Below are 57,671 nucleotides of genomic sequence, written 5' to 3'. Positions count from 1 at the left end.
ACTTTGAGACCGAAACTCGCCGTAGTCGTGCTCGTCGTGATGCTGTCGCTCTCCGGTTGCCTGGAGCGGGGCACCGGCGGGAAGAACAACACGACGGCGAACAACACGACCGGCGGAACGTCGTCGGGAACGAGCACGGGCGGTACGACGACCTCCAACATCACACAGGCGCAGCGTGTATGCGTGTCGACGCTCGATGCGACGTTGGAGGCCGGGAACGTCACTTGGGTGCTTGAGACGACACTTGGTACCATCCGCGTCACCCTCTACTGTTCGAAGGCACCTTTGACTTCGCAGAACTTCGTGAACCTCACGGAGGCCGGCTACTTCGACGGTATCAAGTTCCACCGAGTCATAGAGGACTTCATGGACCAAGGTGGAGACCCTTTGACGAAGGACGACAGCCAGAAGGCGCGCTGGGGCACCGGTGGCCCCGGCTACACGATCAAGGACGAATTCTACTGCGCCGACGGGACGATCTCCTATTCGCACCCCGCGAACTGCAAGAGCGGGCTGGGCCTGAAGCACGATGTCCCTGGGATCTTGAGCATGGCGAACACCGGTCGACCGGCAACAGGCGGAAGTCAATTCTTCCTGACGGCCGTCGCGACACCGCATCTAGACGGAAAACACGCGGTCTTTGGGCGGACTGCCGATCAGGAGAGCACCGACGTCGTCTTGAAGATCAACAAGGTAGCGACCGATTCGAACGACAGACCGGTGACCCCGGTCGTCATCAACAGCGCGACGATCGATTGGACGTAGCGCCGAACACGCACAACTCCATGATCCGCGCTGTCATGAAGGAGAGATGAGAATGGACTGGAACACACCTACCGGCAAAGGCGAATGCGTCTCGAAACAGAACAGCTCCAAGAAAGGCAAGTCCGCGACGTGGATCCTCGACACGAGCGCCGGCACCATCCGTGCGACGCTCCTGTGCGACAAGGTTCCGATCACCTGCCAGAACATCATCGACCTTACAGAGAAGGGCTACTACGATGGGACGCGATTCCACCGCGTCATCAAGGACTTCATGAACCAGGGCGGCGACCCGTTGACGAAGGACGAGGCCGCGAAAGGACGCTGGGGAACGGGCGGTCCCGGCTACACCATCAAGGACGAGTTCTACTACGCGGATGGCAAAGTCTCGACCGAGCACCCGTCGAACCCTCGTGGCCTCCTCTTGAAGCACGACAAGCCGGGTGTTTTCTCGATGGCGAACACGGGCCGGCCTGCGTCCGGGGGAAGCCAGTTCTTCCTCACCGCCGTTGCGACCCCGCACCTCGACGGCAAGCACTCCGTGTTCGGGGTCGTGGCGGACAAGGCGAGCCTCGACGTCGCTCTCGCGATAAACAAGACGAAGGTCGATTCAAGCGACCGGCCCGTGACGCACGTCGTGATCAAGAAGGCGACCATCGAGTGGCCTTGAACGGGCGTCTACATTAGCGGTGGGTGCGTCCCTCGCCGGCCCCGACCTTTCCTTGGCCGGCGTTCCATCCTTTCCTTTTAGGTTTCCTTACTCGCTCGCCGGCTCCACGAGGATGCCGCGACCTTCCTTCCTGAACCGGACCGGCGTTCCCACATCGAGACCGACCTCTTCCGCGAGAGCGCGCGGAAGGCGAACGGCGAGGCTGCCACCGGTCTTGAAGACCGCCCGGACGACCGCTTCATACTCGCCTGAACCGACGCGTATCCTGACCTTGGTCATACACCTGGCACATACATACAAGTAGATACATGTTGCGCCTCGGGCGGCCGGTTCAGGCAGGTTTTTCTGCCGCGCAGCCGGTCAGGGAGGCGTGGCCTCGAAGCCGAAGCACAAGATGGAGGCGTCGGACGCCGGTCTTCCACCGCTAGAAGCGGGCCTCACGCCCGTCACGTGGTCCGACATACACCCCGGCGTCGACGAGCCAGAGGACTGGAAGAACGATTTCATCCTGCTTGACATCGCAAGAGTGATGGACTCAAACTACAAGACGTTCAAATGGAGCCTCATCATGGCCTTGGCGAGCGCGGTGACCACCGTGATCGTTTCCGTGTGGCTCGGCGGCCTCGACAAGCTTCCGTTCTTTCTCCAACTCACACTCGTCCCCGCATCCCTCATCTCCGTTTTCTATGCGATCTACGCATTTCTACGCCACATGGACCTGAGCCAGAAGGCCGTGCTTGCGACCGACCACCTCCTCTTCGGGCATGACGACGGTGAAAAGCCGCCGTAGGCCGGGGAACGCAGGACGCGACCATGGTCTCACGAGAAGACCTATTTCAAACAACGGTCACCTCGGGATGATGAACCCTCGGCCGGCGCGGGCGTGGTCGGCGATCGTCCTTGCTTCCATCATTATCGGCGCGTCGCTTTCGGCCGCCGCACCGACGCAGCCGGGACGCGGGGGAAGGCTTGTCCCGGTCGTCGTCCTCTTCCAGGAGGCACTCCCAAGCGACCTTCTCATATCCGGCCACGCGCCGGTCCTTGCCAGCTCCGAGATCCCTTTTGCGACCTACGCGGTGCAAATCGGTGAGGAACGCGCATTCATCCATGCGGCGGAGAGCCGTGGAGAAGTGCTGCGAGCATACCGAGACCATTGGGTCTATCCCGCGTTCGTTCCGGACGATCCCCTGTACGGGCAGTGGGCACCCCAAGCCGTCGCCCTTCCCGCTGCTTGGGACCACGGACTCGGGAGCCACGACGTGAAGGTGGCGGTCCTCGACGACGGCATCTACCCCCACCCCGATCTTCGCTCGAACCTTTGCGGCTCGTCGCCGATAGGCTTTGGTAGCGGCCTCGGAGAACACGGGACCCACGTGGCCGGGATCCTGGCCGCGGTCACCCACAACGCCGCAGGGATGGCCGGCGCGGCCCAGGCCTGCGTCCTGAATTATCCGGTCCTTGGATTCGCCGTATCGACGGGCACGGACGACGGGTCCGGAGTCGCTCTGGGCGCTGCAAGTGTCGTCGCCGCTGGCGTCATCCAGGCCACGTTGGACGGCGCGCACATTATCAGCATGAGTCTGGGCCTTTTCGCCGACGATCCATTGTTCCACGCCGCGATCCAGTACGCTTACCACCGGGGCGTCCTGCTCGTGGCGGCCGCCGGGAACTCGGGCTGCGTAATCCATTACCCCTCATCCTACCCGGAGGTGGTTTCGGTGGCGAACCTCGCGACACCCACGATGAGCGCGGGCGATTCTGGTTGCGGAGAGGTAGGCGCACCGGGCACGGCCATAGTGTCGACGCTCCGAGGCGGCGGTTACGGCGAAAAATCGGGGACCAGCATGGCCACACCCCTAGTCTCAGGTGTAGCGGCTCTCATGAAGGCGGCCAATCCAACGATCACATCGCACCAGATGCGATGCATACTTTCCTCGACGGCGGACCGCGTGGACGAGCGCTCTGGCGCGGGGCGCGTGAACGCTAGCCGGGCCGTGGAAGACGTCCTCGACGGGAGCCTACCGATCTGTCTAGGGCTTCCGCCCATCACGCTGCCCAAAAAGTAGGCCCGTCGCGCGAAGGCCGCACTCTTTCCGAAGCAACCGGGATGTCGCGTCCGAGGGACGATGCTTTTTAGACGGGTTTCCTTCTACGTGTCGTGCCCGGCACATACGAGATCCTCGACCACACTGCCGACACCGGCCTACGCGCGACCGGCCGAACGCTCGCGCAGGCGTTCGAGGCCGCAGGGCGAGGAATGTTCGCCGTGATGGGCGTCAAGGGCAAGATCGAGCCCAAGGGCGAGATGAGGTTCGACGTCGAAGCCGACAGCCTCGACAGGCTGTTCTTCAGGTTCCTCTCCGAGATACTCTTCATCCACCAGACGAGACACCTCGTCTTCAGCGACTTCAGGATAGAGTTGGACGAGGAGAAGAACAGGCTGGAAGTCGACGTGAAGGGGGAGGAATACTCGGAAGCTAAACACGGGCACTTGATGGAGATCAAAGCCATCACGTGGCACATGATGGAGGTCCGACGGAGTCCGCCGAGGGTGCAGGTGATTTTCGATATCTAGCTGGGCCCATCAGAGCGCCCTTATCTCTTTCAAAGGCAGCGGCACGTCCGCCGTGTGTATCTTCGTGCTCGCGCTCGTCGGATTACCGACATCGCGACCCCTCGGCTGGCCTCGTGCCATCGACCTAGAATCCGCGGGATGTCCGAGGGGGGCCAAAAGCGTCAAATACGATCACGACGGCCTCGCCGAGATCTCCCTGCGTAGGGCGTTGCGTAAAATCTCCACGACCTCGTCCTTCGTCCAGTTCCCGTTTTCGGCCCTTGACACCAACCCTAGTGCCGCTTCCAGGTAACTTATCATCTGGTACTTGGGCGAGCGAACGTTGATCCGGTAACGCACGGGCCGCGTCCTAGTCGTCCTGACGAAGAGCTTCTCCTTCTCCAACGCTCTCACGATCCGATACGCTGTCGGCTTGTGGAGGCCGGTCTCGTGCGCCATATCGACCGCGCTGAATTCGGTGTCTCCGAACCAGAGGGCGGCCTCCAAGACCTTCACGCGTGGCGAGCTACCGAAGAGGTCTTCAAGGGGACGCATGGCTCATTATGGTACCATTATGATACTTCAATGTTTCGGCCGTTCCGGGCTCGTGGTTCGACGGTTTTGGGGAAATGCTCAAGGATGATGTAGCGACCCTGTCGCTTCATTGACCTGTCGGGCGTGGCAGCTGGGAAAGGGATTGTCCAATGCCGAGCTGTTCGTCCTCATGGCTTGCGAGGGCATTGGCAAGAGTCCCTCGGAGCGGCTTTTCCGCTTCGGCGCGTTGGCCAAACCGTCTGTGATCCACCCTCTCGCGCGCCACGATGCAGAACTGTCAGATGTCGTCTTGCGATTGGTTCGCAAAGGATTCCTCGACCGCAGCGCGCGGACGATGCTTCGCTGTACGCCAAAGGGAGACGCCGTCAAACACCCCTACAACCGCCTCCGCAGAACCCTAGCGACGACTATGGCTGCGCGATTTGACCTTCGATCCCTGGAATTCCTTCCACCCTCAGGGCAGAAATGGAAAAACTCTGCGCGCAGGAACGGAAACGACACTTTACCCTTCGCGAGGGCGCCCGCTGATAGGTCCAAACGTCAACACAACGCCATTATCTCTTTCAGCAACAACGGGACATCCGCCGTGTGTATCTTCGCCCCGGCCGAACTCGGGTGCCCTCCTCCGACCAGTCCGTGCTGTTGCGTGAACTCTTCGACGAACTTTCCGAGGTTTATCGGCGGGTCGCCTATTCCCCTCAGCGCGACGCTGGACAGTTTCTTTCGCCTGTTGATTAGCAGCGCGACCGAACAGCCCGCCTCGCGCGCCACGCTGGTCAGGGCACGCGTCCCGAACCCCAACAAGGACGGCTTCCTCTTTCCGAAGTTGAGCACTGCGACTTCACCGTTCACGACCATGCGCGATTTCACGCGTTCGGTGGCGCGTGCCCAGCGGTTCTCGTTTATCATGCAGAGGTATCGACGCTTCACCTCGTCGATCTCCGAGGGCCAGAAGCCTTTGGCGAGTTTGCGTGACGCGAGGAGCCTGAAGCGATCGTCCTCGATGGAGAGCCGCCACGAGAAGTCGAGGTAATCTGCCTCCATCTCGATGCGTTCACGGCCCCACGCCTCCTCGGCCTCGTTGAGGTACGGTGAACGGCAGTATTCGACGAGGTCGGCGATGGCGGCGAGGTGGCCGTGGTTGCCGTTGAGGCCGAAGTACTTGTACGCCACGGTCGCGGCAGCGATGCCTTCCTCGACGACGAGTTGGACGTGCGGGCCGAACTGTTCCTCGTAATGTCCGGACTGCTGGTGGTGATCGAGGATGACGACCTCCTGCCGCGTCTTCTCCTTCATGTTGATGGTCTTCGCAAGACGCGGGGAGAGGCCGAGGTCGACAAGGTAGATGGTCTTCGACGAGAGATCCTTACGAAGCGCTTCGACGGCCGACGAAGAGGAGGAAACGTAGCTCACGCGCGCGTTCGGGTGCGCGGCGAGACCGAACGCTGATGAAACTATCCCATCCACATTCCCTCTGGTGACTAAGTGGATGGACCTATCGTCCCTCCAGGGAATAGTCATTAAGTGCCCGCTTTAAGATGGAGTCGGGCGGGTTATGAATCTACCGATTATTTCCGCTGCATCTTTTGGAAAAAGACGCATCAAGACCGGCGCCACTCGGGCTTCGCCCTCGGGCACCGTGCGCGGTCCCATGTCGTTGGTTCGTATGAATCCGGTGGTGCGCGGGGCTAGGCCGCAAGGATCGGCATATCGGTGGCCGCGTAGACCTCGACGAGTTTGTCTTTGACGGCGAGCAAGCTGTTGTAGACCGCGCCGACCCGACCGTCTGGAAGGACGTGTATCGTGAAGTAGTCGAGGAACTCGCGGCCGCCTTGGCACGTGGTCCCGTTGATGCAGATTGCACCCGTCTTCACGGCATCCTTTGAAAGCTTCTCGTGCTTGAAGACCGGTCTCTCGGCGAGGGCGTCGTCCGTCCACGCGAGTGTCACGTTCCACTGTTCCTTCACGTCGCTCGGGAGCGCTTCCTCCGTCGATTCGTAGTAGGCGATCGCAACTTTCCCCGGTGCGCCTGCCGTTATCGCGGGGAAGACCTTTGAACCCGTGACGTCGTCCACGCGAACCGGGTCGCCCCAAGTCCGTCCATCGTCTTTTGACGTCGCGAGGTACACCGCGGTGGACTTGTCCTTCGACTCCGCCCATGAAAGGTATGCGTTCCCTGCCTCATCCGCCGCGCCCACGACGAGTCCAAGCCCGAGGCTCTCGCCGCCCATGCTCTTCGGTCCGCCGACCGTGAACGTAGTCCCTTCGTCGCGCGTCACCCCGAACGCGGGATTCCAGCTTCCGTCCCCTGCGAGCCCCGAGTTCCATGTGAACGTGAAGAAGACGCTGCCGGTCCTTTCGTTCCAGAAACCGCCGCCGCCCCAACCTGACCCTTCCGACAAGAGGAGATGGTGATCCATGCCCTCGGCCGACCCTATGGGGATCCAGGTCTTTCCGTAGTCCGTAGTCTTCGCTGCCATCTGCCAGAACGTCGGGAGCTGGTGGGCGTAGGTGTAGGCCGTGCCGCCTCGCGTGGGGATCACGTATTGGCGATCGTTCACCGGTGCACCGCACGCGAGGGGGTTCGTCGTCCACGTCTTTCCTTGATCGCGGCTCACTCCGACGGTGGTGCAAAGAATCGACAGGTCATCGTACCAGACGGTCCCGTCCTTGTCCACTGCGATGTCGGGGTCGGAGTCGCGCATGGGAGCCAAGACCTGTCCAAGGTTCTCCCACGTGAGACCCCCGTCGATGGACTTGTAGGCGAAACTCGGGTTTCCACCTCCATGGACGAACAGCACGCCATCGGGCGTCACGCCGAAGCTCGGCTCGCCTTTGCCTAGTGCCGCGTCTATGACCGTCTCGACGCGCGTGAACGCTGCGTCAAGAAGCGGCGGCACGTCGATGGGGAGCGCCGATGTCTCGGCCTGGTCGGAAACGCAACCCGAGAGGCCGACGATGAGTGTGAGCGCGACGACCGAAGTTGCCTTCATTGTTGCTTGAGCCGGTTTGGGCGCTTATAAGTCTTTTTGTGGAACCGCCGCCCTTGAGGTAGGTCCCCCGTCAGGAGGATTACTGGTCAACGACGCGCCCATATGAGGCGGCCTTGTTCAATCAAGCGTGAGTCGTGTGGATTCGCCCGCGTAGACCGCGAATGCGCTCCGTTTCTCCCACTTCGTCGACGCGAGGACCATGTGGGCCCTTCCATCCGGACCGAACTCGAGCCAAGGGTAGTCGAGAAGGCGCCGATCCTCCCCTGACCCACAGGCAGGACCACGGGCGCAGATGTTGCCCTCATGCACCGGTTCCGTGGTCGCCCTCGCGGCATGCATCACCGGCGCCGCAGTGTCAGCCTCGGAAAGCAATCCGTAGTTGAAGTGCCACGACGCGTTCACTTTCGACGCGGGCCCGACGACGGGCGCTTCATACCATGCCACACCGAGTTCTCCGGGCATGCGGACGTTGATCCAAGGCATCGACTGGGTGACGTTCCCGCGCGCGATCACCATGGGTCCGCCCCACGTCTTTGCGCGGTCCTTCGAGACGGACATGTGAAGGAGCGACGTGCCGTCGATCTGTTGCGACCAGACGAAATACAGCGTGCCCTCCGCATCCATCGCGAGTGGCTCCACGGCCGATGCAAGCTCGGAAGTCAGGCGGAACATCTCGCGACGTTCCCAATTGCGACCCGCGTTCTCGGACACCATCATGTACCATTTTCCGCCAAGATACGTCGGCGAGAATCCCTTGACATCGTCCGAATAGCGGGGGACGGCAAGGAACTGGCCGTCGCGGCTCATCGCGAGGTTCCCTTGGCCTGCGAAGTTCACGGTCGGGTCGATCTGGACGGGTGTGGTCCACGTCTGCCCCGTGTCGTCGGAGCGCATGTACCAGAGGCCCTCGTTCGCGGTCGATGGTGCATTCTCCGGCGGGCTCTGTCCGGCAAGAAACGGCGCGAACGTGGGCGGCAACGCCTCCATCACCACGTGGATGGTGTTGGGGCCGGAGGGCACGATCCAGTTGCGGTGCATGAGTGCCGGGAGCTTGGGCGTGGCAAGGAGGATCCGCGTCGCGCCCTTGTCCTCGGAGCGGTACATCTCGAAAGTGAGCGAGGCGACGTTCACGAGGTAGACGCGGTCGCCATTACCCACCGCGATAAAACCGTCGTTCGACCGCTCCTGGCCGAGACCGGGCGGCGTGATGTCCGTCCAAGTCTTTCCCCCATCCGTCGAGCGCCAGCCCTTGTTCACGTTCGTGGTCTGGCCGTTCTGGAGCACCACGGTGCCTATCCCTTCGGCAAAAAGGGTCCCGTCAGACGCGACGGCGATTACGGGTTCGGCGCCTGGCCAGTCTTTTGAGATCGCGACGCTTGGGACGAATTGGGGAAGAGTCAATGTCACGCCGGACTCGCCGCGGCCCGCCCCGTCAGATCCCGGCGCAGGCACCGAGACGCACCCGGCCATAAGCAGGCCCATCAATAGGATCGGCGCGGCGCGTCGTATCACAGGAAGAAGTCTTCATCGAATCATAACTAGGTTGTGGTGGGCCCAAAAGCCGACCAAGCGCCTTTCACGCCAGAGCATGAGGATTCTTGAGAAATCCGCCAAGGCTTCCAGGCGACGTAGCGGCCCTATAAGGTGTGGCGCGCCTAATGTACGTCCCAGAGGGCATCCGTCGAACATGGACGAACTGGAAAATCACAAGCGGACAACTGCGCGCCGCGGCAAAGGCCCAGGTGACGAAGCGACACAACGGCTTCCTGCCCTCTTCGTCGGCCACGGCTCCCCGATGATGGCCCTCGAGGATGACGCTTACACGAAGGCGCTCCACGATTTTGGGAAAAGCGTCCAAGACATCGAGGCAATTGCAGTGATCTCGGCCCACTGGGAGCGCGAACTACCGGTGCGCGTCACGGCATCCCAGCGCCCGGAACTCATCTATGATTTCTTTGGTTTCCCGCAAGACCTTTACGACCTCGAATACCCGGCAAAGGGCGACCCGGCGCTTGCGAAAGAGATCGCGAAGACGCTTTTCGCAACCGGGGTCGCCGTCGACAAGGACGAGCGACGCGGCCTCGATCACGGTTGTTGGGTGCCGATGCGCCACCTCTATCCATCGGCCGACGTCCCGGTGATCCAGATCTCCATCCCTCGCCCTAGCAATCTCACGACGCTCTTTAGACTCGGCCAGCTTCTTGCGCCGTTCCGTTCTCGAGGCGTTCTTCTCGTCGGAAGCGGGAACGTGGTCCATAACCTGCGCGTTACGGGCCCCGACAAGGACGGCCCCGTCGACCGGTGGGCCGCCGAGTTCGACGCATGGTTCAGGGACCGGCTCGACGCGATGGACGTCTCCGGGGCGATTGATTATAGGAGGCGCGCCCCTCATTCTATGATGGCGGTGCCGACGACGGAGCATTACGACCCCGCGCTCGTGGTCTTGGGCGCGGCCCTTGGCCACGAGAAGGTGCGGCATGTCTTCGAAGGGATCTACAACTCGAACATATCGATGCGCTGCTTCGCCGTCGGGGATTGAAGCGAGCGGCGTTCGGTCGGCGCGCAATCGATCTTGGGCCCCCGGTCAAACCGAAACGCGTGTCATCGATCGAGAAGCGCCTCCCAAAACCCCGGCCCGACCTTCGTCACTAGCCCGAACTCCCCTGCCTGCAACCGCTCGGCGGCTTTCTCGTGACGAAGGCTCAACCAGACCGCGTCCGCGAACGTTGATTGCGCCTCTTCCACTTCCTCGGCGACGCCCGCCAACTGCATCTCTATGTGGACCCGCTCGTGGCTGTCCACCATCGCCAAGGCCTCGGCAGGGTCAAGCCCCATCCGTTCGCCGAGCCTCATCGCCGCGCCGACGTCGATCGTCGTCACGTAGACGTGCCCGCCCCGGGGCCGTTCTTGGAGGCGGAACGTGAGACCGACAATGCCTGGGATGTCGTACTCGGGGGGCACAAGCGGCGTGAGGCCGACGTGATAGAGGTGCGAGAAGTCACCGAAGTCGGAAAACGACGCATCGGCGCGAAGGCGTTCCTGCCATTCCACGGGCCGGAAAGCAGATGCCCACGGAAAAGAGGCACGCTCGCCGTGTCATGGGACGGGAGACGCCTAATGTGCCGGCCCGCCGAGAAGGCTGGGGCGTCGGCGTCGCTCACGTCATTCTCAAGCGCCCGCCGCGCCGGGGCCAGAAGTCACAAACCGTACCTGGCCACGGCAAGGCGGGCGCGCGAGCTCTCCGACATTCCCAATAGCGAAGCGCGCCCGCCGCGATTCGAACGCGGGTCCAAAGATCCGCAATCTTCGAGGATATCCGGGCTACCCCACGGGCGCATCCTTTTTGATTGTTGCCCAATCGGGTCTCCGTTTTCCGTGCACGCTTTTTGGCCGCCAGGCCAAAAAGGGTGCCCGTCGGCTACCCCACGGGCGCATCCTTTCTTTGCTCTACGCGCGCGGGGCAACCGATTTTCCATGCACGCTTTTTCGGCGTAGCCGAAAAAGGGTGCCCTCGCGGGCGCATCCTTTTTGATTTGCGCCCTGAACGAGTCTTCGTTTTCCAGGCGCAGTTTCTTCGTGGCGCGCGACCTTGCGGAATAGGGCGCCGCCGGTTCGCCGGAATCGGTCGCAGTTGATAAGGTTTATGCCCGACGTTCCCTGCAATCGGGAAAAAGCCTAATGCCGCGGCCTCCTACCTTCACGCGGAACCCCTCTTGGGCCTCGAAAGCGACCTTCGCGTCCAGATTGCCGGACTTGTAGTACTCCTCGCGGCCTCCGCCTTCTTCTCGATGAGCGAGACGGCACTCATATCAGCGAGCCGGTTGCGCATCCGCGCTCTTAAGGAAAAGGGGAGCAAGCGCGCGGCGCTTCTCGATCGGCTGGTCCATGATCCCGAGCGGCTCATCACCACGATACTCGTCGGCAACAACATAGTCAACATCGCCGCGTCGGTGCTTTCGGCGGTGATCGCGCAAGGCCTATTCGGCTCGTCGGGGGCGGCGATCGCGACGGGGGCCATGGTGTTCCTTGTCCTCGTCTTCGGCGAGGTGACGCCGAAGACGCTCGCCGTCCGGTATTCCATGGGGATCGCGCTCGCCGTCGCTTGGCCGATGAGTGTCATGGAGGTCGTGTTGTCGCCGCTTGTCTGGCTTTTCTCGGGGATAGCCAACCGTCTCCTTTTCATCCTTGGCGCACCCCGCAGGCGCCATGTGGGTTTCATCACGGAGGAGGAGATCAAGCTAATGCTCCGCGTCGGTGAGGAACAGGGGTCCATCGAGGGCTTCGAACGGAAGGTCATCGGCGAGGTGTTCAGGTTCACCGAGACGAAGGCGTCGCGCGTCATGACGCCGCGTGATCAGATCGCCTTCGTGGACAAGGAGGCGAGTCTCGCCGAGGCGCTCGAGACGGTGAACAAGAGCGGTTACTCGCGGATCCTGGTCGCGGACCGTAGCCTTGACCACGTCTTGGGTTTCATCCATGCCAAGGACCTTTTGCGTCTTTCGGATGCCGAGTTGAAGGTCAAGAAGGCGGCGGAACTCCGGCGAAAGGTCCTCATCGCGCGTGACGACGTCGATACGGACGATCTCCTCGTCTCGATGCAGAGGCTGCACACGCAGATCGCCGTCTTGCAGGATGCGCGCGGCGAGACGATGGGCCTTCTCACGGTGGAGGATCTTCTCGAGGAGCTCGTGGGCGAGATCCACGATGAGTTCGACCTCCCGCCTCCCGAGCACATGCCCGGGGCCCAGTCGCCGGAGCGGCATCAGCCCGTGAGCGACCAGAAGCCCCCGTAAGTGCGTTCCGTCGGACGCCCGGGCTCGGCTTCGTTCGTCGTGAGTTTATAAGCCGGTCCCGCCATGCCGCGGCGAAAACAGTGAGCGAGAAGAACGAGGGCCCGTCGCAGACGCAGTTGTCGACGATGGGCGAGGTGCGCCTGGCCCGCGAGATGACGCTTTTTGACGCCACGATGATCGGCGTCGGTGCCCTTCTTGGAGGGGGGATATTCGCATTGATCGGGATTGCCGCTGGCCTCTCGGGTCCGGGGCTCCTTTTGGCGTTCGTCCTCAACACGTTCCTGACGATTCCCACACTGCTCATCTATGCCGAGTTGGGTTCGGCATACCACGACGCTGGCGGCGGTTACCTTTGGATCCACGACGCGCTCCATCAGCCTTGGGGGTTCGTCGCGGGCTGGATCGGCTGGTTCTCCCATGCGGTCGCGTGCGGCGTGTACGCCCTGGCGTCAGCTCATTTCACGGTATGGCTCCTAGATTTCTACGCCCTGATGCCCCCGGGCCTTGACCATGGTTTGGCCACAAAGGCGCTGGCTTTCAGCTTGACGGCGACTTTCGTGGGCCTCAACATGGTGGGTGTCAAGAACAGCACGCGCACGGAGAACGTGATGACCGCGGTGACAATCGCGATCCTTTGCGCCTTCATCGGGTGGGGGCTCCTCGCGATCAACTCGAATCCGCTCCTTGCTGGACGCAACTTCGCGGATTTCATGCCCCACGGTTTCGGCGGCGTGTTCGTTGCCATGGGCATCACGTTCATCGCATTCGAAGGGTACGAGATCATCGCCCAATCGAGCGAGGAGGTGAAGAACCCCAAGGAGAACATCCCTCGTGCATTGGGAATGTCGCTTCTCATAGTCGCGCCGATCTACCTATTGGTGGTCTTCGTCGCCCTAGGCGCGGTTGATGGCGGATCACTCGGTGCCAGTTGGGTCTTCCTCGCCGATTCCGGCGTCGTCGCGATCGTGGAATCGGCAGGCCAATTCATGCCGTTCGGTGCGACTGTCGCGCTAGCGGCGGCGTTGCTTTCGAACATCACGGCGCTCAACGCCACCATCTACAGCTCCAGCAGGGTCGCTTATGCGATGTCCCGTCACCACGATCTCCCGGACGCGTTCTCGGAGATACATCCACGATGGAAGACGCCGCACCTTGGCATTCTCGCAAGCGGAGCGATCATCGCGGCGATGGCGTTGGTGCTTCCGATCGAGGCCGTCGCTGCGGCCGCCAATCTGATGTTCCTCATCCTGTTCGCACTCGTCAACATCAGTTACATAAAATTGCGAAACACGACGGAGAACCTTGATTATGGGTTCAGGGCCCCGTTCTTCCCCATAACGCCGCTGATCGGTCTTTTCGCTCAGGTGTTCCTCGCCATCTATCTCTTCTCCTTCAGTCCGTTGGCTTGGCTTGCGGGCGCAGGCTGGATCGCCTTGGGTTTCGCGGCGTACTATGTCGGACTACGTCCCCGGGAAGAGGCGGAGCACCGTTTAGCCGTCGAACGCTCAGTCGCGCACCGCGAGGTGCCGGCCATCCGCAAGAACTTCCGCGTCCTCGTGCCAGTGGCCAACCCCGAGACGGCCGCAGGCATCGCGAGGGTGGCGAGCTCGATCGCGAAGAGCCTCGACGGCGAAGTGGACCTTCTCTACGTCGTGGAGGTGCCGGACGTGACGCCGTTGACGGAAGGGCACCGCTTCGTCTCCAAGGCCCTGCCTGTCCTGGAAAACGCGAAGACCGCGATGGGAAAGACGAGCGTCCCCGTGCACACGCTCGTGCGCATCGGCCACAACACTTCGCAAGTCATCCGGGAGACCGCGATGGAGGAGGGCGCTAGCCTTATCCTGCTCGGCTGGAGCGGGCGCGGCAGGATCACCGATTTCCTGAAGGCCCGCACGATAGAGGGCCTCGTCGAGGTCCCGCCGTGCGACATCGCCGTCTTGAAGTTGAGGGAGGGAAAGGAGCTGTCGAAGGTCCTCATCCCCACCCACGGAGGAAGGCACGCCCCGCTCGGCATCCGGCTCGGCAGCGCGATAGCACGGGCCAACGTGGGCGCCGTGACGGTCTACCACGCGATGAACCAGGACGAGACCGATTTCATTGCGAGACGGGCGCGAGGAGAGGCGTTGATCGAGCAGAACGCGATCCGTGGTGTCCCCACTAGACTCAAGATTGAGCAGGCGGACAGGGTGCTCTCTCGCGTCATCGACGTCGCGAAGGAAGCAGACCTCGTAGTCGTCGGAGCCACCACGGAGCCCTCGTGGCGGAATTACCTCTTCGGGCACAAGACGGAGGAGATCGCGGAGCGGGCGAACGCGAACGTCCTCATGGTGAAATCCCACGGCGGCCCTACCGTGCACACGTTCCGGGAATTCTATAGGAACCTGCGACAGTTCGGACGCTACCTCACAGGCAGACGGACGCAGCTAGGATAGGCAAGGACGACACGAAGCTGCGCTTTGGTTCATTTCACGATGTCACGGAGCGCCACTTTCTCCAAGATGAGTTCCGGTTCCCGGCCCTCGTAACCTGCGGGTACGTCCACGTCCATGGTCTTGAGGATGAATGCCAGATCCTTCCCCTCCTTGGAGACGACGGATTCATCGACGTCCCATCCTGCCTCGCGAAGCAGTTCGTCCACGGCCCCGTTGGGGTCGCGCCCGGTCGCCGCGACCACGACTTTCGTGTCGCCCTTTGAAAGGCCGGCTTTCCTGATGGCCGCGTGCACCTGCCTTTCGGCAGCCACGTAGCATAGGATCTCGCCTGCGAGCGTGTCGGAAGCGTTCGTCTTCGCGTCCCATGCCCGCACCGCCTTGTGGACGGCGGATTCGACGTGCTCGCGTCCGTAGACGATGGCGGCTCTTAGGAGAGCGATGTCGCAACCCTTCCGTTTCTCGACCGACCGGGCCACCTGAAGGATGTGGGCCACGTCGGCGACCTTGCCTCGAGCTCCGACGATGCGGATCATCGGGGATCCACCCCGAGCCTCGTCTGTGTCGGCTGGGTCCTCGCCCCCACCTCTTTGAGTATGGATGCGGCGATCTCTTTTCCGATGCCGGGAAGCTTTGCAAGCGTCGCCTCGTTCGCCGTCACGAGGTCCTGTGGTCGCTTGAAGCCGGCGTTGTAGAGGACCCGCGCCCTGACCCTCGCGACGTGCTTCAACTTGATGAGCGGGAGCAATTCCTCCTTGACGCCGGCTTTCAGGCGGATCTCAAGGCCCGTGAGGGCGTTTCTGGCATCGGGATTGAAAAGGTGTGCCAGTTCCTTCATCGCGTAGACGAGCCACACGGCGGTCTCGACCTTGTTGTGGACGTCCCCAGGGTAGACGCGGTACTTCTCTTCCATGCGATCGTCGGCGATTTCCTGCGTCCAATCCTCAAGAAGCAGCGCGGTCTTCACCTCGGAAAGGAACCATTCTAGTTCCGAGTCGCGCCCTAACGGGAAAAGGAGTTCGTCCGCGCGGTCGATCGCCGCCGCGTGGAGCCACGCGTCCTCACCGCGGCCAAGGTAGAGGCGCATCATGTTCGGCGTTCGCGAGGCGGCGTGAAGGAAAGAGAGGGACGTGGTCTCCCGTCCGGCGGCGCGCCGTAGCGCGTCTCGCATGATGACCGCACTGACCGGGTCGATGTAGAGTTCGCTCGTGCGGCGTCCGAAATCGGTCGCCTTGTAATCGTCCTCGTCGCCCTCCACAAGGCCCTCTTCTTGAAGGAACGCTATCATCGATTCCACGCGTGATTCTATCGTCCAGCGTTCCGATTCGTGGGCAAAAAAAGTCGTGTCGATGAAGGCATAGAGGTCTTTGAGGCTCGGGGTCACGTTCCCGGCGATGAGGGAGAGGATGTGTGTGCGTAGCGGTGCGTCGGCCGCGAGCTTGCTCCTGATGCGCTCGGGCGAGGCGTGGACGTACGTCTCCATGATCTCACGCATCTGATCGTAGCCTTTGGCGAGCGAGATCGCCTCGCCGAACTTGTCGTACCGGGGCCGTCCGGCCCTCCCCACCATCTGCTTGTATTCCAGGACCGGTATCGGGCGGTTCCCTGTCTCGGAATCGTAACGCCATAGATCGCGGATGACCACGCGACGGGCGGGAAGGTTGACGCCGGCAGCCAATGTCGGCGTCGCGGTCAACGCCTTGAGGAGGCCCGCTTTGAATGACCGTTCGACGACCTTTCGTTGGTCGTTCGATAGCCCCGCATGATGGAAGGCGACGCCGCCCTTGACGAGGCGAGCGAGTTTTCCCACTACACCGGGTGCGTTCGAGGCGCCGATCTGCTCCGACGCAATGGCTAACGCATCTAGTTCGCTCTTCTTGAGCCGCTTCGTGACGGGGAGCCTGAGGTTCTCCGCTTGCGATTCGGCGGATTTTCTCGTATTCGTGAAGACGAGCGCCTGGCCTCCGCCCGAAAGCGTCTCGGTGACGAGCGACGTCACGGGATCGTCCTCGTCGGAGACGACCTCCTGGCTCGCAGAGTCCGCATAGGTTATCGTCCGCCCGAAGTGGACGCCTTCGCGTAGCGGCACCGGGCGCCAATCGCTTTTCACGTGCTCGGCATCGAGCCACTCGGCCAGGGCGTCGCTGTTGTCGATCGTCGCGGAGAGGGCGATGACCTGTGACTTCGGGGCGATCCTACGTAGGCGCGCCATCAATATCTCCAACGTCGGGCCGCGGTCGCCGTCGTTCAAGAGATGGACTTCGTCGACCACGATGGTCTTGAGGTTCGACAGCCACCCGGTGCGGTGCCGGATGAGCGCGTCCGCCTTCTCGGCGGTGAGGACCAATAGGTCGTAGTCGGCAAGGCGCGTGTCCGAGGCGTCTAGGTCGCCTATCGACATCCCGACGCGGATGCCTAGCTCCTCGAATTCCCGCAGGTCGTCGTACTTCTCGGATGCGAGCGCTCGTAGGGGCACGATGTAGACGCCTCGTCCTCCTTTCAACGCGGTGTGGGCGAGCGCCACGTAGGCGACGAGGCTTTTCCCGCTTGCCGTCGGGACGGCGAGGACGAGGTTCTTGCCTTCGAGCGCCAGCGGGATGGATCGCTCCTGAGTCGGCCAGAGTTCGTCGTACCCGAGGGCCTTGAGTCTCGCCGAGAGCTTTTGATCGGTGGCAAGTTCGTCGACTTTCAAACAGGTCGTTACAAGCGAGCACCGCTTATCGCTTTTTCCCGCGGGTCGCCGATATGTATGTATAAGTACGTACACGCGAGAAGCAGGGGTCGTTCGGGTGGAGCGGGGAAAAAGCGATGAACGGGGAGAGGCCGACCGAGGCGGACGGGAAAAAAGTCAAGAGAGGCAAGGGCGCCCTGGCGAAGGCGCCCGCCTTGCTTCCTACAAGAAAAGAGGGAGTCCCCCCGTGGAGGTGAAACCGGGGGGGAGGCTGTAGCTATTGGCGTTGCCGATGATCTTCAATGCGGTGGAGCGTCCTCGTAACGCGTCTCGCTCGTCGCTTGCGGCGAAGGCTCCATCGCCGCCGGCATCGCGGCCTGCATGGTCGCAACTCCCGCGGGAACGGCCTTCGTCGACTCGAGGCGACCGAGCGCTTGTATCCCGAGTTCGCTCACGTAATAATTGGAAGTGTGCTCCTTCTTGACCTCGAGGACGAGGCCCACCGCCTGGAGCTTGCGAAGGTGCCAACGGATCGTCCCGTGGTTCACGCCCATCGCGCGGGCGATCTCCCGCTGGTGGCTTGAGGGGCTACCGCTGATGAATTCGAGCACCGTCTTTGCGTTGGGGTTACGAAGCACCGCCATCGCGAGTCCCATGCGGCGCATCTCGATCCCGCCCTCGACGGGGTAGTAGACCTTGTACCCCTCGAGTTTCTTCGAGTTCAGGAGGTTCGCCTGTTCGAGCTTTCGTAGGTGCCAGAGCACGTTCGTGGTCGAAAGCGACAGCGCGCTTGCCGTCGCGCGTAGATGCACCCCTGGGTTCGTCTTGATGTAATTGAATATCTCGCGGCGAGCGTCGTTCTCCAGGACGTTCTCGGAGTTCACGAACTTCGTTCCGCCGAGGAAGAGGTACGCGATGCCGCCGAGGACCGCCACTCCCGCGGCGCCGAGGGCTATCTCGCCGATGCCGATGTTTCCGAAGAGGTCCCCGCCGATGCCGTTCACGGGGTTGTCGAGTGAACCGGTACCGTCGCTTTGCCCGGCGGTGTCGCCGAGCCCGCCGGCTGCGTCCGTCGCCGAGTCGGTGTCGAGGGCCTTGGCCGCGTGGACGTTCGCGAAAAGGATGGTCAAGAGCAGCCCGAAGACCATCATTATCGGGAACCAGCCGGTGCCCCGGCGCCCGGTTCGCCTGTAGGAAGCCATGTTTCGTGGCTCTGTATTAACCCTGTTAAAAGCGTTTGCCGATTGCCCCTAATACTCAAAGGAAAAGGAACAATGTCACCTAACGTGGCTCGAAGGGGGCAGAGAATCTGCCCGAGCCCGACCACACTCGTTCTTCTCGTGCGGCTATTTTAAGCGTTCGATATATCTCCACGAAATTCCCCCTCGGTGAATGGAACCACTTAAGGGTAAACCCCGCCGAGATGATACCATGGAGCCTGTGGTCGCAAAGGGGGCGAGGGCGCCTGACTTCACGCTCCGCTCGCAAGACGGCAGCCTGACGTCGCTACACGATCTCCTTGCCAAAGGCCCCGTGGTCCTCTATTTCTATCCGCGCGACCGTACGACCAACTGCACGACCGAGGCGAAGACCTTCCGCGCCCATCACGACGAGTTCGAGCGATTGGGCGCAAGGGTGGTCGGGATCAGCTCCGATCCGCCGGAGTCGCACCTCTCGTTCTGCCGCGAGCACCGACTCCCGTTCACGTTGCTAAGCGACGTGGACGGGAAGGTTCGGGACGCCTATGGCGTCCGGCCCACCTTGGGCCTCATCCCGGGCCGGGAGACGTTCGTCATCGACCAGGACGGCGTCGTCCAAGAGGTCGTCTCTTCCCAATGGCGGCCGCGGTGGCATGTGGAGGAGGCGCTGCGGGCTCTGCGTGAAATGGTCGAGAAGGTACGTTGACCGACGCGCGGATTCCCATCGACGGGGTCGTCCGCTCGGCAACTCAACCGTAGGACATGTCGGTCTGCCCGCTCTTGGGCTTCTTCAGTTTCTCGATTATGTGGTCGACGTCCTCCTTCCTGAACGGCTTCGGGAGGTACTCGGTGGCGCCGAGGCTCACGGCCATCACGACCGCGTCGGCCGTGGATGGCAACGCCGTGGAGATGACGATCTTCGCCTTCGAGCCTACGCCCATCGCCTGCTTGAGAAAATCGAGTCCGCTCTCCGTCTCCCCCAACATGAGGTCGACGAAGACGAGGTCGGGCTTGAAGTCCTTGAAGACCTTCACGCCGTCCTTCACGTTCTTCGCGGTCTTCACGTTCGTAACACCGCTTGTCGCGAGGATGTCCTTGAGGCTCGCGAGGATCACCGGGCTGTCGTCGAGTATCATGACGCGCGGGCTCTGATGGGGGCCGGCGCTTGCCGGGCCGGATGCGTTGTGCGCCTTCGATTGTCTCTCTGGCATGGATTCGGCCGTCGCTTTCGAGACCGTGTACGGGCTCGTACCTAAAAAACTACAGGGTCGACGCGAGGCCTTCCACGTGGTAGCGGGGAGCGCTGTTGCGGACAGCGATGTCGAAGGCTTCCTTGCCGATGTCCGTCGGGAAATAAGTGGAGACCTTGCCGTTCCTCATCTCGACGAGGAGGCCCGCCTGGCGTAGCTTCTTCAGGTGCCAGCGCACCGTTCCGTGGTTCACTCCGAGCACGCGCGCGATCTCGCGTTGGTGGCTCCCTGGGTTCGCTGCGACGAACTCGAAGACGGTCCTCGCGTTGTCGTTCGAAAGGGTCGAGGCGCTGCACGACAGGTCGCGGGCACGCACCCCCCCTTCTACGGGGTAATAGATCTTGTAACCGTTGAACTTGCGGCTTCGCACGAGGCCTGACTGTTCGAGTTTCCTGAGGTGCCACACGGCGTTGGTGGTCGAGAGGGCGAGTTCGTCCGTTATCTGCTTCAGGTTCGCTCCGACCGATTTCCGAAGAAAGCCGTATATCTCGCCGCGGACCTCGTTCTCGAGAACGTTCTGGCTGTTCACGTACTTGGCGCCCCCTATTATCGCGAAGGCGGCAAGGGTGCTTGCGGCGAGCCCGACGAGGGCGAAGCTTTCGAACGTGGCGCCGGTGAAAAGTGCGTCGAAGCCGGGTGTCGGGCCAGCGGGGCCGTTCGGCGTCGGTGAACTGCCTGGCGTCTTTGCGCCGCCGATCGTCTCGACGTCGGGAAGCTCTGGGAGTTTCGGGGCTTTCGGGACGTCCATCGGGCCGATCACCGGGGCGCCGGGGTCGACGGCCGCGGAGCCGACCGCGCTCGCGGTCACGAGGAATTGGCTGGCCAACACTAAGCCGACGAATATCCCCGGATAGCGCATACTGCCCACGGCCAGAAGGTAAGCAAGTGACTATATAAAGATTTCTGACGTGAAACTCGGTGAATAGCGGCCGATTGCCGGGTTTTGTCCATCCGGGTGGAAGGGTTCCGGATTCAGGCCACGGTGACCGGGCCGGCGGACAATGGGATGGCGGTATCGCCCGGCACTCTCAACGTCGGGAACACCAGGGCAGATTGGGCCCCGGCTAGCGTCACCACACCGGGTTCGCCTGGGTGGAAACTACCGGCCGGGTCGGTCACGCCATCTATCTCCAATTCCAACGTGTGTCCGGCCCCGACGACGTATTCTGTCGGAAGCATTGCGAGGACATAGTCGCGTGCGGCAGCGGGCGTCACCGGCGTGTATGTCTTGTGATCCTCGCTCAAGGCGGCGTTACGCGCCCCGAATGTGACCACCCTCGTCGAATCCGGGCCGACATCGCGTAGCTGCGCATAGATGAAAGTGTTCTCGGCGCCCGTGAGGGCCGCGTTGAGCCGAAGTTCAACCATGCCGGAGACGTACATTGGTGACGCGAGTGGAGCGGTCCTGAGGACGAGTTTCGTGGGGACCATGGCGGCCAACATGTCAACCGGCACCTCGCTCGGCGCCTCGGCCGCGATGCGGGCGACGTATTGGGCGCTTCCTTTGCCGGCGACACCTTCCGAGATCATGGATCCCGCGAAGTCGAGGCCGTACGAGATCTTGCTAGCGTCGCGCGGAGGCCATTCGCTGGCGTAACGGACCGTGTCTACGTTCGTCCGCACCTCGACGGCCGGCGTGTCCATGATGCCCGTGTCGAGCCCTTTGAGCCAATAGTCGAACCACGCGTGGAAGAGGAGTTCCTGGTCGCCGCGCGGCGGGTGCTGGTGGATCCAGTCCCCGAATATGCCTTTTTTCGGTACCTTGAGTTCGTTGAACCAGCCGGGGATCATCTGGCTCTTCACGTTTTGGTCGTAGAAGCCTTGCGTGTAGAGCACGGAGGCCTTCACGTTTCCCACCTTTGCCTTGAAGTCGCGCTCCGCGTAGAATGAATCGTAGACTGCGCGCGGGTCGCTCGCCCTCGCTGCGAGCGTCGGATCGCAAAGGCCGCGTCTTCCCTGGTCCGCAAGCGCCATCAAGGCCTCGGCACTCGTCTTTCCCATTAGAGAAGCGCCGTTTCCGTTCGCGGCGGCGAGGACGTCTGCTTGTGTTGGAGCCCGGCCTTGCGTATCCGCCAACTGGTAGCCAAGAAGCGGCGAGGCGGTCTGTTCGCCGTTCGGCACGCCCCCGTAGTGCCAGTCCTCGTAACTGTTGATGACGGGCGCGACGGTGATGATGGTGGTGAGGTGCGGCGCGGCGTTGGACGCGGCCTCGACCGGTGTCGTGCCGACGTACGATTGGCCGTAGAAGCCGACCTTCCCGCTCGACCAGGGTTGCTTTGCGACCCATTCGACGATGTCGACCTGGTCCTGTTGCTCGTTCTTCCCCCACACCTCGATGCATCCGCCGGAGAGGGCGAAGCCACGAACGTCCGCGGTCACGACGGCGAATCCGCGCGGCACCCAATCCGCGATGGTGCTGTTCTCGGCGCGAAGTTTCGCGAGCCGCTGCGCTTGATAGTAAGGCGACGAGACGACGATGGTGGGGACGGGCTCCGAGGTGTCTGGTCGGGTCACTTCCAGATGAATGGGCTCACCATCGATGGAAGCCGCCATCGTCACGACCTCCGTCGGGAGCTCCTTGTGACTCGGCATGGAAAGATTGGCAATCTTGATCGTCGCCGCGGTCCCGTCGAGCGGGTCGGACGAGAGGCGCAACTCTATCTTCTGGTCTGCAAGAAGGTTTCGCGTGGTCGTTCTCCACACCGCGGGAAGCGGGTCGAGGAGCGTGATGCCGGTGCATTGGCTTCGCGTCGTGAAGGGCGTGAAATAGGCTTCGTAGCGGTCGGGCTGGCAGCGGATCCTGCCCGTCGCGTCGTTCACCATCGCGATCCCCGCGGTGCCGGTGATGATGGCGTCGACGCGCGTGACGCCGGGCGGGATGGTGACGAGGAAGCCGCGTTCCGTCGTCAACGGCCCCTCCCAGACGACGTTGAGAGCGCCCTCGACGGCCGTGACGACCGCCTTGTCGGCCAGTATCGAACCGGCGTCCGGAAGGATGTTGTTGATGGCGGCCGGCCCCGTCGCAGCGTCGTTCTGGACGCAACCCGACAGCGACACCATGAGGAGTACGGCGAGTGCCGGACCGACCGCGGAAGCCTTCGGCGCCCTCCCTGTCATATACTAGTAAGAGAGCGCGGGGCGGGTTTTAACGCTTCTTGCACGTGGCTTGACCGCGCGCGAGGCGCACGGGCTCACTTCTCGTAGAACGCGAAGGCGTAGACGCACGAACCGACGCATCCCACGTCGACGTGCCATTCCCCCACGGCGTAGGGCTCTTTCTGCGTGAATTCCGTGTCCTCTATGCCGACCTTGAAATCGAACCCGAGGCTGCTCTGCTGCTTGCCTTTGGCGTCCGTGAGCTTGTAGTTGAAACCGTCCTTCGCGTCGACGCTCATGCGGAACCTAAGCTTGGAAACGTCCGGCGACACGGTGAGCGCGTGGGTTTGCGACCCGCCTTTGGAGGAGCCTTGGACACGGGAAGGCGCGTCCTTGAACTTCGTCGGGATGGGGACGAGCGGCGGCTGCACTGCATCGTTGAAGTAGAAGCCGAATGAGTACTCGCACGCGGCCTCGCATTCGATCGTGAGGTTCCAGATGCCTTTCTTCGGGTTCGTGTCGTGGAGCCAGTTCATGTGACGCGCGGAGTTGCGCTCGATCGCGTTGAAACGCGATTCGACGCCGCCCTCGGGATTGGTGAGAGTCCAACCGAAGTCGCCCGTCGTCTCCCACGAGACCTTGATCGTGAGCACCGCTGTGCCTTCCTTCACGATAATCTTGGGATGTTCGACGCTGCTACCTGACGTCGCCCTCGCGAAACGGAAATCCGCGTCCGCGTACCGCTCGGAGACCTTGGTCTCCTGCGAGCCGGAGGAGCCGCCGAGGTCGAAACCGAGGCAGCCAGAGACGAGCAAGATGCCGGCGAGCGCGACGGCTGCACCGACGTCTTTCGAACGCGCCACGGCGGCCCATTCATGGGGCTGCTCAAAAACCTTCTTGAAAACGCCTGATACGGGCGGGACCGGAGCGACGGCCCGCTGCGTCGCGCCGTCACGGGCGGGCCTTCAGCCCTTGGCCGCGCCCGTAGCGTGCTTTTCCGGGGGCGGCCCGAGGCCCGCCTGGTTGATCACGAACTCCACGCTCGAACCCTCCGCCGCGGAGCGGTGCTTCACGACCGTCGCCCTCCTAAGGCCCTTCCCCGCCTTCTCCACGTGGATTATGGCCTTGCTGATGTGGCGCATCAATTGGCCGCCGATGGGTTCGAGGATGTCGCTGTCGATGTTCGTGTAGACCTGGTTCGTGATCACCACGGGGATGAGCTTCTGGCGCGCGGTCGTGAGCAAGGTATGCAATTGGAGGGTGAGGCCGCGCCGATGCTGCATGTCGTCGCCGCTTGCGAGGCTCAACCGGTAAAAGATCGTCGCGGAATCCATCACGATGAGGCCGATGTCGCTTCCCGACTGCGCGAGGCGTGTGGCCTTCGCGACGATGCGGTCCTGCTCGTCGAGGCTATACGGTTCGAAGAAGAGGATGTTCTTCTGGACGCTCTCGAAATCGGGCCCGCACACTTGACGTAACCTTTCTAGCGATACCCCTTCGCTGTCGATGTAGACCACTTTCCGCCCGGAGCGGACGACGTTTCTTGCGAGCAGGAGGCAGATGTTGGTCTTCCCGGTCCCCGCCTCGCCATAGAACTCGGTGATGGCGCCCGCCTCGATGCCGCCGCCGAGAAGATCGTCAAGCCCCTTCGCCCCTATCGGGACTTTCATCGGCAGTACACCTCACCGTGGGGCCGGGTGGAGAACGCGGAGAAAGCATCGGTTTTGAGCTTGCCCATCTTAGAGTTCGAGTTCGCCTATGTCAGATGGGCGTAATAACTCTACTTTCGTCCCCATGGTCCAGCCGCGCGTCCCCGGGGCGATCTCCTCGGCGATGACGATGCAGGCGTCCGCCCGGAGGTCGTTTGCGAGCCGCTCAAGCCTTTGCACGGTCTCGACGTCCACGGTCTTCAACCGTTTCACGAGGATGCGCTTGCCTGCCGCCTTGTGGGCGGCGGCGTCTACGTCGAGGAGGCTCGCCGTGTCAAGGAGCTCGTAACCGGAGCCGTGGAGCTTCGTGAGCATCGTCGCCATCGGGTCTTTCGGAAGCTCCGCGACCGGCGCCGGCGCGATCTGTGCGACGGCGAGAAGGGGGGCCGCAACGATGACCTCTGGCGTGGGCGCTTCCGTGTCCGCGCGCGTCGCCGCGGGAGGGGCCGTCCAGTCCATCCTCGGCGTAGTACCCGGCGTAGCGACCTCGTTTCGTCCCGGCATTATCTCGACGTCCGCTTCGTGCGCTGGTGGAAGTGTGCGTGCCGGTTCGGTCGTGTGCGCGTCATGGATACTTTGCGCGGGACTCGAGACCACCGCGGAAATGAGGGAATCGATAGTGCCTGCGCCCACCGGTTTTGGCGCCTGTTCCACGTATGAGACGGAACCGTCCGCGTTGAACTGCGGCCTTCCTTTCTTTGGGGTCACGGCCATCCCGCTTTCTGCATCTATGATTTCGCCGCCCCGGCGTGGCGGAGGGGCTTGAGCGGCTGACGTCCTGCGCGCCTTCTCCGTACCATCGATGAATTCCCCGACGGGCGCCGCCTTCTTCTCGGCGATCGCTGCCTTGTGCAGGTCGAGCTTCTCGTTCGCTTGGGCGGTCTGCCCCATGAGCCCGCCGAACGGGCTGCTGGAGTCGATGCCGAAGGCGTTTCCCATCGTCCCCTGCGCGGGGCGCGACTTCTTCTCGTCTGCGACGAAATACTGGCCCGAAGGCGCCGGTGGCGGGGCGTTCATGGCAGCCGCCGACAAGGTGGCGGTGGCGAGTGCTTCGTTCTTTCGCCCTTCGAGCATCGCTTGGAATCCTTCGGTCCCGAGCTTCACGTAGTCGTCATCGGTGACGATGTAGAATATGCGTGATTCACGGACGTTCGGATCCGCCGTGATCTTCGCCATTAGGCCCTTGAGCTGCGTCCGGTCGGAATCGTCGAGTTCGCCCGCCTTGAACTTCGGGATCCGGATGACGAGCCGCGGGGAGCCCTTCCCCGTGACGGGCTTGAAGACCGAGTATTCGTAGTTGCGGCCGAGTTTTTTCTTCAACGTCACGACGGACTGTTGGTCTTCCCGTGTCCTTTCCCGGACCTCGTCTCGAAGCGATATCGGGTCGACGCGGAGCACCTTCTCATCGCCGATGAGCAGGACGTGTGTGAGTTCGCGCGTGTCGTCTGTCCCTAAGAAGTCGGCGGCGCGCGGGATGTCTTGGAACATGTCCGGCCGGGCGGTCGGGATGCGTATCGCGAGGATGCGGTTACCGGCGCTGTTCACCAACTTGTGGCCGTAGTCGGTCGGTAGCGTCTGCTTGAGTTCAGTGATCGTGCTTGGTGGAAGCGGCGGCTTCCCGTCCCTAATCATTGGGCACATTGTGCATCCCGATTTATATAAAATCAGACCCCTATTTATGGCCATTGAAATCGAATCAAGGCGAAAAGCCGGCTTGCGACGCGCGACTAGGCGCTGATTCTACGTCCCGCACGACCACATGGAGACCGCTTCGGGAAGCGTGCTTTGCCTGTTTCCCGGAAAATAAGTCTTTGTTGACGGAGCGCCACAATTCTATCGAAAGCGAGCGAATGCCCGATGGGAGCGAGATGCCGTGAATAGGGAGCCAGGACGGGAAAGAGCCCCGCCCACGCGGCGAGCGCGCCGTCCCACGCGCGAGATCGGCGTGATGACGAACGATTTCTCGTTCTACCATGACCTGGTCCGCGAACTCAAAGCCCGGAACATCCCCTTCAGAAGCCTCGTTGGAGGCGCCCGTATCCCGGCCGGGATCGGCGTCGTCATCACGAGCCTCGACGAACGCCCGGGCATCGCCTTCGCGAACGTCGTCGCAAGCGACGATGCAGAGGACGCCGTGGAGCGGGCGATGCTGGCGCTTCAATCGGGCGGGCGCGTGAGCAAGGTCGTCGTGGGGGTCGATCCCGGGGAGCGCCCTGGTGTCGCGATCCTCGCGGATGGAAGCCTCATCCGGACGTTACAGGTCCATTCGCCGGCGGATGTATCGGCTGAACTCGAACGCGTGATCGAGACCTACAAGGATGCCTCTGTGATCGTGAGGATCGGACACGGGGCAGCCACCGCCCGGGACCGGATTATCAACAGCCTCGTCCCATTAGATGTGAGGATCGAGATCGTGGACGAGACGGAGACGAGCGCCACGGCGCCGGTCGCGCACCGCGACAGGGCGGCAGCGCATGCGATCGCGCTGTCGAAGGGCGAGGAGGTGGGTCGCTACCGGAGGGTCTCGCCGACGGACGGGGAGATACGGGACATCCAAAGGAAGAGCCGGATCGCAAGCGGCGGCGAAGTGACGGTGGGGTTCCGGTTGGCAAGGGACGTGGCGCTTGGGCGGGTCACTTTGAGCGAGGCGATCGAGAAACAGAGGAAGGGTGCCCGGAGCAAGTAGGTACTTATACCTACTTGTGCGAGCCAGTATCCCGCCTCTATTTATGCGCGAAGATGAATCGGAAACCGGGGGACAGTGAGAGAGTCGCACTGGCGCGTGAACAGTCGCTCACTCCGGAGAACCGGGCCAAGGCGAAGGCGCTCGTGGAGGAGTGATTCAAGACGGACTCGGGCTCCGGCGGGCATTGAGCATCGGCTTACGCCCGGGGGCGATCCCAAGAGGGAGGACACTATTTCGAAGGGGAGGTCGTTGAATCTGGCCGATGCCGGGCGTCAATCCGCGCCGGCGTGCGCCTTCGCGATATCCCTGATCCTTTCCGCATCCTTCCGACACGCCGTCGCCTCGGCGGCGGAAACGGGCCGGTCATCGTATTCTGCGAGGCGCTTGGTGTCGAGAAGCCTCAAGATCCGTTTCCGGACGTCGGCTGCGTCTGCGGGGCTCTTGGCCAATGCCTTTGCCACGAGGGGTGCGAGGCCCTTGTGGTCGCCCGAATTCCGTACTCCGAGGGCCGACACGGTCAACGCATCACATGCCATGATGGCCGCATGCACGGATGCGCTCGCGCCGGCGTTCCAGTCGCCTGTCTTTTCGCAAGCACGTGCGACGCGAAGGAATTCCTCCGCCTTGTCGATGGACAAGGGCCACCTGGCACGGTCGACCGGGCGCGGCATCAGGTCCAGGACTCCAGGGGTCGACCAGCGACGAGGATCCCTTCTCTGCGCACGTTCTCGATCCACGGCAGCGTCCACTTGGCCCGGAGTTCGCGGGCCCCGAGGCTGATGAAGCTCGGCGCCACGGGCCCGACCCGGTTGATGGCGATGTCAAGATCGAGGGAAACGCCCAAGGCCTTGTCCTTGGTGGCCGCGACCACGAGGATGTCAAGGTCGCTATCGGGGCCTTGTTCTTTGCGGACCGCGCTCCCGAAGACCACGACGGAGGCGCCTCTTATCGTCGAGGCGCGGAGGACCTCAAACACTTTCTTCCTCAGTTCCGCCTCCGTCCCGAAAAGGCGTCGGACCAGATTGGAACTTGTCGCCGGGCGCAGCGAGTAGCCGTCGGATCGGCCGAGCCGGCGGACATCGACCAATCCCAAGTCGAGGAGCGCAAAGAGGGCGACTCGCGCGGTGCTTGGATTCACGCCGAGAGCGCGTGCGACCTCCCGCAGAGTGCGTTCACGCCCCTCCTGGGCCGCGAGATAACGCAGCACGCGGACCCGAGTGGGGCTGCCGAATGCGGTTTCCAGCCAGTTGTCGAGTTGCATGTTTAGTATAGTGAACGAGCGTTTATATAACTGTTTTCCATCACCGGCCCCAAGAACGGGACCGCGGCTTTGGTGTCGACCCCATTGACGCCTGGCGATCGATCGAGTTTGCCTCGAAACCATCACGGTATGACGCGGCTTGGACGGTCGATGGGGGACTTGCTGGCACCTTGCCGCCCTTTCTTCTATCCCTTGCCCAAACTCTTAGGCCGCGTTCGACGCAATAGAGAATCAGGCGGGGATGACGGCCGACCATGAGGGATAGACGCGACGGCCGCCACGCCATCCTATTTATCCAAGAAGGCGAATCGGAAGGGGAGGGCATGAGTCGAAGAACCGTCCACTGGCTAGCGGCCACGGCCCTCGTCCTCACGCTCACCTCGACCGGGCTCATAGAGGCGGCGTATCTGCAATCGGGCGCCGACGCCGCAAAGACCGGCCGTGTCGATGACGCCGCGCCCCGCTCCGACGACGTGGCCTTGCGCGTCAGACTTCCCGGGTCGAGGGCCTTCGTTTCACCGCCTCTCATCTTGGGCGACTCGGTCCTCGTGCTCTTGTTCAACGGCACCGACCCCGGATTCGCATGGGGGACGCCGATCCGTGGCGATCTGACGACCAATGGATTGGCCCGCGTCTCGCTGGCGACGGGCGTCGTCGACGTTTTCGTGCGTTTCGACGACGTGGCGCGGGGCTTCGCCGCAGATGGAAAACGCGTCTACGTGGCCCAGCAGCGTAGTGGCATCCACGCCTACGACATAGCGTCGGGGGCGGAGCAATGGTTCTGGGCCTTCCCGGGGACCGGTCAAAACATGTCGACTCTTTGCAGTCCGCCCGCGCTACGCGGCGAGACGCTCTATTTTCCCTGCCGGCAGCAAGACAACGTGCCGTTGAGCCCCGTTGGCGTGCCGGGAAGCGACGGCCGCGGCTACGTAACGAGGTTTGTCGGCTCGTTTCTCGTAAGCCTCAACGCGCGGGACGGCTCGATGAACTGGACGTGGAAGAACGATCCCGTGAAACAAGCGTTCGGCGGCCCGGGGCGGGTCTCTGTCGTCGGGCCGCGCGTCTATTTCTCGCTCAACGCGACCGTCAACGGGGAAAGCGCGTTGAGCCTGTTCCAATTATCCGCCTCCTCCGGGGCCTTGGAGCGGGAATGGGTGGACACCGCGTCCAACGGGTTACCGCCCCCGACGGGCACGCTCGAAACGGTCTATATCAAGGTCAATCAGAACGTGACCGCGATCGCACCCGCGAGCGGGAACGAGTTCTGGCGAAGACCGGTGGGCTTTGAAGATAAGTTCCGCGACGGAGGCGGCGGCTTCGCGTTGGACGGGCAAGACCTCTTCAGTCTCACATCCCAGACGGCCTACAGGCTAAACGCTTCGACCGGCGAGGTCGTCTGGAGGCGCCCCGTCCTCGTCGGCGGCGATTCGACATGGCAAGCGAACAGCGCGCCCGTCATCACAAAAGACCTGCTCTTCGCCCGAAGCGCCCAATCGAGCGGCGCCGGGACCAATGAGGCGATCTACGCCCTGTCCCGCACCGACGGTTCGATCGTCTGGCGCCATGACTTCGCCGACGACGTGCGCGCCGGAGGCCAGCACTTCGACTTCGGGGTCGGAGGAGGGGTGGTAGCCGTGGCCGGCTTTGACGGTACCCTGGACGTTCTCGGGGAGACCAAGGCGTCGATCAAGGTCGGCCCGGTCGTTTCGACGACCTATCCCGCGCCGGGCGAGCGCGTGAACGTCAGCCTCGAAGGCTCCGTTGCCGGCGCCCAAGGTGCGCCGAGCGAGTATCGCGCGGAATGGGGCGACGGCGCCGTGACGGATTGGCAGAAGGACGATCTGCTCTCTCACGCCTACGCGAAGGCCGGCCCATATCAAGCACGTTTCCAAGCACGCAACGACGCCGGCCAGACGTCGAGCAATCTCACGACCTTCAACGTCGGGGGAAAGGCCCCATCCGTTGATCTTGAAGGCCCTGCCGACACCACCCAACAGGCAGTACAGACCGTCGGGGACCCCGCCAACCAGAACATCCTCTTCTTCGCCGTAGGTCTCGCGATCACCGGCGGCGGCGCGATAGTCGGCGCCTGGGCCCTTCGGCGAAAACGCAACAGGCTACGCCAGGAACTACGCGCGATCGACCACGCCTACGAGCACGCCAAGCGCGATCCCGCGCGCACGGAGGCGGCCATGAAGGAACGTCGCCGCCACGCGCGAGCGATGTTCGAGGTCGGAAAGTTGGACGAGATACAATTGGAGACACTCGCGAGGCGCATCGACGAACACTCGCGGCAATCAAGACTCGACGTGCTCGACGACAGGTTCCGGTTCCTGCCCCATGGAATCGTAGTGATGCTCAGGGGAATGATCGAGGATAACAGATTGAGCCCGATGGAACGGGCGAACGCAATCGCCGCGATAGAACGGGAGGAAGGGCTCACGGCTGCGCAGAAGGAACAGGCGAAGCGGCTTGTAGACGAGTGGTTCCGGACCGATTCCAGTAAGCAATGACCGCGACTTCGATGTTCACTGCCTGGTTCTCGCAATTGGTGACGCGCTATCCCCTTCGTAACCACATCCGCACTTTGGCGCGCCTGCACCTTGTGCCTTCCCACTCCATCAAAACAAGCGTCCCTGTTCCAGAAACCTTAAAGGAGGCTGCCTCCTTGTTTAGAGTAGATAAGAGATGCACGCGGCCCAAGGCGGGGTGGATCGGGATTCCTCCGGAGCGGCCGTGGCGTCGTGCGGTGATTCAGACCAATGGTGAAAGAAGTCACGCTCAAAGTCGCCGAAGCGGTCCAGGAAGACGTAGCGAAGGGCAGGGTCCGGGTGGACGCCGCCACACGTCTTGACCTCAACCTCACGGTCGGCGACCTCGTGGAGATCCATTCCAAGAAGACGACGGCCGCGATCGTCTGGAGGGCTCACCCGGACGACGAGGGCAAGGGCATCATCCGCATGGACGGACTCATCCGCGACAACGCAGGCGTCTCGATCGGCGACAAGGTGAGGATTCGCAAGGTCGATGGCCAGGCCGCTGCGAGGATAACGCTCGCGCCCGTCATCGAAGACCGTCAGAAACTACAGTTTGGTAGCGGCATCGAAGGGGTCGTCAAGCGGGGTCTCTTCAAGCGCCCCGTCACGAAGGGTGACACCGTCATCGTCCCGGGGATCGCTCTCATCGGACGTGCGCTTCCATTCGTCGTCGTCGACACGAACCCGGGCGGCATTGTACAGATCACGGAGCAGACGGAGGTCCACATCCGCGAAGAGTCGGTGACGACCGCGGAACTCCACGCACCGAAGGTCAGCTACGAGGACGTCGGGGGACTTCGTGGGGAACTCACGAAGGTCCGCGAGACGATCGAACTCCCGTTGAAGCACCCCGAGTTATTCGACCGGCTCGGCATCGACCCGCCGAAGGGCGTTCTTCTTCACGGCCCGCCGGGCACTGGCAAGACCTTGATCGCGAAGGCGGTCGCCAACGAATCGGGAGCGAGTTTCTATTCCATCCAAGGCCCCGAGATAATGTCCAAGTTCTACGGTGAATCCGAGGCGCGGCTCCGGGAGATCTTCGAGGAGGCGGAACAGAACGCCCCTTCAATCGTCTTCATTGACGAGATCGACTCGATCGCCTCGAAGCGCGACGAGACCCAAGGCGAGGTGGAGAGGCGCGTCGTCGCCCAGCTCTTGACCCTCATGGACGGTCTTAAGTCGCGGGGCAAGGTCATCGTCATCGGCGCAACGAACCGCGTCGACGCGGTCGACCCGGCGCTAAGGCGGCCGGGCCGGTTCGACCGGGAGATCGAGATCGGTGTGCCCGACCGGGAAGGCCGGAAAGAGATCCTCCAGATCCACTCACGCTCGATGCCGCTCTCTGACGATTTCGACATCGAGGTCCTCTGCGACAATTCACAAGGGTTCGTCGGCGCAGACCTCGCGGCGCTTGGCAAAGAGGCCGCGATGCGGGCACTCCGGCGCTACCTGCCGGAGATAGACCTCGACAAGCCGATTCCGGCGGAGACGTTGGAGAAGATGATCGTCACGATGGACGATTTCACGCAAGCGATCCGTGAGATCGAACCTTCGGCGCTACGCGAAGTGATGATCGAGATTCCGCACGTGTCGTGGGACGAGGTGGGCGGGCTCCAAGACCTCAAACAGGAACTCAAGGAAGCGGTCGAGTGGCCGCTCACCAATCCCGAGGCGTTCAAGCGCCTCGGCATCAAACCGCCGCGTGGCATCCTCCTCTACGGCCCCCCGGGAACGGGAAAGACGCTCCTCGCCAAGGCTGTCGCCACGGAGAGCAAGGCCAACTTCATCTCAATCAAGGGTCCGGAGATCCTGTCCAAGTGGGTCGGCGAATCGGAGAAGGCGATCCGCGAGATATTCAAGAAGGCAAAGCAAGCCGCCCCTTCCATCGTCTTCCTCGACGAGTTGGACGCGATCGCGCCCCGGCGCGGCGGCGGCATGGGCGACAGCCACGTCACCGAACGCATCGTGAACCAACTCCTCACGTCCGTCGACGGGCTAGCGAGTCTCGATGGCGTCATCATCCTCGCCGCGACGAACCGCCCCGACATCATCGACAACGCACTCCTACGCGCCGGCCGCTTCGACAGGTTGCTCCAGGCCCCGGCCCCGGACAAGGCGTCGCGCCTGCAGATCCTGAAGATCCACACGGCCAAGATGCCCCTGAAGAACGTGGAACTCGAACCACTCGCCGACAAGTGCAAAGGCTACGTCGGAGCGGACATCGCTTCGCTGTGCAGGGAAGCAGGGGTACTCGCGCTACGCGAGGACATCAACGCGACCATCGTCGAGACGCGGCACTTCGAGAAGGCCTTGAGCCTCATCCGACCGAGCGTCGATGAAGCGACGATCCAGTACTACAACAGGATCGCAGAACAGCTCGAAGGCGGCCTCGTGAAGGTCAAGCGGAAGGATTACACGGCGGGGATAGAGGCGCAGTAGTCGCTTGGCAAGAGAGATCGCTTCGCGGGCCTCAATCAGGCCGCGCGCATTGTTCGCGCGCCCACTCCTCGTCCGTAAACTCGCTCTCGTCGCAGAATTGCACCAGAATGACGGCGTGCCCCGCGACCAATAGTTCGGCATTCAGATTATCCCCGCCGCAGAACACCACGGCCACTCGCCTCGTCCCCGTCGTGTCCATGGGCTGGCCTGAGTCGATATCAACCGTGGCGTTGGCGCCGACCGGGCAAACCGCACGTGTGAAGTCGGTGGCGTTCTCGTACCCTTCCTGCCCCCGTTCGGGTGTATCGACGAGCGCAAGACGGATTCGTCCGCACTCGGCCACGTCAAGGGTATCGCCGTCGACGATGTTCGTGACGATGTCGTCGAACGTGTCCACGCACAAGCCGGCTACACCCGGCGGCCCCGCGGTCGTGCAGCCGCCGACAAGCGACATGGCAAGAAGTACGAATGGGGCCCGAGACACCGCCCCCTACCTACCATAGGGAGATATGAACGATTCGGCGGCGCGGCAAAAGGGATATGGGCGGACGATGGTGATGACTTCGCCATGTGCCGCATGATGGGCGTCTACACGCGCTCGACGATCAAGCCAGAGATGCTCGAGAGGTTCAAACTCCTGGCCAGCGACGGGAAGGTGGCCGCAGGGGATCGCGAAGCGGACTCTAGGCGCCGGGGAACCGAAGGTTCCACGAGCGGAGACGACAAAGCACCCGGCCACCACGACGGGTGGGGCATCGGCTTCTACAACGGCCTCAACGAGCCCGAGTACGCGGGCCGCTTCGCGAATAGCGCTGCCATGGACACGGTCCACTACGATGCGGCGGTCAAGAAGGCCGCCGCCTCGACGTCGCGGATCGCCCTAGCCCACGTGCGAAAATGCAGTGTGGGGAACAAATCGGTGGAGAACACGCACCCCTTCTTCGAAGGCGATTGGATGTTCTGCCACAACGGGACCATCGACAACTTCCACGGACGGCCCCCCATTGAACCCAAGGGGACCACCGACAGCGAGCGGTTCTTCAAGTTCCTGGCCAACGACATAAGGAAAGGAGCCGAGCCGGCGGAGGCCGCAGGGTCCTTGTTGGCCGAGGTCACGCGTCGTTACAAGTACACTTCGATCACGTTCCTCCTGACCAACGGGAGAAAACTCTACGGGTTCAGGATGGCGAACCCGGACCTTGGCAAGGAGAATGAGGACTACTACACGATCCACGCGGCCCGCGATGGCGACGCAATCATCCTCGGACAGGAACCCCTCTGGGGCCTTCAATGGAGGGAGGTCCCGAACAAGCATTACATCGTCGTCGACCCGAAGCTCACGGTGGACCTCAGGCCGATACCGCACGTCGGGGAATGAGCACGCGACCACGCGGTCGACTCGCGGATTGAGGTGGGGCCTGAATTGGTTGGGAATCCAAGCCCGGATTCGGGACCGCCATTCGGTGCGCGGCGTCGCGGGTCGATGACGAGGTTGTTCGCCACGGATGCCGCCCCCGGGAAGGAATTTACGATCGCCGCGACGAGGTCAGTATCGGCTGCGTTTCGGATGCGCACCGTGAACTCCGCGTGCCCCGTGCTCCCATACCCGAGTTTCCGTTGAAGCACCATCGTCTTGGCGCCTGGAAACGCGGCCTCGATGTCGCGGCAGCGGCCGAGCACGTCCTACCGGTTCCGGCCCGCCTCGTTGAACCGTGCGTCGCCGCGCGCAACAGAATCGGGTAGTTTAAATAATACCGGGCGCCATTTTTTGCGCGAGGATGCACTAATGAAGATTCTCGCTTCGGATATCCGTGGTAAGACTGTCATGTCGGACGAGGGATTGATGCTCGGCCGGCTGAGGAACGTGGTCGTGAACACCGAGAGCGGCGACCTCTCGCAAGTGCTTGTGGAACCGTCTGAAGACGTCGACCCCCGGCTTTTCAAGAGGGATCCGAAGGGCTACATCCTGTTCCCGTTCGAAGCGGTCAAGTCCATCAAGGACGTCATTGTGATTGAGACCAAGTAGCGAAGCTACTTGGGATCAACGAGTGGATTGAGCGGAGCGAAATCCACAAAGTAGAGACGAAGTTACGGAGTCTCTACGAGGTGACGACCGAAGGGAGTCACCGAAGGGAGTCACCGAAGGGGAGACGGCGTTCGTTATTTCCCCGCGATGAGCCTGGACGCCAAGAATTCTGGAAGGCCTGCGTCGAGGTTCGCTTCGGCGGCGGCCTCTATGTCGTAGGCGACACGCTTGAACTGGAGGCGACGTTTCTTCGGGTCGAGGATCGCGTAGGACGAGCGCGGATCGCTGTCGCGTGGCTGGCCGACGCTTCCAGGGTTTCCAATGAACTTGTTTCCGGCGCCGTGTTGGGCCGGTAAATGCGTATGACCGAGGAGGATCACGTCTGCGCCGGTCTGGTCCCAGAAACCCGGCCCGACCTTCGGTAGATCATCCGGGTAGACGTATTCCATGAGGGGTTGCCTCGGTGAGCCATGGAAAAGGTCCAGTTTGGTGCCGTCGATGTCGAGCGAAAGGGTCTCGGGCAGACCATCAAGGAGGTCCTTGTGGGCTGCGCGTAGCTGTTTCGTGCTGAACCGAACGCCTTCGATCGCGACGGGGTTGAACCCGAACACGTCGCCGGTCACGGCCGCCCGGTCGTGGTTACCAAGGATCATCTTGACATCTGATTGGACAAGGATGTCGAGGACCTCGTTCGGGAAGGCGTTGTAACCGACCATGTCGCCGAGGCTCACGATCATGTCCACGTCCATTGCCGTGACATCCTCCATGACCGCCTTGAGGGCGTGGAGGTTGGAGTGTATGTCGGAGAGGACGGCTATCTTCACAAGAAGCCAAGGTCAAAAACCATGATAAAGGCCCCGGCATGGCAATCGTCAGAGGGGGAGACCCCCTTGCTTCTATTGGAGATGTTTTTGAAAATACATCTATTAGAATACTTGAAAGAAAAAGTACCAGATAGCTATAATCTTCATACTATAAGAATTCATCGAAATAAATTGAACGAAGGGGCTTTTCATTTTCGAGCTCGGACCCATAGCCCACGATCAGTTCCATTGGACTCCAATCGAAGGTACGGGGTCCCCCTACCAAGACGGATCCTCGGGCGACCCGTCGGCAAGCAGTCGCGTAGCCACATCCACCAAGCGGTCCAACCCTTCACCCGTCTTCGTGGAAGTGAAAACGACGCGATCATCGGGAACAAGCCCCGGATCGATCACGACGCGACGCGCTTCATCGCGCTCTTCGTCGGAAGGGAGAAGGTCGCTCTTGTTCAAAGCGACGACGAGCGTCGGGATCCGCTCGAACCCGAGAAGCACTTGATAACTCGCCTGGAACCGGTCGGCTATCTCTTCGGGCGCGTCCGAAGCGTCTACCACCAGTATGATGACGTCGGACAAGGCGATCTCCTCGAGCGTCGACCTGAACGCTTTGATGAGCCACGGCGGCAGATCCCGGATGAAACCAACGGTGTCGGTGACGAGTACAGGCCGCTGTCCTTGACCACGGTCTTCACCCACAGGCGGCTGCCCTTCTCTAAGATCTTGCGCCTCATCCGTTTTTGCGACGTCATCGCGCGACATCCGCCTCGAACTATCATCTTGATGCGCACCGGTCTCGGACGCCTTGCCATTCACATCCGACGCCGGCCTCGCCCCTGCCGGCTCCTCCTCCGATGCGCTTCGGAACGTCAACCTGGCCGTCTTGGTGTCGAGGGTGGAGAACATCCGGTTCTCCACGAGCACGTTCTCGCCGGATAGACGTCTCATGAGACTGCTCTTTCCTGCATTCGTGTAGCCCGCGAGACTCACGAGAAGGAACCCGCCGCGTCGCCGGTGTTTCCGTCTTGCCGCCCGCTCGCTTCCGATGTGTTCGAGCTCGCGGTTCACTTTCGTCGCTCGCTTTTGGATGGTGTCGAAGTACTGGTTGACGCCGTACTCGCCCCCCGCCATGAAACCCGGATGCTCGCCCAGCTTTGCCAACCGGATGTACTCGCGCACAAGCGGCATCTCGTAACGTAGGCGCGCCGCCTCCACTTGGAGACGCGCCTCTTCGTTCTGGGCGCGCTCCTGGAATATCTCGAGGATGACACGCGTACGGTCGAAGACCTCCGCCCCGCCCAAGGCGTTCTCTATCCCCGCAAGTTGTGAAGCCTTCAGTTCCGCGTCGACCACGACGGTCGGTCGCACCACCAGTGCGCGTTGCCTTCGACTCGGCTTCTTCGAGCGTTTTCTTGTTCCCCATTGCCTCTTCGAAACGGCATCCTTACGGCCCCTCGCTTGGCCCCTACTCTTGCCCGTGCGGGCCCGTTCATCCGCATCGAACACTGCATCCACGATCGCGTCGCTCGCGTCGGCCGGTAGTCCCGCGTCCTCGCCCGAAAGCCCCGCCGCCCGCTCGTCGATCAGCCGTTTCGTCCAATCGGCGAGGACTTCGCGCGCCTCGTCGAGTTTGCCTTTTCCGAAGAACCGGCTCGGATCAGGCCGGCGGTTACGCTGGCGCACACTCGCAAGGACCGTCCATCTTAGGGAAGCGAGGAGGTCCCGCATCTCCGTCTCGTCCCCGCCAGGTGACATGAGTATGACGTCGCGTTTCAACAGACGCCGCTACGGGTGACGGTGTAGAAGAACGTATCACCCAAGGGGCGGGCCACCAAGGATGCACCGTCGAGGGTCGGCCGTCGACGTTGCATTGCCAAGGACGCGTTGCCAAGGAGGCACGGTAAGGACTTGTCTAATCAGGACCCATGGAAACGCGTCGTCGATCGCGGTCGGCCTCGAAAGTGATCAGAGTTTCCCCGTCTGGCTTGTGCGTGGCGTACCGCGTTGTTCCGGGGAGAGAACCTTTTTATCAGACCTCTTCGTAACTCGGCCGATGGCCCGGGATTCCGCGGTCAAGGACATCGCGATAGCCTTGGCCATCGTCGGCGGGATACTCGGCGCCTTGTACATCTATACGGGCGTGTGGCCGCCGATGGTCGTGGTGGAGTCGGGAAGCATGATGCACGAGCGCACATTGATATTCCACGACACGACCGTTCCCGTCCCTGGATTTGGCAAGGTCGGAACGATCGATCCTGGGGACATGGTGTTCGTCCAGAAGGTGACCAAACGTTCCGACATCGTGACGTTCGCCCAGGCGAAGGATCCGACATACAGCGCAAACGGCGACGTCGTCGTCTATTACCGCAACGGCGCCAAGGTCACGCCGGAGGGCCCGCAGACGCCGATCATCCACAGGGCCTACACGTGGGTCGACGTCACGATCGCCAACGGGACGACGGCGTACCGCGTCGAAGGGACTTTCAAGTCGTGTCCGCCTCGCCAGCGCTCCGACAACGCTTGCACGTTCGGGCCGGAAGGGATCTACATCCCGGAACTGAAGATGGACGAGACCGGGTCGCAAAGCCACTTGTCGCGCCAAAGCGGCTACAAGCCGACATTCAGCGGTTTCATCACGTGGGGCGACAACAACCCGTCGCCAGACCAAGTGGGAGGGATTTCACGCGAGCCCGTGAAGGTCGAATGGATAGAGGGGAAGGCCCGCGGTGAGATCCCGTGGTTCGGGCTCATCAAGTTGGCCCTTGGAGCGGACCCGAACCAGGTCCGTAACGACTGGTGCCACCCGCCGTTCACGAACGCGTGGGCGCCTTGTGATCTCTGGTATTCGCTCGCAGGTTCCGCCGCGGTCCTCGCGGTGGCGCCGGCAAGTTACGAGCGGATCTCGCATTGGAACAAGATGAAGAAGGAGGGGCGGCTTGCGCCCGAGGACCGTGGAGCGAAGGGCGCTTTGAGAGCGCTCCTCAAGAAGCCCCAATAGGGGACGAGGCCCGCCCCCTTGTCTTTTCACAGACTATGGCCTTCCGTGCGCGAAGCGTCCCATCGCCATTCATGGCTGGCGGACGGCGCTGCGAAGGGCCGTCGCCATCGAGGAGACTTCTCGCGCCGCCGTGGAAACAAAGAAAAGTCCGACCGCGTCTTTCAAGTCGATGCTCGTCCGCTCGTGCCCGCGTTGTGCCTCGAAGCAAGTGCGCGGGCCCACGATCGCCGACGGGATCTGGCCGGGCGGCGGCGAACTCCAGAAACTCGTCTGCGACGAATGCGCCTTCCAGGGGATGATGCTGGAGTTCGACAGCGAGGAGGATTACCTTGCTTTCCGAAGCGAGAAAAGAGGTCCTCCCCGCGAGGAACGTGACGCCGCGCAAGCGGCCTTTGCCGCCGAGTCGGCGGTGAAGGTAGAAAGCGAAATCGCCGATGAGCGGGCCAAGACTTCCGCGCTAAGGCACGAAACCGATGCGTTGGAAAGTTCGCGGATCGTCCCGATCCTGGTATTCCTTTTCGGACTCGGAAACGTCGCCTTGGGTCTAGTGGTGGCGACGGGCCTCTACGCCTCCAAAGACGCGGCGACATTAGGGGACCAGGCAGGGGCCTTGGTGGTGATCCTCTTCGGTCTTCCGTTCATCGTCGTCGCCCACCGTATGTGGAAGAAGGCGCGCTGAGCGTGCCTTCCCGCGGGGCGTGGGCCCCCTGGCGTAAAGGTCCTCCTCCGCCTGGGGGCCTTGTCCGCCTCAGGCGAGCGGTACCTGCTTCACGAGCGCCGTGCCGGCAGTGGCCGCGATGGTCTCGTCCTCGTAAAGGACCGCCAGCGTCTCTTCGATGGGGACGGATACCTGGATCTGTTTGGTGCGCCCGTATCGGCCCTTGCTGATGACCTTCGCGTTCAGGATGCCGAGGCTGTCGAGCTCCGATATGAGGTCTGTGACGCGTCTTTGCGTCAACGTCTCCATCGTGACCTGCCTGCAAAGGGACGAATACGCGTTGTAGACCTCGCCCGTCGTGAGGAGGTTCGTAACGCTAAATCCCAGGTTCTGCCCTTGCGCCATCCGCAAAGAAGCAAGGAGCACGAGTTTGCTCTGTGTGGGAAGCGTCTTTACCACCTCCGAGACGCGGTCTATCTCGATCTTCTTCTGGGCGAGTCTCACGTTCCCCTCGTTCACGCGTTTCGCGTTGTCGCGCTCGGCGACCTCCGCCGACACGCGAAGGAGGTCCAATGCGCGTCGCGCGTCCCCATGCTCGTGCGCCGCGAGAGCCGCGCAGAGCTGTATGACGCCGTCGTCGAGGATGCCGTCCTTGAAAGCGACCTTCGCGCGTTGGCGGAGGATGTCCTCGAGTTGCCCGGAGTTGTACGGGTGGAAGACCATCTCTTCCTGCGCAAGGCTCGATTTCACGCGGCTGTCAAGGTGGTCGGTGAAGTTGAGGTCGTTCGATATGCCGATCATCGAGACGCGCGCATTATGGAGGCTCGCATTGAGCCTTGTGAGGTTGTAGAGCACGTCTCCGCCGGCGTTCTTCACCAGTTTGTCCACTTCGTCGAGGATTATGATGGTGGCCCCGTCGCGAGCGTCGATACGCTCCTTGAGCCGAGACATCACTTCGTCTGTGGGCCACCCCGTGAACGGGACGCGTCCGCCGCCGCTTTTGCTCAAGTGGTTCGCGATGTTGGTGAGGACACGGTACTGGGTGTCGACCTCCTCGCAGTTCACGTAGATGTAGTTCACGGACTTGTTGAGTTCGCGGCCCGTCCGCTCGATCTCGTTTCCCACGTATTTCGCGACGGCGGTCTTCCCTGTGCCTGTCTTCCCGTAGATGAAAACGTTCGAAGGCGTCTCGCCGCGTAACGCCGGGACGAGTATGGACGCAAGCTGCGCCACCTGGGATTGCCTGTGCGGGAGTTCCTCTGGCGTATAGCGCGCTTGGAGGACCTCCTTGTTCCTGAAGATCGGTTCTCTTTGCAACAAGCTGTCGAATAGTCTGCTTCGTGCCATCATGTGCCCGCCCCTCCTTCCTGCGGCCTCCGGGCTTCGCATCAGGCTCCACGGTGGGCCCAGCCTCGCGCCCGCATTTCGATGGCGCGCGGTGCCGGCCCGCGTTTCACTCGATGTCCCTCCTGTACCGCTTTCCTGGGGTCCTCACTGCTGATGCAGCCGCAGGCGCTTTCGCGGGCGCGCAAGTCGCCGCCGGGGTGTGCCGCCCCGGGAAGACCGCCTGACCGCGGTCTCACACGCGATAGAGCATACGCTGTTCCATCGGACTCAGGTCCGCCGCAACCTGCCGGACGACCGTCAGGATGACGATAGCGTACTCGGCAAGACGCGGGTCGGGCGAAACTGGGCTTGCCCATCCCGCATCAAGGGTGCAGTTGAACCAGGAGAAGCGGACTACCGCAGTTCGCAAGATAAGTGTTTCGCTTGCGTTTTTTGATAAAATGGAATAGATAGATCCTGGCAAGACACCCCCTCTCTTCGCATGGAGAATCAAGGCGTGGTGTTCGACACTTGGTTTCGGTTCCGACGCGTAGTTCCTGTTCTTCGATTGGAACCGGCGGTCGCGGCCCATCCGCGTCCAACGTTCGCTGGGGAAGCGAAAGAAACCGGACTTCCACGTCGCAACGTGTTGGCGGATGGCGCGATCCCCAACGGCGCCCGGGCGCAGCGTCTTCTCTCATGTCACGACTCGCGCGACGAGGGTCGGGAGTAAGGGCGCGGCGTGCGTCCTTCTTTGAAAGGGCGCGGCACGGCGTGTGACTTCGAAGTTCGCTTTCGAGACGCATATCGGAAACTTTGAAAGAGGGGACGCTGCATACGCTTAGGCCGATGGGATGGGCCAAGAGTGAAAGACGTTTTCGATTTCCTTGAGAGCCGTGGGGTCCTTCTCGACCCAATGGCGGCGGCCTTCCTCGAAACACAGGAGCGGCCGCTCGAATTCCTCCGGGAATCGATGTCCGGGATGAAGGACGCGCCGCTCGTCATCGCCCTCTCCGACCTTCAACGGCTTCACGCGCCGCCGGCGGACGCTTCAGGGTCGATGGGCGATCTCTCCTTCCCGTCCCTGTTCCAAGCGCCGTCGGCTGCCGGCGGTGGATATCCCGGCGCCCCCCGGTTAACGCCCTATGCGGGGTTCGTCGCCGAGATGTCAGAGTTGGATCGCGCTCGCGACACGTCGCGCGGCGTTTCTTCACCCACCCTTCCCGTGGCACCCTTCACGCCCGTGTTCGCCTCCGAGTTGCCGCCGGGCGTCTCCTCGGATAGTCCCATGGTGGAGGTCGTGAGGGACATCACTGGCCAGTCTTCATGCGTCGGGGAACTCGCGGACTTCAAGAGACATTTCCAGGACCGGTACAGGTCCATCAAGGCGATGCTGCGAAGCCGCCCGGAGCTCCAAGGCTTCACCACGATCGACCGCATCTGGCAGGGCACGGGCGAAGTGAAGGTCGTCGGCATGGTGAGCTCGGTGCGGAAGACGAAGAACGGCCATCTCCTCATCGATCTGGACGACGAGACGGGTTCCGCGTCGGTGCTCGCGTCGCAGAAGAACCCGGATTGCATCAAGGCGGCCGAGTCCATCGTCCAGGACGAGGTGATAGGTGTCATCGGGAAGATCTTCAAGAAGGATCCTCGCGACAAAGGATTGGTCATCCTCAACGAGCCAAACGACATCATCCGGCCGGATATCCCGCTCCAACGGGTCTCGGCCCGTTCGACGAGGAACGTGTCCGCCGCGTTCATCAGCGACATCCACTTCGGGTCGAAGACATTCCTCTCGCGTGAATGGGATCGCTTCATCGAATGGATGAACGGCCGTCACGGCGACGAGCGGGAGCGTGCGAAGGCAAGGAACGTGAAGTACCTCGTCGTGAGCGGTGACGTCGTCGACGGGGTCGGCGTCTATCCGCGTCAAAGGAACGAACTTGCCATCACCAGCATCATGGACCAGTACGCCGAGGCCGCGCGTCAGTTCGCCCGGCTCCCGCAAGGCGTCGAAGTGATAATGCTCCCGGGAGAGCATGACGCGGTCCGGCAGGCGGAACCGCAGCCGACTTTCCCTCTCAAAGTGCAGAAGCTCTTCAGGCCCGGCGTCAAGTTCGTGGGAAACCCGTGCAGGTTCAAGATCGAGGGCGTGAGCGTCCTCGCCTATCATGGGCACGGGCTCGACGATTACATGACGTCCGTGAAAGGCCTCACGTACAGCGACCCCCTCGGCGCGATGCGGGAAATGATCAAGAGGCGCCACCTCTGCCCCGTCTACGGGGGACGGACACCAATAGCGCCAGAGCACAAGGACCACCTCGTCATCGAGAGCGCGCCGGACATCTTCGTCACCGGCCACGTGCATTCGGCGAGGGTGGGGACGTATCGCGGGGTGACTCTCGTGAATTCCTCCACATGGCAGGACAAGACCGATTACCAGAAGATGCTCGGCCTCGCGCCGGAGCCGGCACGCGTCCCGATCATAGACTTGGCGTCTGGTCAGGCGTCAATCCTGGATTTCAATTACAACTCATCGAACGTCGCGTCGTAGGACGCATTGGGCCCTAAGGTAGAAGCGCCGGGTCCGGCGGGTGGGTCGTCCACATGAGGATGTACCCCGCGCCAGGTTGCGGCCGGCGGAGAAGCTCGGGGGTGTATGTATAAGTACGTACATGGGCGAGCGTAGGCCCTGACGAGCGGGCCGGTGGTGGAACGTGCAAGGCTACTTCGAGATGGAGGACGGGGAGGCCGACGAGGCCGACATCGACGACCCCAGCGAAGCGGAGGAAGACGCGTTCGACGGCGACGTCTCGGATGTGGTCATCGCGCAAAACGACGGCCTGAGCCCGGAGATGGCCGCATACTTCAAACGGCTCGAGACGGCGACGCGCATCGAATACCAGATCGCCGAACGGGCGCGCTCGCAAGGCCTCGACCCGGAGACGAAGGTGGAGGTGCCACCGGCCGAGGACCTTGCCGCGCGCGTCGAGGCCCAAGTCGAGATACCGGGCGTTGCGAAACTCATACGCGACGAGACGAAACAGGGGAAGAACCGTGAAGAGGTCGCCCTCGCCGTCTCAAAGACGGTCGCACGCGACTGGCACGCCAAGACCGGCGACCGGCGCTCGGCCGTCGACAAGGCCATCCGCACGGGCCTCTCCATCCTCACCGAAGGGATAACGGTCGCCCCGCTCGACGGGATCTCGGAGACGAAGCTCCGGCGCAACGTCGACGGCACCGAATACGTCTCAATACTCTTCGCCGGCCCCATCCGTTCGGCCGGAGGCACGGCCCAGGCGCTCTCGGTCCTCATTGGCGATCTGGCGCGGCGCGACCTGGGGCTTGCCCGCTACATCCCGTCGCAGGACGAGATCGACCGGTACAAAGAGGAGATCCCCGCCTACAAGCAGGAAGTGAGGCTCCAGTACAGCCCAAGCGACGCCGAAGTCGAACTCGTGGTGCGTAATTGCCCGGTATCGATCGACGGCGAGGGCACGCAGGACCGCGAAGTCACCGGGAAGCGCGACCTACCGCGGCTTGATACGAACCAACTACGAGGCGGCATGGCCCTGGTCCTCGCGGAGGGCGTCTGTCAGAAGGCAGCGAAGATCCAGAAGCACGTGAAGACGCTCGGCATGGACGGTTGGGAGTTCATTGACGAGCTCATGAAGAAAGGCAAGAAGGCGGAGCCCGGCGCGAAGACCGGGGCAAAGCCGGAGATCACCCCGAACCACAGGTTCATGGACGACCTCATCGCCGGCCGCCCCGTTTTTTCCCACCCATCGTGCGCGGGGGGTTTCCGTCTCCGGTACGGCAGGGCCCGCACCGCTGGCCTCGCCTCGACGGCGATACACCCGGCGACGATGTTCCTCCTCGACGAATTCCTCGCCGTCGGCACGCAGATGAAGATCGAACGGCCTGGTAAAGGGACGGTCGTGACCCCTTGCGACACGATCGAGGGCCCCATGGTGCTCTTGGCCTCGGGAGCTCTCGTCGAGGTCGGTTCGACGGCCGAGGCGGTCGAACTCCGTCCTCTCGTGAAGCGCGTCGTCGACCTCGGGGAGATACTCATCCCCTTCGGCGAGTTCGCGGAGAACAACGCAGTCTTGCCCCAGAGCCCTTACTGCGTCGAATGGTGGGAAATGGAGATGCGGGCGGCCGGGAACGGCGACGAGCAGGCGGGCGGCACCACCGTCTCGCAATCAGCCGGCCCCAAAGCGGACGCGGGAACACCCGACTCCAAGACAGGCCCCGTGCCGTCGCCGAGCACCGCGGAGGAGGCGTTCGCGTTGGCCGAGAAGTCAGGCGTCGCCCTTCATCCGCGCTTCAACCTCTTCTGGCACGACCTCAGCGCCAGGGACATGGCGGCCCTCTCGCAGTTCGTCGAAGACAAAGGCCGTTGGGAGCGGGGGACGCTCGTGCTACCGGCCGAAGCCGCCATGAAGGAACTCCTCGTCACACTGGGTGCGCTCCACGACGTTCGAAACGGTGAGAACCAGCTCGGGCGCCACTCCTATTCACTCCTTCGTGGCCTTGGACTTGACGTCCGCGGCGAAACGATGGTAAGGCGCGTTCCGCTGGCGGCCGTCGGCGACGAGCGTGACCCCTTGGCCATCGCCTCGAAACTCGCAGGTGTGGTCATCAAGGGACGTTCCCCGTACCGAATCGGGGCGCGGATGGGCCGGCCCGAGAAGGCGGCCGAACGCCTCATGAACCCGCCGGTGCACTCGCTTTTTCCCATCGGGATCGCCGGCGGCGCCCAGCGCAAGGTCGTCGATGCGGCCAAGGGCTACGTCCCCGAGTCACAAAAGAAGAGCATCGCGAGACCCGAGAACGCCGGCTCGGTCGGAAGGACGCGGGCGGCCGACGGAAGCGTCGCGTCGAGCCTGCCCCGGGGCGTCGTCGAGGTCGAGGTGGGCCTACGCACGTGCAGCGGCTGCGGCGAGCGCACGTTCGCCAACCGGTGCGGTTCCTGCGGCAAACACACGCTCGTCTCCAAGGAACGGCCCACGCCGCAACGCGTAGACCTTGGAGAACTCGTCGACGGGGTGGAGAAGGACCTGGGCCTTACGAAGGTCCCGGACGGCGTGAAGGGCGTCCAAGGCCTCATCAGCCGGCAGAAGACGCCCGAACCGCTTCACAAAGGGGTCCTACGCGCGATCCACGGCGTCTACGTCTTCAAGGACGGGACGACCCGGTTCGACATGACGGACGTCCCGCTCACTCACTTCCGGCCGCGCGAGATCCACGTGGACGTGAAGACCCTCGTGGACCTTGGGTACAAGACCGACATCGACGGGCTGCCCCTGGAGACGGACGATCAAGTCCTCGAACTCTTCACCCAGGACCTCGTCGTGAGCAAGGGCTGCCTCGAGTACCTGGCGAGGACGGCCGCCTTCATGGACGATCTTCTGGAGAAGTACTACCACCTCCCGCGCCACTACCGCCTGAAGAAGGATCAGGACCTCATCGGGCACCTGCTTGTGGGGCTTGCGCCGCACACCTCGGGCGGCGTCTTGGGCCGCCTCATCGGTTGGACGGACGCCCAGGCCGGGTTCGCGCATCCTTTCTACCACGCGTCCAAGCGCAGGAACTGCGACGGCGACGAGGACTGCGTGATGCTTCTTCTCGACGCGCTCGTGAACTTCAGCCGCTCGTACCTGCCGGGCTCGACCGGCGGCCTCATGGACGCACCACTCGTCCTCGCCACCAGGATCGACCCGTCAGAGATCGACAAGGAGGCCCACAACATCGACGTCGGGGCCTCGTACCCGTTGGCGTTCTACGAGGCGACGACCACCCACCCGAGCCCGAAGGACGTGTCGAAGCTCATCGACGACGTCGCAAAACGGCTCGGGAAGACCTCCCAGTACCGCGGCTTCCGGTTCACGCACGACACGAAGAACATCGCGGAAGGCCCGCGCCTCTCCGCCTACAAATCGCTTGGTACCATGATGGAGAAGATGGAAGGCCAACTGGAACTCGCGTCGAAGATCCGGGCCGTCGACGCCGCCAACGTCGCAAGCCGCGTCATCGAGACGCACTTCCTTCCCGATCTCATCGGGAACCTGAGGGCGTTCAGCAAGCAGAGCATGCGCTGCACAAAATGCGGAACGAAGTACCGGCGCATCCCGCTCGCCGGCGTCTGCATCAAGGAGGCGGGCGGCAGACGTTGCGGAAACGGCCTCACGATGACGGTCCACGAGGCGTCGGTGAAGAAGTACCTTGAGGTCTCCAAGCGCATCAGCGAGAAATACGCGGTCGACGCCTACACGCGCCAGCGCATCGAACTCATCGAGGAGTCGATGAACTCGCTCTTCCTCTCGGACAAGGTGAAGAAGAGCAAGTTGAGCGATTTCATGTGAACGACCTCACGGGCATGTCTGGGGCGAGAGACCCCACCGGAAGCCATTTATCGGGGCGACAACAGGCGAAACCCTTGTTCCACAAGGATTAAACGCCATGAGAACGGCTGTTTCGCAATGAAAGGGGCGGGTTTCGCCGTGTTCATCACCGCCGTCATGGCGGTGTCCGGGTGCGTCCAACCTCCGGCCGCGTCTCCCCCAGATCTTGTCCTTGAGGCGCCGCAGGCCGCGACGTCTTACCCGACGCTCGAAGGCCTCGTCGCCGACTCCGTCACGGGTGCTGCGTTGGCGGGCGCCTCGGTGACGCTTTTTGCGTCGGAGAAGCCGATCGTGCTCGCCTCGACGGACTCCTCAGGGTTCTTCGTCATCTCCGTCCTTCCAGGAGCGACCGAACTGGTCGTGGAAGCGGCCGGTTACGCGTCCGTCCGGTCGAGCGACCTCACCTCGCCCCTCTTTTTCCCTCTGGTTGCGGTCGAGAAGCCCATGGCGGCCGTCGAGAACCTCGGGCTGTCGATCGTCAGGCGTTACGAACTCGGTTCGAAGGCGTACACGGTGCCGAGTTCCTGCACTGCCTCGGACAACACACCCCCCTACGATTGCGGCCTTTCCGAGCCTTCGATAGAGATCGCCGGCGACGGGACGATCTACGCCACCGGCGTCTGTTGCGTCGGCGACGCGCCCCCCATCTGGGTCTCACGCGACGATGGCGTAACGTTCACGGAATTGATGTCCGACACCAAGCTCAGGGAGACGTATGGCGTCGAAGGCGACCTCGCAATAGACGACGACGGCGACCTCTTCTGGGTGGACATCTCGCTTGCCCACTCGCAGACCGCGTCATGGACGAAGGACGGCACGTGGCGCCACACGAGTTACCAGGTGCTTCGGCCCCTTGAGGATCGACCCTGGATACGCGCCGAGGGCAACGACGTCGTCTACTTCGTGTACAACGCCGGCGGGGCGACCGCCGGGGGATATGTCTACAAATCCACGGATGGCGGGAAGACGTTCCCAGTCGAGCCGAACTTCGTGACTTCCTACATTTTCCCGAACGCCGCCGTGAGAAGCCCCGGCGAGATCTGGGTCGTCGGATCCCCGGACCAACGCATCATCGCGGACCACAGCGTCGATGCGGCCGCGAGCTGGGAGGCGAACGAGACGGTCTACACGATGCCCGACGGGCAAGGCACGTACGGGTTCATCACGCCCGCGATCGACGAGAGCGGGACGCCGTACGTCGTGTGGGACGAAGGCAACGCTTCCGTCGGGTACTCGATACGGGTCGCCCATCGACTCGCCGACGGGACGTGGAGCGCGGCGCAGACGGTGTCGCCCGCGGGAAGCTACGTCATGCCGTGGATCGCGGCTGGAGGGCCCGGCAAGGTCGCGGTCGCTTGGTATGGTTACCCGAACGCAAGCGTCGGCCCGACGCGCGTCACGGACCAGGATGCGATGTACGTGTATCTCGCCGTGAGCCTCGATGCCGATTCGGCCGAACCGCACTGGCAGGTCATCAAGGCGGACCCTCAACCGGTCCTGTCGGGGCCGATGGCGCGACGCCTCCTGGATTTCCTCCAAGTGGAGATCGGGCCGAAGGGCGAGGTGCATGTCATCTATTCCCACGTTCCGGCGGCCGGGGGCGTGGAGACGACCGCCTACGCGCAGTCCGCCCGGAACCTCCCGCTTGCGCCCGTGAAGTTCCCGGCAGGACCGAGGAACTGAAGACGCGGCCATTACGTGGAACGGTGAGGCGTTTTCACGCCGCCATTCTCCCGACCATGGTCTCCGTTTTCCCGTCCAACGCGTCCGTTTCACGGCAAGCGTCGACACTTTCGCACCGCGTAATCATATCTTCTCACTAGACCTCTCGCCGTGTAATAGGGAATCCTGAAGAACGTACAATAAGCGCGACACCGTTCAGCCCCTCGTGCGTCGGATGGGAAAGTGTCAACTACGTAAAGTCTGGGCCGCGGCATTCCCGACCGTGATGCTTCTGGGTGCCGCCCTTTCGTCGCCAGCGCTGGCTGGGACGCTCCTTAACCCCGTGGAGTCCGACGCGGGACAGCCGGGGGACGCCGGCGACAGCCCGACAAGCGCCAGGCTCATCGCGGCGGGCGGGCACGACGGCATACTTGCGTTTCCCGACGACGTGTCGGATTGGTACGCGTTCTATGCGACGCGTGGACAGTTGATCCGGCTCAACCTCTCCTCCGGTGTGAGCAACTTCGACCTCGTCCTCTACGATTCCGGCTTCCGGTACCGCGCGAACTCGATTGCGACGCAGCTTCAGGAGGACCACATCTTCATCCCCGTGGACGTGACGGGCTATTGGAAAGTCCTCGTCTACACGCAGGGTCTCATCCCGTTGTCGGCCGGCGACATAGGGGCCTACACGTTGGACCTCGAGATCCAACCTTTCCCGCAAGACGACGGAGCAAGTGGCTACGACGCCCCCGGCCACTACTTCTACGCGACCGAGGTGCCAAAGCCCATAACCGACGGCGAGCTCCGGCCTGCCGACGGGGACACCGAGGATTGGTACAGGCTGTTCCTTGACGTGGGCGACATCGTGGACGCGACAATCTCCGCCGCGCCGCCGCTATCGGCGAGCCTGCGCCTCACCAAGCCGAACCTCAATACGGCGGCCGAGGTGACGAGCTGCTGCGGGAACTCGGCCTCTTTCAGGCACTACGCGACACAGGCCGGCGACTGGAAACTGCTCGTCAAGAGTTCCCCGGTGAGTGGCGCGGGCCTCTATTCGCTCTACGTCGTCATCACGCGGCCGATCCCTCAAAACGATTCTGGACTCGGGCGCGACGCCGCGGGGAGTCTCGCGACGGCCGATGAGATCCTTCCCGGAAACCACACCGGCACGCTCGAACCAATAGTGGCGGACACCGAAGATTGGTACAAGGTGAACGTGACGGCCGGGGAGAACCTCACTTATGTCCTCGAATCGCCCGTCGGAGCCGATTTCGATCTACGGCTCTACAACGCGACCGGCACCCTCGTCAACGCCTCGTACGCCGGGCCTGGCGTCCTCGACAAGGTCATCAACAACAACCTCCCCGCGGGCTTCTATCGATTGCGTCTCATGGCCGTCACCGGGTTCGGCAATTACACATCGACGCTGATATTGGATTGAGGCCCTGCGTTGAAGCGGGCGACGCTCTGGCCGCGCGCTACGCGCGTTCGTGGACGACAAGCGCTATCGGTGTCTTGATTCCACGTCTATCGAGTTTCACGATGGAGACCGAGGGGATCGGGCCATCGTACGGCTCGCCCTTCGAGACCTTGAAATACACGTTGAAGACGTCACCCTTGATGGTGGCGCGGTCCACGTGGATCGTGTCGTTTCCGGGATTAAGGACGGAGACCACGACGAACGCTTTCGAGAAGTCCACGACGGCGGTGCCGTTGAAGAGCGATTTGTTGAAGCCCGACCACGCCGGCTCGTCGTTGACGGTGACGTTCAAGGCGACGTTCGCGGCCGGCATCCGCCCCTCTTGGATTATCACGTAGGGCGTGGGCTCGTCGGTGGCCCCGACGCATCCGCCGAAGGACGACGCCGATAGCGCGATCATCGTGACGGCAAACGCTCTGGTGATCGGGTGGGGCTTCATTGGACCGGTCTTCGGATAAGGGACATGTGCTCAAGGAGTTTTTGGCGCGTCTTCCAGCTGAAGCCGGTCCAAGGTCCGTCGTGAAGGTGGGTAAGGAATCGTCGGGTTTCCTCGCTGGGTGCATGGATTCGCGTGGCGGGTCTTTACGAAAAGACCGTTACGTTGGGCGCCGGCCCCGGCGTGCAGTTTCACTTATCCCGTAGCCGACATGATAATCCAAAGTCGAAATCTACTTCAATGGTGAATCGAATCGAAAGGCCTACATCCGGGGAAGAACAGAACCCACGGCGACCGTGGCGCGGGTGGTCGGTTCCTTATAAGGGCCGCGTTTTATCAAAAAGTATAAAAATGCCTTTTGTCTATACCACCGATAGTAGTATACCCAGGGATGGGACACAACTTATAGGTGGTGGTTTTCATTGAAATGTCCATATTGTGACTGCCTCGACACGCGTGTTCTTGACTCACGGGATACGAGCGAACCGGCGGTGAGACGCCGCCGCCAGTGCGTCGCATGCGGAAAGCGGTTCACCACCTACGAGAGGGTCGATTCGCCGCTATTGCGGGTCGTGAAACGCGACGGCCGTGTGGAGGATTTCGACCGCGACAAACTGGAAATGGGCATACTCAAGGCGTGCGAGAAGCGCCCGATATCGCGAGACGTCATCGCACAGATGATCGACGACATCGAGGAGACGCTGCGCTCGGACGAGACGACGGAGATCCCCTCGATGCGGATAGGCGAACTCGTGATGGACAGGCTGAAAGGCGTGGATCAGGTCGCGTACCTCCGTTTCGCGTCCGTGTACAAGGAATTCACGGACGCCGCGCACTTCGAACAGGAGGTCAAGACACTCCTTTCGGAAGGAGGCGCCGTCGAGGACGCGCTCTCATACGGCGCCAAGGGAACGAAGCCGCGCGGGGCCGCGGCCGACAAGACCGAGTACAAGGCGAAGAAGGCGATTGCGTTGAACAAGGCGAAGGAGGAGATGGGGTTGGACACGACGGGCAGGAAGACAGGGGGACACAACTGATGGCAATGGTGACAAAGACCTCGCACGGGCATACCGCTCCGACGGTGCGCGCGGTCGAGGACAAGGGAAAAACCGGCCTCATGGTCGAGCGTCGGTTCACGACAAAGGCCGCCCATCCTTTCGACACCGTGACGTGGGACAAGCGCGTGAGCCGTGTCACAGAGCGCGACGGTTCCGTCATCTTCGAGATGAAGGACGTCGAGGTGCCGACGTTCTGGTCGCAGCTTGCCACCGACATCCTCGCCCAGAAGTACTTCAGGAAGGCGGGCGTCCCCATGACCGCCGGCGGGCTCACCAGCCAAGGCCAGGGGACGAAGCCCAGCCAAGTCATCGCAACGGGCCACGAACAGAGCCTCAAGCAGGTCGTTTTCCGGATAGCGAACTCGCTAAGGGCCTTCGGCGAACACCACGGCTACTTCGCCTCAGAGGCGGACTCCGAGGCCTTCGAGATGGAACTCTCCCACATCCTCACCTACCAGATGGCGGCCTTCAACAGTCCCGTCTGGTTCAACGCAGGACACTACCACGCCTACGGCGTCCAAAGCTCCGGCGGCAACTGGGCATGGGACTTCGCCAAGGGCGAGATCGTGCAGGTCGCGAACAACTACGAGCGGCCGCAATGCTCGGCCTGCTTCATCCAGAAGGTCACGGACTCGCTAGACACGATGCTCGACCTACAGAAAAGCGAGGTCAGTTTGTTCAAGTACGGCTCCGGGACGGGAAGCAACTTCAGCGCCGTGAGGGCCAAAGGGGAACCGCTTTCGGCCGGCGGGACCTCGTCCGGAGTGCTCTCTTTCCTCAAAGGGTTCGACGCGTGGGCCGGCTCCATCAAGTCGGGCGGAACGACGCGCCGGGCGGCGAAGATGGTCGTCTTGGACATCGACCACCCGGAGATCGAGGACTTCATCACCTGGAAGGTCCGCGAGGAGGACAAGGCACTCGCCCTCATCAAGGCAGGTTACGACAACGATTGGCGCGGCGAGGCGTACCAGACGGTCTCGGGCCAGAACAGCAACAACTCGGTCAGGGTCCCTGACGCGTTCATGAAGGCCTACGAGGACGATGGGATGTGGACGACGCATTTCCGGACCGGCGGGAACATCGCGAAGACCTACCGCGCACGATCGCTCATGCGCACGATCGCGGAAGCGGCGTGGAGATGCGCCGACCCCGGCCTGCAGTTCCACACGACGATAAACGATTGGCACACGTCGTCGAACACAGCCCCCATCACTGCGAGCAACCCTTGCAGCGAGTACATGTTCCTCGACGACTCGGCGTGCAACCTCTCGTCCGTGAACCTCACGAAGTTCCTTGGCTCCGACGGCTCGTTCGACATCGAGGGCTACAAGCACACTTGCCGCATCATGATACTGGCGCAGGAGATACTCGTCGACTACTCGAGTTATCCGACGCGGCCGATCGGCAAGAACAGCCATGATTACCGGCCGCTCGGCCTCGGCTACGCGAACCTCGGCACGCTTCTCATGGTGCAAGGGATCCCGTACGATTCGGACGAGGGCAGGGCATGGGCCGGTGCCATGACGTCGATAATGTGCGGCGCAGCGTACGCAAGCTCCGTGGAATTCGCGAAGGTGCAAGGGCCGTTCGCGGGCTACGAGACGAACCGCGAACCGTTCCTTCGCGTCATGAACAAGCACCTTGCAGCCGCGAAGGAGATCCCCGAGCTTCTCCCGAAAGCGATCAAGGATGCCGGCGTCGAGGAGTGGGCGACGGCGGTCGAAGAGGGCGCGAAGCACGGGTTCAGGAACGCCCAAGCGACAGTCATCGCACCCACGGGGACGATCGGCCTTCTCATGGACTGCGACACGACCGGCGTCGAGCCGGACTTCAGCCTCGTGAAATGGAAGAAACTGGCGGGCGGCGGTGTGGTCAGGATTGTGAACCAATCTGTCCCCCGCGCGTTGAGGTTCCTCGGTTACGACGAGGGCGAGATCACGGACATCATCGAATACGTGATGGGAAAGAACGGCGCGATGGGCGCGGAGACGCTCGAAGGGGCACCCCACCTCAAGACGGAGCACCTTCCCATCTTCGACTGCGCGAACAAGTGCGGGAACGGCAAACGCTTCCTCGCCCCCATGTCGCACATCAAGATGATGGCCGCGGTGCAGCCGTTCATATCTGGCGCGATCTCGAAAACGGTGAACCTGCCGAACGAGATCACGGTGGAGGAGATCGAGAAGCTCTACGTGGACTCGTGGAAACTCGGCCTCAAGGCCGTGGCGCTCTACCGGGACGGCTCGAAGCACTCGCAGCCGTTGACGACGAAGAAAGACGTGGGGTCGAGATCGGAGACGACCGTGGACGCGGGCGCGAGAGCCACCTCGACAATGGCGGCCCTCTCCGAAGCGGCGAAGGACCACGCGAAGGCCAAAGCCCCCGCAATCGCGGACGAGCGGCCTCTCGCTCCGACGGAATCGTCGCAGCCGCTTTCACTCGGACGCGGCGCCCTGGAGAAACTGCCCCGCGCGAACAACAACGTCTACAAGGTGGAAGTCACGGTCTGGGACGCAGACCTCGGTCCAGTGAAGGTCCACATCATCTTCGTCGAGTACCCGCTCGGCGAACTGAAGGAGATCTTCTTGAACGTCGGCTCGACCGGTTCCGTCTTGCACGAGACGTGCCGCGACCTCGGAATGTCGTGGTCGAAACAGTTGAGGCTCGGGCTTCCGATCAACGAACTCGTGAAGGACCTGGTGGGCGAGCGAGGCGTACTCCGCGGTCGCACGGACCATCCGCTCATCAAGAGCGTGGTCTCGGTGAAGGACCTCGTGGGAAAACTCATAGCCTACGACTACCTCGGCCAGACGAACTTCATCAACCCCGAAGTGCTCCAGGCGTACAACGCCAGCCCCGAGGCACAGGCGCCAAGGATCGAGGAACTCAACATGTTGAAGGAGTTCCGCGCGAAATACCGGCCGGAGAAGAAACTGTCGGAGTTTCCGTCGGCGCCGGAAGGGGGAAAGAAGGCGGGTGTCACGGCCACGACGGAGGTCAAGCCCGCAACGAAATCATCGTTCGACCCCGACGAGTACCTGTCGAAAATGATGGGCGACGCGCCCGACTGCGACCAGTGCGGGCACAAGACGGTGAGGAACGCCGCGTGCTTCAAGTGCCTGAATTGTGGGAATAGCATGGGGTGTTCGTAAACGTCATGAGACCTCCGCAACTCTCCCGATCTCCTTTGAGGAGCGCGAAAGGTCCAGCCGCACGGTCGGCATGCCTCACCATGACGTCCTCCGACGAAGCGAGAGTCGCACGCGGTCAGAGCAAGACCGCGCGGTTACAGTGCAGAGTCGACAACTTGTTCGGTCGACTTGGGCATCACGTCACGCGTGTGGCCGTGCGGCTGAGCAAAAGCCGACGTGTGGTGGCCCAAGCGGAGGGCATGTTGATTGACGGAATTCCGAGCGGTATCATTCGTGTCAATTCTGTTCTTCCAGACGTCCTCACAGATCGAGAATTGGAATTCGTCCTCGGACACGAGGTTAGCCACATCCATCGTAACCACTTGGCGTCTCGCAAACTCTTCTCTGCGATTCGCAGTTGGGCAGAGGCCCGCGCCAAACAGGATTCGAGGTTCGATTGGCTTCTCGCCGGCTATGATATGTTCCAAACGTACAAAGTTTTTCGCGGCGAATTGCCACCCGTTCCCAGAATTACCAGTGAACAGGAGTTAGAAGCGGATCGCGATGGAATACTCTTGGCGGCGGGGGATGTGAACGCAGCCAAGTCAGCGCTCCTGAAGCTGGTGGGTGGAAACGCCGATGCCCCGTCTCACACATGGTCTATTCGCGGCGTTCCGCTGTCGACAATGACTATCCGGGAACGGCTCGCCCATCTGGATGGCATACGATAACAAGGACGCATTCTCGCAGACCTCCGCAAAGGTTTGGCTCTCGGCTAAGGGCTCGTTAGAAAATTATCGCTCTATTTCCGATGGTGTCCGCGTGGCGTGATCGTGTAGTTCCAGTCGCCGTGAAACGCGTCCGGATGGAGGTTGAGTTGGGCCATTTGCTCGCGGCTGATCTCCCGGCCCTTGGGATATTTGCTCTTGTCAAGTTCGGCTCGGACCCGTAGTCCGGTCGTCGTGCGGGTTGCTGCGATCAGGTTCACGATTACGGCGAGGCTGGTGAGGGGGCGTCCGCGCCAGTTCTGGCTGATGAAACTGAAGAGGCGGTGTTCGATCTTGTTCCACTTGCTGGTGCCTGGGGGTAGGTGGCAGACCGTGATGGCGAGGCGCGTGCGGTCGGCGAAGCGTTGGAGTTCCCACTTCCATAATCGGTTTCGGGCGCCGTTGCTTCCACCGGCGTCGGCCGTGATGAGAAGGCGCGTGGCCTTGGGGTAGGTGGGGCGACCCATCGTCGCCCACCATCGGGTGATCGAGTGCACGGCGAACGTGGCCGTGTCGTGGTCGATGCCGACGCTGACCCAGCCCGCGTTGCGGGTCAGGTCGTAGACGCCGTACGGGACTGCCTTCCCTTTTTCTTTGAGGATGAAGTCGTGGACGCGGACTCGTTGGGGGTGGCCTTTGGGCCGCCATTCCCTCCCGTTGTTCTTGAAATCGCCCACGATTTCCTTCTTCTTGGTGTCCACCGAGATGACGGGTTGGTGGGCCTTTTGGAATTGGCCAACTTGGCGGTTGATGTGTTCGAATTGGGCGTTGCGATCGGGGTGACGAGTCCCTTCGCGCGCCTTCTGGTTGGCTTGGAGGCTGTAGCCAGCCTCTTCCAATAGGCGTCCCACCACGACGTGGCTTACCCGGTGCCCGAGGGCGCGAAGCTCGCTCGCCAACGCGCGGAGACTCTTGGCGGTCCACCGCAGGTTGGATTGGGGGTCGCCGCGCGTCACGGGCTCGACGAGTGCCTCCAAGTCCCGCATCAGCGTCCGGTCTTGGTCTGCCAGTTTCTTGCGTCCGGCTCCCGGCCGCCGGATGCGCGTGGGGTCCGGCGGCGACCGGAGGTCCTGGATGCCGCGCGTAATCGTGGTTCGAGCGACGCCTGTGGCTTGGTGCACGAGTTCGATTCCGCCTCGACCCAACGACTGGGCCTCCGCCGCCAACACGAGGCGGCGGCTCCGCTCGTCCAGCGCTCGCGTGAGCGCAGACAGCTTCCGCTTGATCGCGAGTGCATCCACCGATGTCTCAGAAGTCAATCCTGCCTAATTAGAGCGTTTATTTGTTAACGAACCCT

The 57,671-nt window shown here is 62.4% G+C and carries 47 protein-coding genes and 1 tRNA gene; 23 read left to right on the top strand and 25 right to left on the bottom strand.

Annotated features, from left to right (window positions below):
- Window positions 1–39: 39 nt before the first annotated feature.
- Together HY556_08345 and HY556_08340 are read left to right on the top strand one after the other, a co-directional pair.
- On the top strand, window positions 40–765 hold the full coding sequence (locus tag HY556_08345) for a peptidylprolyl isomerase (protein ID MBI4393787.1): 726 nt from the start codon (window positions 40–42) through the stop codon (window positions 763–765).
- A 52-nt stretch (window positions 766–817) separates the two neighbouring features.
- Entirely contained in the window at window positions 818–1,432 is a 615-nt protein-coding gene (locus HY556_08340) for a peptidylprolyl isomerase (GenBank protein MBI4393786.1), read from the top strand.
- Between the two features lie 87 nt (window positions 1,433–1,519).
- Here HY556_08340 and HY556_08335 read toward each other — a convergent pair whose 3' ends face one another.
- Window positions 1,520–1,711 (bottom strand): AbrB/MazE/SpoVT family DNA-binding domain-containing protein, encoded by a 192-nt coding sequence (locus HY556_08335; protein ID MBI4393785.1) that lies wholly within the window; start codon window positions 1,709–1,711, stop codon window positions 1,520–1,522.
- 91 nt (window positions 1,712–1,802) lie between these two features.
- Between HY556_08335 and HY556_08330 the strand changes: the two genes are divergently transcribed.
- From HY556_08330 to HY556_08320, 3 genes are all read left to right on the top strand, one after another.
- On the top strand, window positions 1,803–2,222 hold the full coding sequence (locus HY556_08330; GenBank protein ID MBI4393784.1) for a hypothetical protein: 420 nt from the start codon (window positions 1,803–1,805) through the stop codon (window positions 2,220–2,222).
- A 70-nt stretch (window positions 2,223–2,292) separates the two neighbouring features.
- Window positions 2,293–3,498, top strand: a complete 1,206-nt coding sequence (locus tag HY556_08325) for a S8 family serine peptidase (GenBank protein ID MBI4393783.1) — start codon at window positions 2,293–2,295, stop codon at window positions 3,496–3,498.
- 92 nt (window positions 3,499–3,590) lie between these two features.
- Complete coding sequence (locus HY556_08320) at window positions 3,591–4,007, top strand: archease (protein MBI4393782.1); 417 nt, start codon at window positions 3,591–3,593, stop codon at window positions 4,005–4,007.
- 171 nt (window positions 4,008–4,178) lie between these two features.
- Here HY556_08320 and HY556_08315 read toward each other — a convergent pair whose 3' ends face one another.
- From HY556_08315 to HY556_08300, 4 genes are all read right to left on the bottom strand, one after another.
- Window positions 4,179–4,541, bottom strand: coding sequence for a helix-turn-helix domain-containing protein (locus tag HY556_08315; GenBank protein ID MBI4393781.1), 363 nt, complete (start codon window positions 4,539–4,541; stop codon window positions 4,179–4,181).
- A gap of 540 nt (window positions 4,542–5,081) precedes the next feature.
- Entirely contained in the window at window positions 5,082–6,008 is a 927-nt protein-coding gene (locus tag HY556_08310; protein MBI4393780.1) for a DHH family phosphoesterase, read from the bottom strand.
- Window positions 6,009–6,229: 221 nt separating this feature from the next.
- Window positions 6,230–7,534 carry an exo-alpha-sialidase gene (locus HY556_08305; protein MBI4393779.1) on the bottom strand — a complete coding sequence of 435 codons (1,305 nt, stop codon included), beginning with the start codon at window positions 7,532–7,534 and terminating at the stop codon, window positions 6,230–6,232.
- Window positions 7,535–7,651: 117 nt separating this feature from the next.
- A complete protein-coding gene (locus HY556_08300) occupies window positions 7,652–9,046 on the bottom strand; it encodes an exo-alpha-sialidase (GenBank protein MBI4393778.1) in 1,395 nt (464 codons plus the stop codon).
- Between the two features lie 175 nt (window positions 9,047–9,221).
- On the opposite strand from HY556_08300, the gene HY556_08295 reads away from it, so the two are divergent.
- Window positions 9,222–10,073, top strand: a complete 852-nt coding sequence (locus HY556_08295) for a dioxygenase (protein ID MBI4393777.1) — start codon at window positions 9,222–9,224, stop codon at window positions 10,071–10,073.
- Between the two features lie 62 nt (window positions 10,074–10,135).
- Here the strand turns inward: HY556_08295 and HY556_08290 are convergent, their stop codons facing one another.
- On the bottom strand, window positions 10,136–10,585 hold the full coding sequence (locus tag HY556_08290) for a hypothetical protein (protein MBI4393776.1): 450 nt from the start codon (window positions 10,583–10,585) through the stop codon (window positions 10,136–10,138).
- Window positions 10,586–10,796: 211 nt separating this feature from the next.
- Window positions 10,797–10,870 (bottom strand) — tRNA-Arg (locus HY556_08285).
- 377 nt (window positions 10,871–11,247) lie between these two features.
- Between HY556_08285 and HY556_08280 the strand changes: the two genes are divergently transcribed.
- The gene (locus HY556_08280; GenBank protein ID MBI4393775.1) at window positions 11,248–12,327 is read left to right on the top strand and encodes an HlyC/CorC family transporter; all 1,080 of its coding nucleotides are present in this window, start codon (window positions 11,248–11,250) and stop codon (window positions 12,325–12,327) included.
- An 80-nt stretch (window positions 12,328–12,407) separates the two neighbouring features.
- The gene (locus tag HY556_08275) at window positions 12,408–14,759 is read left to right on the top strand and encodes an amino acid permease (protein ID MBI4393774.1); all 2,352 of its coding nucleotides are present in this window, start codon (window positions 12,408–12,410) and stop codon (window positions 14,757–14,759) included.
- Window positions 14,760–14,788: 29 nt separating this feature from the next.
- Here the strand turns inward: HY556_08275 and HY556_08270 are convergent, their stop codons facing one another.
- The 3 genes from HY556_08270 to HY556_08260 form a co-directional block, all read right to left on the bottom strand.
- Window positions 14,789–15,292: a hypothetical protein gene (locus tag HY556_08270; protein MBI4393773.1), complete on the bottom strand. Its 504-nt coding sequence runs from the start codon at window positions 15,290–15,292 to the stop codon at window positions 14,789–14,791.
- Entirely contained in the window at window positions 15,289–17,448 is a 2,160-nt protein-coding gene (locus HY556_08265; GenBank protein MBI4393772.1) for a DEAD/DEAH box helicase, read from the bottom strand. Before HY556_08265 ends, HY556_08270 begins: the two co-directional genes overlap by 4 nt.
- 278 nt (window positions 17,449–17,726) lie before the next feature.
- Window positions 17,727–18,629: a winged helix-turn-helix transcriptional regulator gene (locus HY556_08260; GenBank protein MBI4393771.1), complete on the bottom strand. Its 903-nt coding sequence runs from the start codon at window positions 18,627–18,629 to the stop codon at window positions 17,727–17,729.
- A gap of 229 nt (window positions 18,630–18,858) precedes the next feature.
- Between HY556_08260 and HY556_08255 the strand changes: the two genes are divergently transcribed.
- Window positions 18,859–19,332, top strand: a complete 474-nt coding sequence (locus HY556_08255) for a peroxiredoxin (protein MBI4393770.1) — start codon at window positions 18,859–18,861, stop codon at window positions 19,330–19,332.
- 43 nt (window positions 19,333–19,375) lie between these two features.
- On the opposite strand, the gene HY556_08250 is transcribed toward HY556_08255, so the two are convergent.
- The 6 genes from HY556_08250 to HY556_08225 all read right to left on the bottom strand — a co-directional run bounded on the left by HY556_08250 (window position 19,376) and on the right by HY556_08225 (window position 26,313).
- Complete coding sequence (locus HY556_08250; protein MBI4393769.1) at window positions 19,376–19,837, bottom strand: response regulator; 462 nt, start codon at window positions 19,835–19,837, stop codon at window positions 19,376–19,378.
- Between the two features lie 49 nt (window positions 19,838–19,886).
- Complete coding sequence (locus tag HY556_08245; GenBank protein MBI4393768.1) at window positions 19,887–20,744, bottom strand: winged helix-turn-helix transcriptional regulator; 858 nt, start codon at window positions 20,742–20,744, stop codon at window positions 19,887–19,889.
- 104 nt (window positions 20,745–20,848) lie between these two features.
- Window positions 20,849–22,993, bottom strand: a complete 2,145-nt coding sequence (locus HY556_08240) for a CocE/NonD family hydrolase (protein ID MBI4393767.1) — start codon at window positions 22,991–22,993, stop codon at window positions 20,849–20,851.
- A gap of 74 nt (window positions 22,994–23,067) precedes the next feature.
- Complete coding sequence (locus tag HY556_08235) at window positions 23,068–23,835, bottom strand: hypothetical protein (GenBank protein MBI4393766.1); 768 nt, start codon at window positions 23,833–23,835, stop codon at window positions 23,068–23,070.
- Window positions 23,836–23,937: 102 nt separating this feature from the next.
- Window positions 23,938–24,642 (bottom strand): DNA repair and recombination protein RadB, encoded by a 705-nt coding sequence (radB, locus tag HY556_08230; GenBank protein MBI4393765.1) that lies wholly within the window; start codon window positions 24,640–24,642, stop codon window positions 23,938–23,940.
- Between the two features lie 69 nt (window positions 24,643–24,711).
- Window positions 24,712–26,313 (bottom strand): hypothetical protein, encoded by a 1,602-nt coding sequence (locus tag HY556_08225; protein ID MBI4393764.1) that lies wholly within the window; start codon window positions 26,311–26,313, stop codon window positions 24,712–24,714.
- 316 nt (window positions 26,314–26,629) lie between these two features.
- On the opposite strand from HY556_08225, the gene HY556_08220 reads away from it, so the two are divergent.
- Window positions 26,630–27,367: a hypothetical protein gene (locus HY556_08220; protein MBI4393763.1), complete on the top strand. Its 738-nt coding sequence runs from the start codon at window positions 26,630–26,632 to the stop codon at window positions 27,365–27,367.
- Window positions 27,368–27,639: 272 nt separating this feature from the next.
- On the opposite strand, the gene HY556_08215 is transcribed toward HY556_08220, so the two are convergent.
- Both HY556_08215 and HY556_08210 read right to left on the bottom strand, forming a co-directional pair.
- On the bottom strand, window positions 27,640–28,038 hold the full coding sequence (locus tag HY556_08215; GenBank protein ID MBI4393762.1) for a HEPN domain-containing protein: 399 nt from the start codon (window positions 28,036–28,038) through the stop codon (window positions 27,640–27,642).
- Complete coding sequence (locus tag HY556_08210) at window positions 28,038–28,628, bottom strand: ArsR family transcriptional regulator (protein ID MBI4393761.1); 591 nt, start codon at window positions 28,626–28,628, stop codon at window positions 28,038–28,040. Before HY556_08210 ends, HY556_08215 begins: the two co-directional genes overlap by 1 nt.
- A 323-nt stretch (window positions 28,629–28,951) precedes the next feature.
- Here HY556_08210 and HY556_08205 point away from each other — a divergent pair, with 323 nt between their 5' ends.
- Both HY556_08205 and HY556_08200 read left to right on the top strand, forming a co-directional pair.
- A complete protein-coding gene (locus HY556_08205; protein MBI4393760.1) occupies window positions 28,952–31,141 on the top strand; it encodes a PQQ-binding-like beta-propeller repeat protein in 2,190 nt (729 codons plus the stop codon).
- A gap of 249 nt (window positions 31,142–31,390) precedes the next feature.
- Window positions 31,391–33,604, top strand: a complete 2,214-nt coding sequence (locus HY556_08200) for a CDC48 family AAA ATPase (GenBank protein MBI4393759.1) — start codon at window positions 31,391–31,393, stop codon at window positions 33,602–33,604.
- Window positions 33,605–33,635: 31 nt separating this feature from the next.
- Here HY556_08200 and HY556_08195 read toward each other — a convergent pair whose 3' ends face one another.
- A complete protein-coding gene (locus HY556_08195) occupies window positions 33,636–34,088 on the bottom strand; it encodes a thermonuclease family protein (protein MBI4393758.1) in 453 nt (150 codons plus the stop codon).
- 84 nt (window positions 34,089–34,172) lie between these two features.
- On the opposite strand from HY556_08195, the gene HY556_08190 reads away from it, so the two are divergent.
- Both HY556_08190 and HY556_08185 read left to right on the top strand, forming a co-directional pair.
- Window positions 34,173–34,982, top strand: coding sequence for a class II glutamine amidotransferase (locus tag HY556_08190; GenBank protein MBI4393757.1), 810 nt, complete (start codon window positions 34,173–34,175; stop codon window positions 34,980–34,982).
- A 408-nt stretch (window positions 34,983–35,390) separates the two neighbouring features.
- A complete protein-coding gene (locus tag HY556_08185) occupies window positions 35,391–35,630 on the top strand; it encodes a PRC-barrel domain-containing protein (protein ID MBI4393756.1) in 240 nt (79 codons plus the stop codon).
- A 134-nt stretch (window positions 35,631–35,764) separates the two neighbouring features.
- On the opposite strand, the gene HY556_08180 is transcribed toward HY556_08185, so the two are convergent.
- Window positions 35,765–36,454 (bottom strand): metallophosphoesterase family protein, encoded by a 690-nt coding sequence (locus HY556_08180; GenBank protein ID MBI4393755.1) that lies wholly within the window; start codon window positions 36,452–36,454, stop codon window positions 35,765–35,767.
- 258 nt (window positions 36,455–36,712) lie between these two features.
- Window positions 36,713–38,224: a GTPase HflX gene (locus HY556_08175; protein MBI4393754.1), complete on the bottom strand. Its 1,512-nt coding sequence runs from the start codon at window positions 38,222–38,224 to the stop codon at window positions 36,713–36,715.
- A gap of 277 nt (window positions 38,225–38,501) precedes the next feature.
- On the opposite strand from HY556_08175, the gene HY556_08170 reads away from it, so the two are divergent.
- Together HY556_08170 and HY556_08165 are read left to right on the top strand one after the other, a co-directional pair.
- A complete protein-coding gene (locus HY556_08170; protein ID MBI4393753.1) occupies window positions 38,502–39,446 on the top strand; it encodes a hypothetical protein in 945 nt (314 codons plus the stop codon).
- A 130-nt stretch (window positions 39,447–39,576) separates the two neighbouring features.
- A complete protein-coding gene (locus tag HY556_08165) occupies window positions 39,577–40,125 on the top strand; it encodes a hypothetical protein (protein MBI4393752.1) in 549 nt (182 codons plus the stop codon).
- Between the two features lie 69 nt (window positions 40,126–40,194).
- On the opposite strand, the gene HY556_08160 is transcribed toward HY556_08165, so the two are convergent.
- A complete protein-coding gene (locus tag HY556_08160) occupies window positions 40,195–41,451 on the bottom strand; it encodes an ORC1-type DNA replication protein (GenBank protein ID MBI4393751.1) in 1,257 nt (418 codons plus the stop codon).
- A 232-nt stretch (window positions 41,452–41,683) separates the two neighbouring features.
- Window positions 41,684–41,860, bottom strand: a complete 177-nt coding sequence (locus HY556_08155) for a hypothetical protein (GenBank protein MBI4393750.1) — start codon at window positions 41,858–41,860, stop codon at window positions 41,684–41,686.
- Between the two features lie 435 nt (window positions 41,861–42,295).
- Here HY556_08155 and HY556_08150 point away from each other — a divergent pair, with 435 nt between their 5' ends.
- The 4 genes from HY556_08150 to HY556_08135 all read left to right on the top strand — a co-directional run bounded on the left by HY556_08150 (window position 42,296) and on the right by HY556_08135 (window position 50,943).
- A complete protein-coding gene (locus HY556_08150) occupies window positions 42,296–43,984 on the top strand; it encodes a DNA-directed DNA polymerase II small subunit (protein ID MBI4393749.1) in 1,689 nt (562 codons plus the stop codon).
- A 301-nt stretch (window positions 43,985–44,285) separates the two neighbouring features.
- Window positions 44,286–47,798, top strand: coding sequence for a DNA polymerase II large subunit (locus tag HY556_08145; GenBank protein ID MBI4393748.1), 3,513 nt, complete (start codon window positions 44,286–44,288; stop codon window positions 47,796–47,798).
- Window positions 47,799–47,915: 117 nt separating this feature from the next.
- Entirely contained in the window at window positions 47,916–49,520 is a 1,605-nt protein-coding gene (locus tag HY556_08140; protein MBI4393747.1) for a carboxypeptidase regulatory-like domain-containing protein, read from the top strand.
- Window positions 49,521–49,725: 205 nt separating this feature from the next.
- Window positions 49,726–50,943 (top strand): PPC domain-containing protein, encoded by a 1,218-nt coding sequence (locus HY556_08135; protein ID MBI4393746.1) that lies wholly within the window; start codon window positions 49,726–49,728, stop codon window positions 50,941–50,943.
- Between the two features lie 37 nt (window positions 50,944–50,980).
- Here HY556_08135 and HY556_08130 read toward each other — a convergent pair whose 3' ends face one another.
- A complete protein-coding gene (locus tag HY556_08130) occupies window positions 50,981–51,421 on the bottom strand; it encodes a hypothetical protein (protein ID MBI4393745.1) in 441 nt (146 codons plus the stop codon).
- A 419-nt stretch (window positions 51,422–51,840) separates the two neighbouring features.
- Here HY556_08130 and nrdR point away from each other — a divergent pair, with 419 nt between their 5' ends.
- The 3 genes from nrdR (at window position 51,841) to HY556_08115 (ending at window position 56,338) form a co-directional block, all read left to right on the top strand.
- Window positions 51,841–52,455, top strand: coding sequence for a transcriptional repressor NrdR (gene nrdR / locus HY556_08125; GenBank protein ID MBI4393744.1), 615 nt, complete (start codon window positions 51,841–51,843; stop codon window positions 52,453–52,455).
- Window positions 52,455–55,628 (top strand): vitamin B12-dependent ribonucleotide reductase, encoded by a 3,174-nt coding sequence (locus HY556_08120; protein ID MBI4393743.1) that lies wholly within the window; start codon window positions 52,455–52,457, stop codon window positions 55,626–55,628. The genes nrdR and HY556_08120 overlap by 1 nt, the downstream gene beginning before the upstream one ends.
- 188 nt (window positions 55,629–55,816) lie before the next feature.
- Window positions 55,817–56,338: a M48 family metalloprotease gene (locus tag HY556_08115; GenBank protein ID MBI4393742.1), complete on the top strand. Its 522-nt coding sequence runs from the start codon at window positions 55,817–55,819 to the stop codon at window positions 56,336–56,338.
- Between the two features lie 71 nt (window positions 56,339–56,409).
- On the opposite strand, the gene HY556_08110 is transcribed toward HY556_08115, so the two are convergent.
- Entirely contained in the window at window positions 56,410–57,615 is a 1,206-nt protein-coding gene (locus HY556_08110) for an ISAzo13 family transposase (GenBank protein ID MBI4393741.1), read from the bottom strand.
- Window positions 57,616–57,671: the final 56 nt, after the last annotated feature.

The organism is Euryarchaeota archaeon (assembly GCA_016207515.1).
Classification (GTDB): Archaea; Thermoplasmatota; SW-10-69-26; order JACQPN01; family JACQPN01; genus JACQPN01.
Note: the sequence above shows the minus strand (reverse complement) of the source record. Positions and strands in the feature narration are given on the sequence as shown.

Bases quoted from the DNA above. Each gene is read 5' to 3' on its own strand.
- HY556_08160 (MBI4393751.1), bottom strand. From the start codon at position 41,451: ATGGCACGAAGCAGACTATTCGACAGCTTGTTGCAAAGAGAACCGATC.
- HY556_08305 (MBI4393779.1), bottom strand. From the start codon at position 7,534: ATGAAGGCAACTTCGGTCGTCGCGCTCACACTCATCGTCGGCCTCTCG.
- HY556_08220 (MBI4393763.1), top strand. From the start codon at position 26,630: ATGACGAACGATTTCTCGTTCTACCATGACCTGGTCCGCGAACTCAAA.
- HY556_08345 (MBI4393787.1), top strand. From the start codon at position 40: ATGCTGTCGCTCTCCGGTTGCCTGGAGCGGGGCACCGGCGGGAAGAAC.
- HY556_08225 (MBI4393764.1), bottom strand. From the start codon at position 26,313: ATGATTAGGGACGGGAAGCCGCCGCTTCCACCAAGCACGATCACTGAA.
- HY556_08205 (MBI4393760.1), top strand. From the start codon at position 28,952: ATGAGTCGAAGAACCGTCCACTGGCTAGCGGCCACGGCCCTCGTCCTC.
- HY556_08185 (MBI4393756.1), top strand. From the start codon at position 35,391: ATGAAGATTCTCGCTTCGGATATCCGTGGTAAGACTGTCATGTCGGAC.
- HY556_08315 (MBI4393781.1), bottom strand. From the start codon at position 4,541: ATGCGTCCCCTTGAAGACCTCTTCGGTAGCTCGCCACGCGTGAAGGTC.
- HY556_08145 (MBI4393748.1), top strand. From the start codon at position 44,286: ATGGCCGCATACTTCAAACGGCTCGAGACGGCGACGCGCATCGAATAC.
- HY556_08190 (MBI4393757.1), top strand. From the start codon at position 34,173: ATGTGCCGCATGATGGGCGTCTACACGCGCTCGACGATCAAGCCAGAG.
- HY556_08120 (MBI4393743.1), top strand. From the start codon at position 52,455: ATGGCAATGGTGACAAAGACCTCGCACGGGCATACCGCTCCGACGGTG.
- HY556_08170 (MBI4393753.1), top strand. From the start codon at position 38,502: ATGGCCCGGGATTCCGCGGTCAAGGACATCGCGATAGCCTTGGCCATC.
- HY556_08200 (MBI4393759.1), top strand. From the start codon at position 31,391: ATGGTGAAAGAAGTCACGCTCAAAGTCGCCGAAGCGGTCCAGGAAGAC.
- HY556_08250 (MBI4393769.1), bottom strand. From the start codon at position 19,837: ATGCCAGAGAGACAATCGAAGGCGCACAACGCATCCGGCCCGGCAAGC.
- HY556_08255 (MBI4393770.1), top strand. From the start codon at position 18,859: ATGGAGCCTGTGGTCGCAAAGGGGGCGAGGGCGCCTGACTTCACGCTC.
- HY556_08260 (MBI4393771.1), bottom strand. From the start codon at position 18,629: ATGGCTTCCTACAGGCGAACCGGGCGCCGGGGCACCGGCTGGTTCCCG.
- HY556_08335 (MBI4393785.1), bottom strand. From the start codon at position 1,711: ATGACCAAGGTCAGGATACGCGTCGGTTCAGGCGAGTATGAAGCGGTC.
- HY556_08325 (MBI4393783.1), top strand. From the start codon at position 2,293: ATGAACCCTCGGCCGGCGCGGGCGTGGTCGGCGATCGTCCTTGCTTCC.
- HY556_08215 (MBI4393762.1), bottom strand. From the start codon at position 28,038: ATGCCGCGCCCGGTCGACCGTGCCAGGTGGCCCTTGTCCATCGACAAG.
- radB (MBI4393765.1), bottom strand. From the start codon at position 24,642: ATGAAAGTCCCGATAGGGGCGAAGGGGCTTGACGATCTTCTCGGCGGC.
- HY556_08270 (MBI4393773.1), bottom strand. From the start codon at position 15,292: ATGATCCGCATCGTCGGAGCTCGAGGCAAGGTCGCCGACGTGGCCCAC.
- HY556_08340 (MBI4393786.1), top strand. From the start codon at position 818: ATGGACTGGAACACACCTACCGGCAAAGGCGAATGCGTCTCGAAACAG.
- HY556_08140 (MBI4393747.1), top strand. From the start codon at position 47,916: ATGAAAGGGGCGGGTTTCGCCGTGTTCATCACCGCCGTCATGGCGGTG.
- HY556_08210 (MBI4393761.1), bottom strand. From the start codon at position 28,628: ATGCAACTCGACAACTGGCTGGAAACCGCATTCGGCAGCCCCACTCGG.
- HY556_08295 (MBI4393777.1), top strand. From the start codon at position 9,222: ATGGACGAACTGGAAAATCACAAGCGGACAACTGCGCGCCGCGGCAAA.
- HY556_08240 (MBI4393767.1), bottom strand. From the start codon at position 22,993: ATGACAGGGAGGGCGCCGAAGGCTTCCGCGGTCGGTCCGGCACTCGCC.
- HY556_08130 (MBI4393745.1), bottom strand. From the start codon at position 51,421: ATGAAGCCCCACCCGATCACCAGAGCGTTTGCCGTCACGATGATCGCG.